Source organism: Promicromonospora sp. AC04 (genome assembly GCF_003058225.1).
Lineage (GTDB): Bacteria > Actinomycetota > Actinomycetes > Actinomycetales > Cellulomonadaceae > Promicromonospora.
The window spans coordinates 171787-227743 of the sequence record NZ_QBUG01000008.1 but is presented as its reverse complement, the minus strand read 5'-3'; the positions used below and the strand labels follow the sequence as shown (position 1 = coordinate 227743).

Annotated in this window: 58 protein-coding genes (1 of these 58 cut by a window edge); 27 read left to right on the top strand and 31 right to left on the bottom strand. The window is 71.0% G+C overall.

Features of this window, described 5'->3' with window-relative positions:
* Positions 1 to 39: 39 nt before the first annotated feature.
* The 11 genes from C8K30_RS21085 to C8K30_RS21035 form a co-directional block, all read right to left on the bottom strand.
* Positions 40 to 813 (bottom strand): hypothetical protein, encoded by a 774-nt coding sequence (locus C8K30_RS21085; protein ID WP_108494862.1) that lies wholly within the window; start codon positions 811 to 813, stop codon positions 40 to 42.
* Positions 810 to 1388, bottom strand: coding sequence for a SigE family RNA polymerase sigma factor (locus C8K30_RS21080; RefSeq protein ID WP_108494861.1), 579 nt, complete (start codon positions 1386 to 1388; stop codon positions 810 to 812). The genes C8K30_RS21085 and C8K30_RS21080 overlap by 4 nt, the downstream gene beginning before the upstream one ends.
* 157 nt (positions 1389 to 1545) lie before the next feature.
* Positions 1546 to 2886, bottom strand: coding sequence for a glycoside hydrolase family 16 protein (locus tag C8K30_RS21075; RefSeq protein ID WP_108494860.1), 1341 nt, complete (start codon positions 2884 to 2886; stop codon positions 1546 to 1548).
* 203 nt (positions 2887 to 3089) lie between these two features.
* Entirely contained in the window at positions 3090 to 4487 is a 1398-nt protein-coding gene (locus C8K30_RS21070; RefSeq protein ID WP_108494859.1) for a hypothetical protein, read from the bottom strand.
* Positions 4484 to 4963 carry a hypothetical protein gene (locus C8K30_RS21065; RefSeq protein WP_108494858.1) on the bottom strand — a complete coding sequence of 160 codons (480 nt, stop codon included), beginning with the start codon at positions 4961 to 4963 and terminating at the stop codon, positions 4484 to 4486. The genes C8K30_RS21070 and C8K30_RS21065 overlap by 4 nt, the downstream gene beginning before the upstream one ends.
* Entirely contained in the window at positions 4960 to 6063 is a 1104-nt protein-coding gene (locus C8K30_RS21060; protein WP_199230616.1) for a hypothetical protein, read from the bottom strand. Before C8K30_RS21060 ends, C8K30_RS21065 begins: the two co-directional genes overlap by 4 nt.
* Positions 6064 to 6116: 53 nt before the next feature.
* Positions 6117 to 7274: a hypothetical protein gene (locus C8K30_RS21055; RefSeq protein ID WP_199230615.1), complete on the bottom strand. Its 1158-nt coding sequence runs from the start codon at positions 7272 to 7274 to the stop codon at positions 6117 to 6119.
* A 126-nt stretch (positions 7275 to 7400) separates the two neighbouring features.
* Positions 7401 to 8294 (bottom strand): carbohydrate ABC transporter permease, encoded by an 894-nt coding sequence (locus C8K30_RS21050; protein WP_233257327.1) that lies wholly within the window; start codon positions 8292 to 8294, stop codon positions 7401 to 7403.
* On the bottom strand, positions 8291 to 9277 hold the full coding sequence (locus tag C8K30_RS21045) for a carbohydrate ABC transporter permease (RefSeq protein ID WP_233257326.1): 987 nt from the start codon (positions 9275 to 9277) through the stop codon (positions 8291 to 8293). Before C8K30_RS21045 ends, C8K30_RS21050 begins: the two co-directional genes overlap by 4 nt.
* Before the next feature lies 1 nt (position 9278).
* Positions 9279 to 10598, bottom strand: coding sequence for a sugar ABC transporter substrate-binding protein (locus C8K30_RS21040; RefSeq protein ID WP_108494857.1), 1320 nt, complete (start codon positions 10596 to 10598; stop codon positions 9279 to 9281).
* Between the two features lie 148 nt (positions 10599 to 10746).
* Entirely contained in the window at positions 10747 to 12114 is a 1368-nt protein-coding gene (locus C8K30_RS21035; protein ID WP_108494856.1) for an aminotransferase class V-fold PLP-dependent enzyme, read from the bottom strand.
* A gap of 147 nt (positions 12115 to 12261) precedes the next feature.
* Between C8K30_RS21035 and C8K30_RS21030 the strand changes: the two genes are divergently transcribed.
* Positions 12262 to 12951 carry a FadR/GntR family transcriptional regulator gene (locus C8K30_RS21030; RefSeq protein WP_108494855.1) on the top strand — a complete coding sequence of 230 codons (690 nt, stop codon included), beginning with the start codon at positions 12262 to 12264 and terminating at the stop codon, positions 12949 to 12951.
* Between the two features lie 134 nt (positions 12952 to 13085).
* On the opposite strand, the gene C8K30_RS21025 is transcribed toward C8K30_RS21030, so the two are convergent.
* Positions 13086 to 13754, bottom strand: a complete 669-nt coding sequence (locus tag C8K30_RS21025; protein WP_108494854.1) for a response regulator transcription factor — start codon at positions 13752 to 13754, stop codon at positions 13086 to 13088.
* Positions 13751 to 15160 (bottom strand): sensor histidine kinase, encoded by a 1410-nt coding sequence (locus C8K30_RS21020; RefSeq protein ID WP_108494853.1) that lies wholly within the window; start codon positions 15158 to 15160, stop codon positions 13751 to 13753. The genes C8K30_RS21025 and C8K30_RS21020 overlap by 4 nt, the downstream gene beginning before the upstream one ends.
* Positions 15161 to 15358: 198 nt before the next feature.
* On the opposite strand from C8K30_RS21020, the gene C8K30_RS21015 reads away from it, so the two are divergent.
* Entirely contained in the window at positions 15359 to 16534 is a 1176-nt protein-coding gene (locus C8K30_RS21015; RefSeq protein ID WP_108494852.1) for a MarP family serine protease, read from the top strand.
* Positions 16535 to 16555: 21 nt separating this feature from the next.
* Positions 16556 to 17500: a phosphotransferase family protein gene (locus tag C8K30_RS21010; protein ID WP_108494851.1), complete on the top strand. Its 945-nt coding sequence runs from the start codon at positions 16556 to 16558 to the stop codon at positions 17498 to 17500.
* Here the strand turns inward: C8K30_RS21010 and C8K30_RS21005 are convergent.
* Positions 17497 to 18441, bottom strand: coding sequence for an EamA family transporter (locus C8K30_RS21005; RefSeq protein WP_108494850.1), 945 nt, complete (start codon positions 18439 to 18441; stop codon positions 17497 to 17499). The two genes, C8K30_RS21010 and C8K30_RS21005, sit on opposite strands and share 4 nt — an antisense overlap.
* A gap of 71 nt (positions 18442 to 18512) precedes the next feature.
* Here C8K30_RS21005 and C8K30_RS21000 point away from each other — a divergent pair, with 71 nt between their 5' ends.
* From C8K30_RS21000 to C8K30_RS20985, 4 genes are all read left to right on the top strand, one after another.
* Complete coding sequence (locus C8K30_RS21000; RefSeq protein WP_199230614.1) at positions 18513 to 19454, top strand: LysR family transcriptional regulator; 942 nt, start codon at positions 18513 to 18515, stop codon at positions 19452 to 19454.
* A gap of 176 nt (positions 19455 to 19630) precedes the next feature.
* Positions 19631 to 21244: an alpha/beta hydrolase gene (locus C8K30_RS20995; protein WP_108494849.1), complete on the top strand. Its 1614-nt coding sequence runs from the start codon at positions 19631 to 19633 to the stop codon at positions 21242 to 21244.
* Between the two features lie 190 nt (positions 21245 to 21434).
* The gene (locus C8K30_RS20990; RefSeq protein WP_108494848.1) at positions 21435 to 22514 is read left to right on the top strand and encodes a bifunctional 2-polyprenyl-6-hydroxyphenol methylase/3-demethylubiquinol 3-O-methyltransferase UbiG; all 1080 of its coding nucleotides are present in this window, start codon (positions 21435 to 21437) and stop codon (positions 22512 to 22514) included.
* Between the two features lie 89 nt (positions 22515 to 22603).
* On the top strand, positions 22604 to 22990 hold the full coding sequence (locus tag C8K30_RS20985) for a hypothetical protein (RefSeq protein ID WP_108494847.1): 387 nt from the start codon (positions 22604 to 22606) through the stop codon (positions 22988 to 22990).
* A 12-nt stretch (positions 22991 to 23002) separates the two neighbouring features.
* Here C8K30_RS20985 and C8K30_RS20980 read toward each other — a convergent pair whose 3' ends face one another.
* Complete coding sequence (locus C8K30_RS20980) at positions 23003 to 23914, bottom strand: alpha/beta fold hydrolase (protein WP_108494846.1); 912 nt, start codon at positions 23912 to 23914, stop codon at positions 23003 to 23005.
* A gap of 63 nt (positions 23915 to 23977) precedes the next feature.
* Here C8K30_RS20980 and C8K30_RS20975 point away from each other — a divergent pair, with 63 nt between their 5' ends.
* Positions 23978 to 24580, top strand: a complete 603-nt coding sequence (locus C8K30_RS20975; protein WP_108494845.1) for a TetR/AcrR family transcriptional regulator — start codon at positions 23978 to 23980, stop codon at positions 24578 to 24580.
* On the opposite strand, the gene C8K30_RS20970 is transcribed toward C8K30_RS20975, so the two are convergent.
* The gene (locus tag C8K30_RS20970) at positions 24577 to 25380 is read right to left on the bottom strand and encodes a class I SAM-dependent methyltransferase (RefSeq protein WP_158281081.1); all 804 of its coding nucleotides are present in this window, start codon (positions 25378 to 25380) and stop codon (positions 24577 to 24579) included. The two genes, C8K30_RS20975 and C8K30_RS20970, sit on opposite strands and share 4 nt — an antisense overlap.
* Positions 25381 to 25545: 165 nt before the next feature.
* On the opposite strand from C8K30_RS20970, the gene C8K30_RS20965 reads away from it, so the two are divergent.
* On the top strand, positions 25546 to 26454 hold the full coding sequence (locus tag C8K30_RS20965; protein WP_108494843.1) for an AraC family transcriptional regulator: 909 nt from the start codon (positions 25546 to 25548) through the stop codon (positions 26452 to 26454).
* 26 nt (positions 26455 to 26480) lie between these two features.
* Here C8K30_RS20965 and C8K30_RS20960 read toward each other — a convergent pair whose 3' ends face one another.
* Positions 26481 to 27032, bottom strand: a complete 552-nt coding sequence (locus tag C8K30_RS20960) for a thioesterase family protein (protein ID WP_108494842.1) — start codon at positions 27030 to 27032, stop codon at positions 26481 to 26483.
* Positions 27033 to 27105: 73 nt separating this feature from the next.
* Here C8K30_RS20960 and C8K30_RS20955 point away from each other — a divergent pair, with 73 nt between their 5' ends.
* Positions 27106 to 27681 carry a helix-turn-helix domain-containing protein gene (locus tag C8K30_RS20955; protein ID WP_199230613.1) on the top strand — a complete coding sequence of 192 codons (576 nt, stop codon included), beginning with the start codon at positions 27106 to 27108 and terminating at the stop codon, positions 27679 to 27681.
* Here the strand turns inward: C8K30_RS20955 and C8K30_RS20950 are convergent.
* On the bottom strand, positions 27611 to 28243 hold the full coding sequence (locus tag C8K30_RS20950) for a TetR/AcrR family transcriptional regulator (RefSeq protein WP_108494840.1): 633 nt from the start codon (positions 28241 to 28243) through the stop codon (positions 27611 to 27613). The two genes, C8K30_RS20955 and C8K30_RS20950, sit on opposite strands and share 71 nt — an antisense overlap.
* A gap of 149 nt (positions 28244 to 28392) precedes the next feature.
* On the opposite strand from C8K30_RS20950, the gene C8K30_RS20945 reads away from it, so the two are divergent.
* Both C8K30_RS20945 and C8K30_RS20940 read left to right on the top strand, forming a co-directional pair.
* The gene (locus C8K30_RS20945; protein ID WP_108494839.1) at positions 28393 to 29292 is read left to right on the top strand and encodes an alpha/beta fold hydrolase; all 900 of its coding nucleotides are present in this window, start codon (positions 28393 to 28395) and stop codon (positions 29290 to 29292) included.
* Positions 29293 to 29319: 27 nt separating this feature from the next.
* A complete protein-coding gene (locus C8K30_RS20940) occupies positions 29320 to 29910 on the top strand; it encodes an SRPBCC family protein (RefSeq protein ID WP_199230612.1) in 591 nt (196 codons plus the stop codon).
* Positions 29911 to 30095: 185 nt separating this feature from the next.
* Here the strand turns inward: C8K30_RS20940 and C8K30_RS20935 are convergent, their stop codons facing one another.
* Positions 30096 to 32246, bottom strand: coding sequence for a hypothetical protein (locus tag C8K30_RS20935; RefSeq protein ID WP_146197546.1), 2151 nt, complete (start codon positions 32244 to 32246; stop codon positions 30096 to 30098).
* 166 nt (positions 32247 to 32412) lie between these two features.
* Between C8K30_RS20935 and C8K30_RS20930 the strand changes: the two genes are divergently transcribed.
* Entirely contained in the window at positions 32413 to 33297 is an 885-nt protein-coding gene (locus C8K30_RS20930) for a hypothetical protein (RefSeq protein ID WP_108494836.1), read from the top strand.
* Between the two features lie 37 nt (positions 33298 to 33334).
* Here the strand turns inward: C8K30_RS20930 and C8K30_RS31345 are convergent, their stop codons facing one another.
* Entirely contained in the window at positions 33335 to 34513 is a 1179-nt protein-coding gene (locus C8K30_RS31345; RefSeq protein ID WP_233257325.1) for an NUDIX domain-containing protein, read from the bottom strand.
* A 317-nt stretch (positions 34514 to 34830) separates the two neighbouring features.
* Between C8K30_RS31345 and C8K30_RS20920 the strand changes: the two genes are divergently transcribed.
* The 9 genes from C8K30_RS20920 to C8K30_RS20875 all read left to right on the top strand — a co-directional run bounded on the left by C8K30_RS20920 (position 34831) and on the right by C8K30_RS20875 (position 42591).
* Positions 34831 to 35124: a DUF1330 domain-containing protein gene (locus C8K30_RS20920; RefSeq protein WP_108494835.1), complete on the top strand. Its 294-nt coding sequence runs from the start codon at positions 34831 to 34833 to the stop codon at positions 35122 to 35124.
* A 113-nt stretch (positions 35125 to 35237) separates the two neighbouring features.
* Positions 35238 to 36167: a cold-shock protein gene (locus C8K30_RS20915; RefSeq protein WP_108494834.1), complete on the top strand. Its 930-nt coding sequence runs from the start codon at positions 35238 to 35240 to the stop codon at positions 36165 to 36167.
* 226 nt (positions 36168 to 36393) lie between these two features.
* Positions 36394 to 37026, top strand: coding sequence for a hypothetical protein (locus C8K30_RS20910; protein WP_146197545.1), 633 nt, complete (start codon positions 36394 to 36396; stop codon positions 37024 to 37026).
* Positions 37027 to 37398: 372 nt separating this feature from the next.
* The gene (locus C8K30_RS20905) at positions 37399 to 37614 is read left to right on the top strand and encodes a hypothetical protein (RefSeq protein ID WP_108494832.1); all 216 of its coding nucleotides are present in this window, start codon (positions 37399 to 37401) and stop codon (positions 37612 to 37614) included.
* On the top strand, positions 37601 to 38110 hold the full coding sequence (locus tag C8K30_RS20900; RefSeq protein ID WP_108494831.1) for a DUF6879 family protein: 510 nt from the start codon (positions 37601 to 37603) through the stop codon (positions 38108 to 38110). Before C8K30_RS20905 ends, C8K30_RS20900 begins: the two co-directional genes overlap by 14 nt.
* Positions 38092 to 38940: a helix-turn-helix domain-containing protein gene (locus C8K30_RS20895; RefSeq protein ID WP_369940744.1), complete on the top strand. Its 849-nt coding sequence runs from the start codon at positions 38092 to 38094 to the stop codon at positions 38938 to 38940. Before C8K30_RS20900 ends, C8K30_RS20895 begins: the two co-directional genes overlap by 19 nt.
* A 64-nt stretch (positions 38941 to 39004) precedes the next feature.
* Positions 39005 to 40267: an HAD family hydrolase gene (locus tag C8K30_RS20890; RefSeq protein WP_158281080.1), complete on the top strand. Its 1263-nt coding sequence runs from the start codon at positions 39005 to 39007 to the stop codon at positions 40265 to 40267.
* Positions 40268 to 40445: 178 nt separating this feature from the next.
* Positions 40446 to 41723, top strand: coding sequence for a carboxylate--amine ligase (locus tag C8K30_RS20880; RefSeq protein ID WP_199230611.1), 1278 nt, complete (start codon positions 40446 to 40448; stop codon positions 41721 to 41723).
* On the top strand, positions 41716 to 42591 hold the full coding sequence (locus tag C8K30_RS20875; RefSeq protein ID WP_369940660.1) for an aspartate/glutamate racemase family protein: 876 nt from the start codon (positions 41716 to 41718) through the stop codon (positions 42589 to 42591). The genes C8K30_RS20880 and C8K30_RS20875 overlap by 8 nt, the downstream gene beginning before the upstream one ends.
* A 28-nt stretch (positions 42592 to 42619) precedes the next feature.
* On the opposite strand, the gene C8K30_RS20870 is transcribed toward C8K30_RS20875, so the two are convergent.
* Entirely contained in the window at positions 42620 to 43060 is a 441-nt protein-coding gene (locus tag C8K30_RS20870) for an SRPBCC family protein (RefSeq protein ID WP_108494828.1), read from the bottom strand.
* A gap of 224 nt (positions 43061 to 43284) precedes the next feature.
* On the opposite strand from C8K30_RS20870, the gene C8K30_RS20865 reads away from it, so the two are divergent.
* Together C8K30_RS20865 and C8K30_RS20860 are read left to right on the top strand one after the other, a co-directional pair.
* Complete coding sequence (locus tag C8K30_RS20865) at positions 43285 to 43965, top strand: metalloregulator ArsR/SmtB family transcription factor (RefSeq protein WP_199230610.1); 681 nt, start codon at positions 43285 to 43287, stop codon at positions 43963 to 43965.
* An 80-nt stretch (positions 43966 to 44045) separates the two neighbouring features.
* Positions 44046 to 45239, top strand: coding sequence for an MFS transporter (locus C8K30_RS20860; protein ID WP_233257323.1), 1194 nt, complete (start codon positions 44046 to 44048; stop codon positions 45237 to 45239).
* A 73-nt stretch (positions 45240 to 45312) separates the two neighbouring features.
* Here C8K30_RS20860 and C8K30_RS20855 read toward each other — a convergent pair whose 3' ends face one another.
* Complete coding sequence (locus C8K30_RS20855) at positions 45313 to 45957, bottom strand: TetR/AcrR family transcriptional regulator (protein WP_158281079.1); 645 nt, start codon at positions 45955 to 45957, stop codon at positions 45313 to 45315.
* A gap of 103 nt (positions 45958 to 46060) precedes the next feature.
* On the opposite strand from C8K30_RS20855, the gene C8K30_RS30760 reads away from it, so the two are divergent.
* Together C8K30_RS30760 and C8K30_RS20850 are read left to right on the top strand one after the other, a co-directional pair.
* Positions 46061 to 46228: a hypothetical protein gene (locus tag C8K30_RS30760; protein ID WP_158281078.1), complete on the top strand. Its 168-nt coding sequence runs from the start codon at positions 46061 to 46063 to the stop codon at positions 46226 to 46228.
* A complete protein-coding gene (locus C8K30_RS20850; RefSeq protein WP_199230609.1) occupies positions 46228 to 46746 on the top strand; it encodes a DUF2269 domain-containing protein in 519 nt (172 codons plus the stop codon). Before C8K30_RS30760 ends, C8K30_RS20850 begins: the two co-directional genes overlap by 1 nt.
* Before the next feature lie 264 nt (positions 46747 to 47010).
* On the opposite strand, the gene C8K30_RS20845 is transcribed toward C8K30_RS20850, so the two are convergent.
* The 9 genes from C8K30_RS20845 to C8K30_RS20805 all read right to left on the bottom strand — a co-directional run bounded on the left by C8K30_RS20845 (position 47011) and on the right by C8K30_RS20805 (position 54930).
* On the bottom strand, positions 47011 to 48303 hold the full coding sequence (locus C8K30_RS20845) for a glycosyltransferase (protein WP_108494825.1): 1293 nt from the start codon (positions 48301 to 48303) through the stop codon (positions 47011 to 47013).
* 168 nt (positions 48304 to 48471) lie between these two features.
* Positions 48472 to 49263: an ABC transporter permease gene (locus C8K30_RS20840; protein ID WP_108494824.1), complete on the bottom strand. Its 792-nt coding sequence runs from the start codon at positions 49261 to 49263 to the stop codon at positions 48472 to 48474.
* Complete coding sequence (locus C8K30_RS20835; RefSeq protein WP_108494823.1) at positions 49260 to 49997, bottom strand: ABC transporter ATP-binding protein; 738 nt, start codon at positions 49995 to 49997, stop codon at positions 49260 to 49262. The genes C8K30_RS20840 and C8K30_RS20835 overlap by 4 nt, the downstream gene beginning before the upstream one ends.
* A complete protein-coding gene (locus tag C8K30_RS20830; protein ID WP_199230608.1) occupies positions 49994 to 50560 on the bottom strand; it encodes a TetR/AcrR family transcriptional regulator in 567 nt (188 codons plus the stop codon). The genes C8K30_RS20835 and C8K30_RS20830 overlap by 4 nt, the downstream gene beginning before the upstream one ends.
* Positions 50561 to 50689: 129 nt before the next feature.
* On the bottom strand, positions 50690 to 51619 hold the full coding sequence (locus C8K30_RS20825; RefSeq protein WP_108494822.1) for a DNA-3-methyladenine glycosylase: 930 nt from the start codon (positions 51617 to 51619) through the stop codon (positions 50690 to 50692).
* A gap of 98 nt (positions 51620 to 51717) precedes the next feature.
* A complete protein-coding gene (locus C8K30_RS20820) occupies positions 51718 to 52443 on the bottom strand; it encodes a triacylglycerol lipase (protein WP_233257322.1) in 726 nt (241 codons plus the stop codon).
* Complete coding sequence (gene chrA, locus C8K30_RS20815) at positions 52443 to 53846, bottom strand: chromate efflux transporter (RefSeq protein ID WP_108494821.1); 1404 nt, start codon at positions 53844 to 53846, stop codon at positions 52443 to 52445. The genes C8K30_RS20820 and chrA overlap by 1 nt, the downstream gene beginning before the upstream one ends.
* A gap of 80 nt (positions 53847 to 53926) precedes the next feature.
* Positions 53927 to 54358, bottom strand: coding sequence for a chromate resistance protein ChrB domain-containing protein (locus tag C8K30_RS20810; protein WP_108494820.1), 432 nt, complete (start codon positions 54356 to 54358; stop codon positions 53927 to 53929).
* Positions 54355 to 54930 (bottom strand): Chromate resistance protein ChrB, encoded by a 576-nt coding sequence (locus C8K30_RS20805; protein ID WP_199230607.1) that lies wholly within the window; start codon positions 54928 to 54930, stop codon positions 54355 to 54357. The genes C8K30_RS20810 and C8K30_RS20805 overlap by 4 nt, the downstream gene beginning before the upstream one ends.
* Positions 54931 to 55397: 467 nt before the next feature.
* Between C8K30_RS20805 and C8K30_RS20800 the strand changes: the two genes are divergently transcribed.
* Positions 55398 to 55957: the beginning of an AfsR/SARP family transcriptional regulator gene (locus C8K30_RS20800; protein WP_158281077.1), read on the top strand. It continues 1036 nt past the right edge of the window; only the first 560 of its 1596 coding nucleotides appear in the window; the start codon lies at positions 55398 to 55400; the stop codon falls past the right edge of the window.

Here is a 55957-nt window from a genome sequence, read left to right as displayed (position 1 = left end):
TTTGTAGGGCGGCGCAGCACCACGACGACGGCGGGCGGGTCAGTCGTCCGGTTCATGCATGAACCACCAGTCTCCGGTGATGTGCGTGTAGGTGGTGGTGCCGATCGGGCCATCGACCGTGCCGTCCTCCGGGAGCCCCTCGGGCCGGTAGACGTAGTCCCAGTTCCACTGCCACGAGCTGTCGTCGAGCTGGAAGTGGAGCCCGGTGGGCGCACCTCCCCTGAGGTCCTGCCTGTCCGTGATCCGGTGGATGTCGGTACCGGTGCGTCCGAGCGCCGCCTTGATCCCGTCGAACTGGGCCTGCGCGACGGCGTCGAACGGGAAGTTCTCGTCGGGGTTGCTGCAGCTCGCGTTCTCGTCGTGCGGTGTGCGGAACGTCCCGCGCGTCGTCTCCAGGACGTGGCACGGCTGCGTACCCGCGATGACACCGTTGAACTCCTCGAGGTAGAAGGACAGCTCGACGTCCTCGGCGACGGGCACCACCTCGGACTCGAGCGCCGCGACGTCCTCGAGCATCTGCTCGCGCGAGTGCACGGGCGGCTCGCCCAGGAGCTCGCGCGCCTCGTACCCGCCCGGCATCACGAACGTGCCGCCGCCGGGCAGGTCCACCGGTCCGACGGCGATGCCCGCCACGAGGAGGGCAGCGGCCCCGCCCAACAGCCCCCCGGTGACCTGCCGGACGCGCCGGGCGCGCAGCCGGCGCCGGGACCGGGCGAGCGTCACCGCGGCGTCGGGTCCGGTGGCCGGGAGGTCCGGGGCCTGCGCGCGAAGCCGCGCGACGACGTCGTCGAACTGGTCGGTCTGGGTGCTCATGGCCGCTCTCCCTCAGCGAAGATCTGTCGCAGGCGGGCGAGGCCGCGCGCATTGTGGGACTTGACCGTGCCGACGGATATGCCGAGCTCGCCGGCGGTGTCGGCCTCGGTGAGGTCGAGCAGGTGGCGCAGCACGACGACGCGACGCTGCGCCAGCGGCAGCTGGATCAGGGCGCGGACCACCACGTTGTGCGCGGCGACGGCGCCGGCGTGGTCGGGGGCGCTGGTCACGGGTAGCTCGTCCGGGGCGGAGAGCACCTCGCTGCCGGTGCGCCGCCAGGAGTCGATCCGCAGGTTGACCAGCGTGCGGCGCGCATAGGCGAGCGGATCGCGGTCGCGGGCCTTGGCCCACGAGCGGTAGGTGCGCTCGAAGGTCGCCTGAACCAGCTCCTCCGCCCGGAGCGCGTCTCCGCACAGCAGCACCGCGGTGCGCAGCAGGTACGGGCCGCAGGCGGTGACGAACGAGACGAACTGTTCGTCGTGCGTGCCGGTCAGCTCGATCCGGAAGCGCGCGGTGTCGTCGGGCTGTGGCCTTGCCTCGGCGCCGATCCCTGGGCCGGCCGGCTCGCCGCTCATGGCTGGTCGCCGTTCATCTTCATACTGTCCACCACGCAGTGGCGGGCCAGAAGGTTGTCATGCGCCGGCGCCAGGCATGCCCCAACGCCAGGCATGCGGTGCGCCGCAGCGCACCGCATGCCTCAGGAACGGAAACCCGCAGCGGGGCCGCGCGGCGTCAGGGCAGGACCCAGCGCTGGACGGCGCTCCCGTCGCAGTCGGCGATCTCCGTCCGCGTGCCGTCGGTCTGCACGCGGCCCACGGGCTGCAGGCAGCGCCCGGACTGCGGGTTGCGCAGCGCCTGGGTGCCGCTCGTGTGGCTCCACTGCTGGGCGCCGGTCCCGTTGCAGTCCCAGAGCTGGACGGCGGTGCCCGCAGCGGTGCCGCCGCCGGACACGTCGAGGCACTTGCCGAGCGCCCGGAGCGTGCCGTCCGAGCCGACGGTCCACTGCTGAGCCTGGTTCCCGTTGCAGTTGGCGAGCTGGATGGGCGTGCCGTTGGCCGTCGCGGCGCCCGCGACGTCGAGGCAGATCCCATTGCTCGCGGTGACCGTGCCGGTCCCGCCGCCTCCGCCGCCGGTGGAGTCGTAGACGCGGACGTAGTCGACGACCATCTGCTGCGGGAACTGGGTGGTCCCGTCGGGGTACCCGGGCCAGTTGCCGCCGACGGCGACGTTCAGGATGAAGAAGAACGGCTGGTTGAACACCCACTGGTTGCCGCCGGTGTTCGCGTTGGTGAAGGTCTGGTAGGCGACGCCGTCCACGAGCCACGTGATGGAGTTGGGGCTCCAGTCGATGGCGAAGGTGTGGAAGTCGTCGGCGAACGACCAGCCCTGCGGGTGCTGGTACGACCCGGTGATCGGGTTGGCGCCCGAGTAGCCCGGGCCGTGCAGGGTGCCGTGCACCAGGTGTGGCTCTCGGCCGATGTTCTCCATGATGTCGATCTCGCCCGAGCTCGGCCACGGCGTGCCCGGGAACTGGCCCCCGAGCATCCAGAACGCCGGCCAGATGCCCTGGCCGCGCGGGATCTTGATCCGCGCCTCCAGGTGCCCGTACTGCGGCTGCACCTTGCCCTTGGTCGTCATCCGCGCGGACGTGTAGCCGCCGCCCTCCTGGCGGGCCGTGATGACGAGGTTGCCGTTGCCGTCCAGGGCCGAGTTGTTCCGCGAGCTGGTGTAGGTCTGCAGCTCGTTGTTGCCCCAGCCGCCGCCACCCGTCTCCAGGTTCCAGTTGGCGGCGTTCGGCGCGCTGCCCGCGGCGCCGTTGAACTCGTCCGACCAGGTCAGGGCGGCGACGGCGGCGTCCTGTGCGGTGGAGGCGTTCTGTGCGGTGGAGGCGTTCTGAGCGGTCGAGGCGTTCCGGGCGCCGACGGCGGCGTCCTGCGCAGCCGGGACCGCGCCGACGTCGGGCGCCTTCGGGGCTGCCGCCGAGGCGACGAGCGAGGCGGACAGGACAAGCGTCACCGCGGCAGCCGCCGTGACCAGGGTTCTGGGGGTGCGTGATCTGTGTACACGACGCATCGGGGTGCTCCCTCGACGTAAAGCCGACCCGCGCGGGCGGGACTGCCCGGCGGTCATCGCTGTGCCATTCGCGCTGATGGCCCGGCGGCGGCGCCCGGGCGGACAGCCCGGGTGAACCCGGGCAGAATTATTGTTAACGGACCGTACATTCGGCGGGTATGCGCGCACAACGGGTGGTCACGGACATACGGGTTTTCCCCATCTCAGGCCGCGAAGAGCAGGAACAGCCCCGCCCAGGTGTAGCCCACCATCAGCAGCACGCCGGGCAGCTCGTCCGCGATCACCAGGGTGTGCTGCCGTCCGGGCGCGGCCCGCAGCGCACGGTCGTGCGCCGCGAGCACCCCCACCAGGTGGCCGACGACGATGCACGCAACCTGGACGACGGCGATGGCCGCGGGGTCCGGCACGATCACCGGCCCTGCCGAACCCGCTGTACCCGGCTGCTGGACCCACGGCTGCACGAGCAGCTGCAGCCCGCGCGGCCCCTCCACGATCAGCAGGGACGCGTAGTGCGCGAGCGTGTAGCCCGCGGCGATCGGGACGAGGGGCAGCGCGATGTCGGCCCGGCGCATGGTCCACCAGAGGCTGCCCGCCACCAGCAGGCAGACGCCCACCAGCCCGGCCGTCGAGACGAGCTCGGGCGCCCCGGTCGACTGCACGAAGCCCGCCCAGACCGGCGAGCCGGACGCGCTGTCGAAGATGGTCGAGCCCCACCACACCGCCACGAACGCCGTCGTGCCCCTGGGGTGGGCCACCGTGGTGAGGGCGGCCAGTGGCGAGCGCAGGACGAACCGGCCGTCGTCGTCAGTGCCCAGGACGCTCATGCGCCCGGCGAGCTCGGAGTACATCTCGAACGCGTCGCCGCGTGCGAACCATTGCTCGCCGCGCACCAGCCCGAAGCCGAGCTGCACCAAGGCGTACGCGCTCAGCCAGACGCCGATCAGGCGCGGGTCGGTGCGGTCCGGCGCGACCAGCTCCAGCCATACGAACGCCAGCAGCGCGACGGCGGCGGGCCAGTGTCCGGTCCGGCCGATGCCCCGTCCGACGGCGGACCTGGCGACGCGCCCGCCAGCGGACCCGGCTTCGTGCCCGGCGTCCTGCCCGGCAGCGGACCCGGCTTCGTGCCTGGCGTCCTGCCCGGCAGCGGACCCGGCGCCGGGCCGAAGGCCCGTGACGGGAATCCGGAGAATCCGGCACAGGATGGCATGCAGCGTGCGCAGCGGGTTGAGCCCGCGCCACACCGGCCCGAACAGGATGCTCATGGGGACGAGGCCGACCCAGAGCCAGACGAACACCAGGTGCGCGGCGGGGTTGTCCTCGCCGGCCGGGCCGAACAGCGCGTTGCCCACGACGTAGAGCGCCAGCGCGAGCACGGCCGTCCGGAGAGGAATTCGCCACCATCGCGAGCGCAGCAGTGCGTCCCACCCAGCGGGCAGGTGCCGGACGGCGCCCGCCCGCGGGACCCGCCAGAGGATCGAGATCGCGAGGAACGACACGACCACCGTCACCGCGCCCGCCTGGAGGACCAGGTCGAACGGTAGCGGGAGGTCCTGCGAGCTCCCGACCCCGTGGGCCGCGAGCGGCGCGTAGCGCGGGGTCACCGGACGGCGAGCTGGAGCAGCAGCGTCTCCGGGTGGGCCTCGACGTCGTACACGCCGGGGGTGTCGGCGAGGACCTCGAGGCAGGCCGGCTCGCCCGGCGCGGCCTCGGCCGCCACGTCGTAGCCGTGCACGTGCACCTCGGCCGGAGCGTCCGCCTCGACCCGGAGGACGACGGTGGTGCCTGCCGGGACGTCGATCCGGTCCGGTGCCGGCTCGACGGCGCCGTCGGCGACCCGCACGTCGACCTCGATGGGCGGGACGTCGGTGGCGAGCGCGCCGGTGCAGCCTTCCACGGGCGCGGGGTCTGCCGAAGGCGCTTCCTCGGACGACGCAGCCGTGGCCGACGGCGACTCCCCCGCAGGTGCCTCGCCCGTCGGTGGCTCGACCGCGGTACATCCGGTGAGCGCGGCCGCGACCACTGCACCGGTGACCACACCGGTGACAAGGAGCCGGGCGCGGGCGATCTTTCGAGTCATGGTTTCTCGCTCTCGGATAGTGCGGAGCCGGAATCTTGGACCGGCTCACTGACTCGCCGCGCCACGTCCGGCGAGTCAGTGGACTGGTCGGACCACGCACCTGACTCGGTGGAGCTGGCACGGCGAGTCAGTGGCGTGGTCCCAGGGGCGGGCTGGGCGCGGGCCGCGAGCGCCCGCAGCGCTCCCGCTCCGGCGACGGCCGAGGCGATCCCGGCGCCGAGCACCAGGGCGACGAGGAACCGTTCGAGCTCGGCCGGGCCAGCGACGGGTAGTACGGCGAAGTGGAAGACGGTGACGTCGGGCAGGATGAAGACCACGCTCAGGCCGGCGCCGGCGCAGACCCCCAGCACGCCTCCGGCGCTGCCGCGCAGCGCGGCGATCGCGGCGACCACGACCAGGGGCCAGACGAGCAGCCCGATCCCGGTCGCGTCGAGGAAGGTCCCCCACAGCGGCGCGGACTCCACGGCGAGGGTCGCGCCGACGACGTGGACCAGCGAGGCTACGACGGTGACCAGACCGGCGACGGCCAGGAGCACGTTGGGCCGCCGGGTCCGCCGGGCCAGGACGATCACGGCGGCCGCGATTCCGGCCGCGAGCGCCCACCATCCCAGGGGATTCGGCGGGTCCTCGGCGACCAACTGGCCAGTGACGGTCACCGGCACGCCGCCAACGGTCATGGGCACCGACCACGTGGCCGTCCGGGCCAACCCGAGATCCCGTTCCAGGGTGGTGGCCCGGCCGTCGATCCAGGTGAACGAGTCCCCGTCCGGCACGGTCACCGCGCGAGCCTGGCCCTCGCCGGCCGGGCTGTCGCCGGAAGAGTCGTCGCCGGTCGAGGTGCCGACGGCCTGGATCTCGACGGGCACTCCGGTGTTGTTGCGGACGAGCAGCCGCGCGCCGTCCTCGATGGCGGTGATGGTCAGCCCGGGCACCTCCGGCGTCACGGCGACGACGTCGCCGCGCACGCCGGTGGGGCTCAGGCCGCCGGCGTGCGCCGACGCCGGGGAGGTCGCGCCCAGCAGCATGACCACGGTCAGGAGCGTCGTCAGGACGACGGCGCTCGCCCGCCGGCCGAGCAGAGTCAGGACGACAGCTCTCACCCCCCTGCGGAGCAGAGTCAGGGCGGGAACACTCACCCCCCGGCGGAGCACCCTCATTGCGCCGTCGCGGCCAGGTCCGGCGTCGTCGGCGCTGCCGCCGTCGGCCCCTGTGCGGGCGCGACCTGGATCCGGCGGACGACGAAAGCGGTGCCGGCGCCGGTGATGCCCACGAGGGCCAGGAGGCCGGTGATCAGGTGCAGGTTCCACGAGACCCCGTCGTCCACCACCGGGCTGACGCCGAGCACGACGCCCCACACCGCCATCGGCGCGAGCGTCCCCAGCACCATCCAGCGCGTGTCAGGGGTGAGGAGCCGGAACCGGGGTGCGAGTGCGCGTGCCACCAGCTCGGTGACCACGGCGGCGGCCGTGAGGGTGATCGGCAGCCAGATGCCGACGCCGTCGCCGAAGACCACGTTCATCATGAACGCCGGGATCGCGATCAGTGCCGTGGGCGCCCCGACCGGGAGCTGCCAGCGCCGGGCGAGCAGGAGGACGGGAACCAGCAGCAGGACCGTGCTGCCGACGTAGCCGTGCAGCATCTGGGCGTCCAGGGAGAAGGTGTTCGGCTCCGGCTCGCCCGTGCCGAGCTGCGGGCCCCATATCGCCGAAGCGTGCAGGGTGTAGATGTGCACGGGGATCGCGGCCAGCACGGCCGAGACGACCATCGTGACCGCGTCGCCGCCCCGGATCCGCCGCTCCGAGGACGGCGACGACGCGGCGAGCATCAGCGCCGGGCCGGAGGCCACCAGGACCATGCCCGCGATGATGAAGTAGTGGCTGGGGCTGAAGAAGATCTCGAGGCCCCGCTCGATGCCGAACAGGTTGTGCCACAGGGTGTCGATGCCGCCGCCGACCAGCAGCAGGCCCATCCCGATGCCCGGCAGCCGCAGGGCGCTGGGGGTCTCGCGCAGGAGGCTGCGGTAGGTCACGACCTCGGGCAGCCGCGAGCGCAGGAGCCAGAGCAGGGTGACGCCGCAGGCCGCGATGCCGGAGTACATCACGGCGTGCCACGGCGTCCAGAACGTCTCGAGGTCGGGGATGGTGGCGTGGGCGAAGGCGTCGAGCTGCAGCCCGGCCACCAGCCACAGGCTCGCCCCCAGCAGCGTCCAGCGCTCGCGGGCGCTGAACGCTGCTGGAGCGGGGGTGATCGGTGCCGGGTCGGTGCCGGACTGGATCTCGGTGTTCCGGGCAGTGGGCCGGGACCTGGACATCGAGGTGGCTCCCTCTGGTCGTTTCTGGCGCTCGGTGGGTGATCACCAGAAACGTATGGAGCCGGGCCCTGCACCCGCGTCCCTCGAAAGGACCATCCGACCCCTACCCGAGGACCATCTTTCGTCCTACTCCTTGACGGCTCCCGCCGTCAGGCCCTCGACGATCCACCGGCTCGCGAGGGCGAACAGCAGCATGGTCGGCAGGATCGTCAGCACGGCGGCGGCCGACATCGGGCCCCACGCGATGTTGAACGTCGAGATGAAGCCGTTGAGCGCGGCCGGGATGGTCTTGTTGGCGTCGGAGTTCATCAGCACGACGGACAGGAACAGCTCGTTCCAGCAGTTCACGAAGTTGAAGATGAAGGCGGCGACGATCCCCGGGACCATCACCGGCACGAGCACGCGGAACAGCGCGCCGAGGCGGGAGCACCCGTCGATCATCGCTGCCTCCTCCAGCGAGTCGGGCACGTTCTCGAAGAACCCGCGCAGCATCACCGTGGAGAACGGGATGCACATCGCCACGTAGACGAGGGCGAGCCCTGGCTTCGTGTCGACCAGGCCGAGGTCGGCGAGCATCGCGTACAGCGGCCCGAGCGCGATGAACGCCGGGATCATCTGCGTGAGCAGGAACGCCCCGAGCACAGCGCCCTTGCCCCGGAACTCGAACCGGGCCAGGACGTAGGCGCTGAGCAGCGCGATGAGGGTCGACGTCGCACCGGCGACGAGCGCCACCACCAGCGAGTTGCCGACGAACGTCGCGAAGCTCGAGGTGGCGAACAGGTCCGTGTAGTTGTCGATCGAGGGTTCGGACGGCCAGTACTCGAGCGGCCAGCGGTTGATCGACCCCGGCGACTTGAACGAGGTCAGGGCGATCCAGTAGAGCGGGAACAGCGTGACGACCAGCCACAGCGTGAGCCCCACGACCCTGGCCACGCCGCCGGCCGTCACCCGGGACGGACGCCGTCGGGCCGCCGTCGGGACGACCTGCCGGGTCGGTGCGGCAGTCAGTGTCTCGGTCATCGCTCGTTCACCCGCCTCATCGCCATCAGGTAGAACGCGCAGAACACGAACAGGACGGCCATGACGGCCAGCCCGATCGCGCTCGCCAGGCCGTAGCTGCCCTGCTGCGTGTACTGGATCATCCACGTGGTGATGATGTGGGTCCGGCCGGCGGGACCGCCGCCGGTCATTGCGTAGATGATCTCGGGCGAGTTGAACGTCCAGATCACGCGGAGCAGCACGGTCAGCGCGAGCGTCGTCCAGATGTACGGGATGACTATGGAGAAGAGCCGGCGCACCGTGCCCGCCCCGTCGATGGCGGCGGCCTCCAGCACCTCGTCGGGCACCGACTGGAGGGCCGCGAGGATCATGATCGCGAAGAACGTCACCCCGTACCAGACGTTGGCCATGATCACGGCGACCATGGCCAGGCCCGGCTCGGCCAGCCACGGCAGGGGCGCCTCGATGGCGCCCGCCTTCATCAGCAGGTCGTTGACCACGCCGAACTCGGCGTTGAACATCCAGCGGAACAGCATCCCGACGAGGAATCCCGACACGGCCCACGGGTAGAACACGAGCGCCTGGTAGAGCCCGCGCAGGCGGAACCGGCGCCAGAGCGCCAGCGCGACGAGGAACCCGATCACGAGCTGCGGAACTATCGAACCGACCACCCACACCGCCGTGTTGCCCGCGACCACCGGAAAGACCGGGTCGCTCAGGATCGTGGCGAAGTTCGCCAGCCCCACCCAGGGTGTCGAGGTCAGGTCCCACAGGTTCCAGTCGCGGAAGGCCATGTGGGCGCCCTGCAGCATCGGGAAGTACGTGAACCAGCACACGAAGACGATCGCGGGCAGCAGGAAGCCGAGGATCGTCAGCGCGTGCCGTCGCCCGAAGGACTTGCGGCGCAGGCGCTCACGCGGTGCGCGCGCCTGGCCCCCGCGCGCCCGCCGGGCGCGCGCCTGCTCCGCGCGCGCCCCGTCAGAGCCGAAGGTCGTGGCGGTCACGTCACTCCTCCGCGGCGTACTTCTCGGTCCAGTAGGCGTCCCACGAGTCGAGCAGCTCGCTCGTCGTCATGTCGCCGAGCAGGACCGCCTGCACGTCCTGGTCCGCCTTCTGCCCCCACTCGGTCCACCAGCTCACGCCCCGCGGCTGCACCACGTTGACGTACGTGTCCGGGTCCTCGGTCATGGTGACGTAGCTCGACCACGGGCCCTCGGAGTAGAACGGGTCCTCACCTGCGCCGTCGATGATCGGGACGAGGCTGTTCTCCTGCGCGAACCGGGTGGCGGGCTCCGCGCCCGAGAGGAACTCGACGAGCTTGATCGCCTCCTCCTGGTGCTCGCTGGCCTCGGCCACTCCCCAGCCCGCGGTCGCGAGCGGCTGCGCCGCCTTGCCCGTCGGGCCGGTCAGCAGCGGGGCGGTGGACCACTGGTCCTCGGTGATCGTCGTCGACTGCGCCACCGTGGCGATGACCTCCGGGTCCTGCAGCAGGAACGCCGTCGACCCGTTGGTGAAGCCCTCCACCATCTCGGGGTAGCCCCAGGAGACGGCCGACGGCGGCGACGCCTGCTCGAACAGCGCGAAGTACGTGTCGACGGCATCCTGCGCCTCGGGGGCCGCGAAGATCGTCGACCCGTCCTCCAGCCGGAACGCGTCCTCCACGTCGAGGTCGTCGATCGTGTACGCCTCGATGGCGGCGACGACGTTGCCGAACCCGTTCAGGCCGCCCCGGAACGCGTAACCGTAGGTGTTCTGCTGCGGGTCCTGGATGGCGGAGGCCTGCTCCAGCAGCTCCTCCCACGACGCCGGCGGGCCGTCGAAGCCCGCCTCCTCGACGAGGTCGGTGCGGTAGAACAGCGACAGCCCGTAGAAGCCGTACGGCACGTAGTAGCGGGCGCCGTCCTCCTCGGTGACCGCCTGCGCGTTGTCGGTGAGGTCGTCCCAGCCCGGCCAGCCGGTGACGTCGTCCGACAGGTCGTAGAGCCAGCCGTTGTTGCTGAACGCCCCGACGGTGCTGTCGCGCACCTCCAGGACGTCGACGCCGGTGCCCGCCTGGAGCATCTGCTGGATCTTCGGGTCGGCCTGGTCGGTGGGCGGTGAGACGAGGTCGACGGTGACGCCGGGGTTCTCCGCCTCGAACTCGTCCAGGAGCTCACGGATGAGCTCGGTCCGGGCCGGGTTCGTCAGGCTCTCGACCATCTGCAGGTTGACCGTGCCGTCCTGTGCGGCTCCGGCCCCGGTGCAGGCGGTGAGCGCGAGCAGGCCGGCCACGGCGGTGCTCGCGGCGGCGATGCGGGTGCGGGTCTGGCTACGGGTGCGGGTCATGTGCGCACCTCTCCTTCTCTGTTGGTTCGTTCTCGTCGTTCGGGTGCTGGCGGGTTCGTTCGGCTGCGGGCGAGCGCCGATTGACCACGCGGTTAGTGCCGGGTCCGGGGCCGGTTCCCGCAGCAAGCGCGTGGTCGACAGGCGGTCGTCATGTGGGTTTGCGTTCGTGGGCGAACGCGAGGAGCTGGGGAAGCGCACGTTCGACGAACGCCTCGAAGTCGCTCGGCTCGGTGTACAGGTGCACCGACAGGCGCAGGTAGCCAACGCCCTCGACGCTCGTGAAGGCCGTCTCGACGCCGGCCAGGTCGAGCAGCCGCAGCCGCAGCTCGTCGGCGTCCGTGCGGTCCCGCCCGAGCCCCTCGGGCAGGCGGAGCAGGCGCATCGACGGCACGGGCATGCCGACGTCGGTGCGCACCGGGGCGTCGACGTAGGGCTGGAGCGCCTCCGCGACAACTGCCGCGCCGTGGTCCGCGAGCGCCGACATGGTCTCGCGCGCCCGTGCCCAGCCGTGCTGGCGCTCGATGAAGTTGATGGCGTCGGGCGCCGCGATGTAGGCGGTCGCGTCGAGGGTGCCCTGCGTGTCGAACCGCTCGGGGTAGGGCTGGTCGGCGCCCCACGAGTCGATGAGCGGCCACAGCTCGTCGCGGTCGGCGGCCCCCGCGACGACCCCCTCGGCTGCCGCCGCGGACGCCCCCGCGGACGCCCCCGCGGCCGGTCCCACGACCGGCCCCGCGACCGGCCCCGCGACCAGCAGGGCCGCGCCGCGCGGTGCGCACGGCCACTTGTGCAGGTTGCCGAACCACCAGTCCGCGCCGGCGACGGCCGCGGCGTCCGCCACGAGGCCGGGCGCGTGCGCCCCGTCCACGAGGACACGGGCGCCGCGCTCCCGCGCGGCCTCGGCGATCCGCGCGGTCGGGAGCAGGCGGGCGGTTGGCGAGGTGATCTGGTCGACGACGACCAGGCGCACGGCGTCGGTCAGCTCCTCCCGGAACCGCTCGGTGACCTCGTCGGCCGACGCGGCGAGCGGGACGGCGACCGTCCGCACCCGGGCGCCGAAGCGCCGTGCCAGCCGGCGAGCGCCCATGGTGACCGCGCCGTACCCGTGGTCGCTGACGAGGATCTCGTCGCCCGGCTCCAGCCGCAGGCTGTTGTAGACGACGGTCGCCGCCGCGGAGGCGTTCGGCACGAAGGCCGTGTCCTCGGCGCGGGCGCCGACGAAGGGCGCTACCTCGCGGCGGGCCGCGGCGACGAGCTCGGGCTGACGGGGGAACCAGGCGACGGGGTTCAGGTCGGCCTGCCGGCGCAGCTCCTCCTGCCGGCGCACCACCTCGGTGGGCACGGCGCCGTAGGAGCCGTGGTTGAGGTGGACGACCGTCTCGTCCAGCGGCCACGCATCCCGCGCCCGTCCCCCGGACGCGAGCCGGACGGGCGCCGGCGTCGGCCCTGGTGCTTGAACTGGCGCTGGCGCTGGAGCTGGCGCTGGAGCTGGCGCTGGCGCTGTGCGGAGCTGGTCCATCGGCGACTCCCTCGAAGTTGTCGGACAACCATGGCAGTCCGAGGGTCCTGCGACTAGGGTTCGCCAAGAGAATGCACATACTTGTAGGACAGGTTTTACTGCCGCGAAACATCCGCCTTGTCCCCGACGACCTGACATCCTGGAGTGATGCACGAGGTGAGCGCAGTTGAGACGGCCCTGCACGGGCTGCGTACCCTGATCGCCGACGGCTCGCTCCATCCGGGCGACCGGATGCCCAGCGAGGGAGTCCTGAGCGAGCAGCTCGGCGTCTCACGCGGCTCGATCCGCGAGGCGATCCGCACCCTCTCGGCGCTCGGCGTCGTCGAGACCCGCCGGGGCGCGGGCACCTTCGTCGGCGAGCTGCGCGCGGCCGACATGATCCGGACGCTCTCCCTCACCGTCGGGCTGCTCCCGCTGGAGTCGGTCCTGGAGCTCTACGAGCTGCGCCGGGTGCTCGAGGCGCACGCCGTCGCCCTCTCGGCCGCACGCTGCGACGACGCGACGCTCGCCACCCTCGGCGATCTCCTCGACCGGCTGGAGGCGACCGAGGACGTCGACGAGCAGTCGGCGCTCGACCACGAGTTCCACATGGGCATCGTGCGGCTCTGCGGCAACGAGTCGCTCGGGTCGATGGTGTCGGTGCTGCGCTCGCGCTCGCGCGCCTACCCGGTCCTCACCCCGGAGACCAAGCGCGTCTCCGACGCCGGCCACCGGGCGATCCTGCGCGGCCTGACGTCGCGCGACCCCGTCGCCGCGTCCGTTGCGGCCGCGGCGCACGTCACGCAGAGCGAGGTGTGGCTCCGCGAGCGCCGCCCGGCTCCGGAGGCCATCGGCTGATCACCTCGCTTGAGCACGCCGCTCAAGCACCCCGCTTGAGCGCTTCGCCTGAGCACCCCGCTTGAGTACCCCGCCTGGGCACCCCGCTCAAGGATGGCGCCTGACCGCCTCGCACGGACACCCCGCCGAGGTGGCTACCGCCCCGGGACGACGAGCCCGTTCTCGTAGCCGAAGACGACGGCCTGCACCCGGTCGCGCAGGCCGAGCTTCTGCAGGATCTTGCTGACGTGCGACTTGACGGTCTGCTCGCTGATGACCAGGGACCCGGCGATCTCCCCGTTGGACAGCCCGCGGCTGATCAGCGTGAGCACCTCCCGCTCGCGGTCGGTCAGGCTCCGCAGCAGGGGGTGCGCCGCCGGGTCTCGCGGCGCGGCCTCGACGAACCGCTCGATCAGCCGCTGGGTGATCACCGGGGCGAGCAGCGCCTCCCCCGCGGCCACGACGCGGACCGCAACCGCGAGCTCGTCGGGGCTGGAGTCCTTGAGCAGGAACCCGCTGGCGCCCGCCCGCAGCGCCTCGTACACGTAGTGGTCGGCGTCGAAGGTGGTCAGCATCATGACCCGCGGGCGGTCGGGCCGGTCCTGCTCCGGGTCGAGCAGCTCGCGGGTGGCGGCAAGGCCGTCGAGCACCGGCATCCGCACGTCCATCAGGACGACGTCGGGCCGCAGCTCCCGCGCCTGCCGGACGGCGTCCCGGCCGTCCGCTGCGTCACCGGTGACGGTGATGTCGTCGTAGGAGTCGAGGATCGCCCGGATACCCACCCGGATCATCGGCTGGTCGTCGACAACCAGGACATTGATCATCCGGCGCGGCTCCCGTCCTCGGCATGGTGCTCGGCATGATCCTCGGCGGCGTGCTCGGCGTGGCGCCCGGCATCATCGTCGGGTGGGCCGGCCCCGGCGTCGTCGTCCTCGGCGGGGTCCCCGCCGTCGTCTGGCACCGGGAGCGGGAGGCGCGCCGTGACGCGAAACCCTCCGTCGGCCTCGGGGCCGTGGGAGAAGCCGCCGCCCAGGCGGGCGACGCGCTCCCGCATGCCGGTCACGCCGAGCTGCGGCCGCCGCGGGTCGTCGAGCGGCTCCACGCTCCCAGCGACGCCCCGACCATTGCTGCCCGGGGCAACCGGAGTGTTGACGATCGTGACGATCAGCTCGGCTCCTTGCCGGGTGACTCGCACCGTCGCCGACGCGCCGGGAGCGTGCCGGACCACGTTGCTGAGCGCCTCCTGGACGATCCGGTAGACGGTGGTGCCGACCGTGTCGGGCACCTGTGCCGCCGCCGGCTCGACGACCAGGGTGACCGGTCCGCCGTACCGGCTGGTGGCCTCGACGAGCTCCGGCAGCTGGGTCAGGCCCGGCGCCGGCTCGGTCTCGGGCTCGACGTCGGTCGCGCGCAGCACGCCCAGGAGCTGGCGCATCTCGCCGAGCGCGCCCCGGGCCGCCGCCGCGATGGTCGTGAACTCCTCGCGGGTCCGCGGGTCCACGTCCGGGAGGCGATAGGGCGCCGAGGTCGCCTGCATGTGGATCACGGACATGCTGTGGGCCACGACGTCGTGCAGCTCCCGTGCGATGCGGGTGCGCTCCTCCACGAGCGTCCGCCGTTCCTGCTCGATCTCGACGTCGCGCTGGGCCGCGGCCAGCTTGCCGCGGATCCGCAGCCGGTACTGGTAGGTGATCCCGCCGATCAGGGCGATCAGGGAACTCGATCCGAGGACGACCAGGGCCAGGGTCTCGTCGTAGGGCGTCTGCTTGCCCTCGGCTCCGGCGAGGGCGACCAGCAGAACGGAGACACCGGCGAGCGTCCACCACGCTCCGACCGCGATCCGCCAGCTGTGTCGCAGGGCGATCAGGGCGACGTGGGCCACCAGGACGCAGATCGTCATCGTGGGAAACGGTTCGGTCGCCGCGTGCCCGGCCCCGGCGAGGTCGAGCGTCGCGGTCGCGGCGCACTGCACCACTGTCGCGATGATCGGATGACGAAGCGCGAGGGGCAGCGCCGCGCAGGACACCGAGCTCACCACGTAGGCCATGAAGGGGCCCACGCCGGAGTGGTTCGCCTCCACCGCCAGGGCGATCATCGCGAACGCCGCCAGCATCGAGACGGCGGCCGTCCACAGGAAGTCGGATCTGCCAACCACGGTCGGCAGTCGCGCCCCTGGCTTCGCCGCGCCGCTCGCCGCCGCGCCGCTCGTCACCGCTCGGCCGGTCGTCATCGAGTGATAGTAGCCAGCCCGCGCAGAAAGAACCCCGAAAGCATCTGTGAACTTCTGACGGCAAATCTGCGGATCGGGTGACGGAGCCGGGTGGCGGGTCAATGCATACAGGTTCAGCGCTTACCGTCATCTCGTCCGGTCAGCCGTTTTCTCGTCTCGTCAGCCGTTCGACCGCCTGTCGCCCCCGGAGGAGCTCTCGTGACCGTCATCGACCTCGTGCTCCTCGTGGTGCTGCTCATGGCCCTCGCCGCCGGGCTGAGCCGGGGCCTGCTGGCCACGCTCGGCGGCCTGATCGGCCTCATCCTCGGCGGCCTCGCGGCCTTCTGGGCGGTCCCCGCGATCAACGACGCGCTGCCCTCCTCCCAGTGGCGCGGCCCGGTGTCCATAGCAGTGGCCATCCTGCTGCCGCTGGCCGGCGCGTCCCTCGGGGCCGGGCTGGGCCGGGACCTGCGCCAGGGCGTGGACCGCACGTCGCTGCGGCCGCTCGAACGACTCCTCGGCGGCGTGGCGAACGTGGTGGTCGCGGCCCTCGCGCTCTCGTTCGTCGGCAACGCGGTCAGTGCCACGGGCACGCCCGGCGTCGCCTCGGCGGTGTCGTCGTCCGCCGTCCTGCGCACCATCGAGGACCTGACGCCGCCCACCGTGGGCCGGCCCCTCGCCCAGATGCGCGCGATGGTGCTCGACGACGGCCTGCCCCGGCTGAACATCATGCTCGTGCCGCGGCAGGACCCGGTCGCGCCCGCCGTCGACCTCGACAACGACCAGCTCGAGGCGTCGGCGCAGTCGGTGGCGCGGATCTCGGGCATCGCGTACGCGTGCGGGAAGAGCTCGACGGGGTCGGGGTTTGTCGTGGCGCCTGACCGGCTCGTGACGAACGCGCACGTCGTGGCGGGGGTGGACCGGCCTGTTGTGGAGCTGCCTGACCGGTCGGCGCGGGAGGGGCGGGTGGTGTACTTCGACCCCGTGGACGACCTTGCCGTCATTGCCGTTGACGGGCTGGATGCGGACCCGCTCGGTCTGGCGCCGACGCTCTCGGTGGGCGACCGGGCCGTAGTCATGGGCTATCCGTACGGGGGGCCGTTCACGTCCGTGAGCGCTGGGGTGCTCGGCGTGAGTGGCGCGCCCGTGCCCAATGTCTACGACACCGGGTCCGCGCCTCGGGAGGTGTACTCCCTAGCTGCGGAGGTACGGCCGGGGAACTCGGGTGGGCCGCTGCTGACTACTGATGGGCGGGTTGCGGGCGTGATCTTCGCTCGTGCGGACGCCGATGTCGAGGTCGGGTTCGCGATGACCAATGCGGAGCTGCGGCCGGTTGCGGAGGGGGCCGGCGGGATGGACGAGGCGGTGTCGTCGGGGCGGTGTACTGCCGCCTGAGCGGGTGGCACGATCTGCATCATGAACCAGGGCACCGATCCCGAAGAGCTGCCGGCCGAGGTCTTGGACGACGTGGCCAGTGTGGTCGGGGCAGAGGTCACTCTTCTCAGCCGCCTAGCCGGAGGCATCAACGGGGGCGCCACGCGCGTCCGGCTGACCGGAGGGGCAGATGCAGTTCTCAAAGCAGTGCCCCGGGCGCACCCCGGCCACCTGGACGAGACGTTGCGAGCCCAGAGGGTGGTCGAGCACATGCGAAGACGCGGCTATCCCACCCCGGCCTGGCTCGGAGTGGGGGCCACAGCCACTCATGTATGGCAGCTGATGGACTTCGTCGACGCGGCTTCCGCGCCACAGCTGACCCCGTCGCTCGTCGACCAGCTGATGGAGATCATCGAGCTCCAGGCCGGCCAGGCCTCCGAGCCCTATGACCACTGGTCGTACGCCTGGCGGGTCGCCACCGGTCAGCAACCGGCCGGCGCCGGACCGGATCGCAACGAGACGGCCGAGCAGTCCCGTCTGCGCCAGTCCATAGCCGGGCTCTCGGGGTACTCCTCCGAGGTGTCGGCCCTGGTCGAACGCCTGCGGCTCGGGTGTGCCGACGCCCCGCCACCACGAGCGGCACCTGACATGGTCCATGCCGATCTCGCGACCCCCGGCAATGTCCTGGTCCGCGACGGAGCGGTGGTGGCGGTCGTGGATATCGGGAACGCAGGTAGCGGCACACGGGCGATCGATCTCACCGCCCTCGCGTGGTACACCTTCCAGGATCCGCTGCTGGGCGATGTCCGAAGGCGGCTGTGGACGAGAGTCCTCGACCTGGTCGGCTGGGAGGGGGCGGCAATGCTCGCAGCGTCGCATGTCCTCCACATGCTCGAGATCCCCATCCGTGACGGGCGCCACGATGCCGTTCCGGGGGTGGTCAAGCGCGGCCATCGCGCCCTCGACGAACTGAACACCCTTCGCTAGGGTCGCGTCTCCTCGATGCGTGTCCAGACTCCCCCTGGCGCTACCAGGGTCGGGGTCGGGGTCGGGGTCGGGGTCGGGGTCGGGACCTTCCGCCGCGCGCCCCAGAGCACCCCGGCGATGACCAGCGCGGCGCCGAGCACGGTCGCCGCGCCGACCTTCTCGTCGAGCAGCACCGCTGACGCGCTGAGCCCCACCACAGGGACCAGCATCGAGAACGGCGCGACCATCCCGGCGGGGTGCCGGGCCATCAGCCACGTCCAGACCCCGGACCCGGCCAGTGTCCCGATCAGCACGGTGTAGGCGAGCCCCAGCAGCGCCGGGATCATGTGCGGCCCCGGTGCGAACGACCGGACCACGGCGTCCGGCCCTTCCACGACCAGCGACAGCAGCGCCATCGGCACGGGCGGCACCACCGACATCCACAGCGTGAGGTGCAGCGGGTTCGACGCCTTGGCCCGGGCGTTGGACACGTTGCCGATCGCCCAGCCGAACCCGCCGGCCAGCACCAGCAGGAACGGCGCGAACGCCGCGGCCTGCGCCTGGGACCAGCCCACGACGGCGAGCCCCAGGGTCGCGACGCCCAGCCCCACGAGCTGCCTCGCGGACACCCGGTCCCGGAACACGACCGCGCCGAGCAGAACCGTGAACGGCGCCGACGACTGCAGCACCAACGACGCCAGCCCGGCCGGCATGCCGACCGCCATCCCCCAGTACAGGAACAGGAACTGCAGGGTCCCGAAGCCGATCCCGTAGCCCAGCAGCCAGCGCACCGGCACCTGCGGACGGGGTACGAGCAGCACGGTCGGCACGGCGATGATCGCGAACCGCAGCGCCGCGAGCAGGAACGGCGGGAACTGACCGAGAGAGGCGTCGATTGCGATGAAGTTGAGTCCCCACATGACCGCGACGGACACGGCGAGCAGGCGGTGCGTGATCGGCATGCCCCGAGTCTGCGTGGCGGCCGTTCTGAAGGACAAGCGAAACTTTCTACACTTCCTTGTAGGTTGCCTTCATGGACGCAGAGCCTCGTCGGCGCGGTCACGACCTGTCCCGCGTGGACCCTCGCCACCTCGACCTGCTCCGCGAGCTCGCCGACCGTGGCTCGGTGACCGCCGTCGCCGAGGCGACCCATCGCACGCCGTCGGCCGTGTCGCAGCAGCTCCGCACGGCTCAGCGCGAGCTGGGCGGCATCCCGCTCGTCGAGCCCCACGGCCGAGGCGTCCGGCTCACCGAGGCAGGCCTGCTCCTGGCCGACGGCGGCCGCGACCTCGCGCGGGCGGTCGCCCAGGTGCAGGCGAGGTGGGACGAGTATCTGGGCTCGGCGTCCGGCACCGTCCGCATGGCGGCGCTGCCGAGCGCGGCGACGATCCTGCTGCCCGGGGTGCTGGACCGGCTGACGGATACGGCGGTGCACCTCGAGTGCATCGACGTGGACATCGCCGAGTCGGAGTACTCCGGGATGGTCGCCGACCACGACATCGTCGTCGGCCACAGCTTCACCGGTCCCGTGCCCGCCGGAGCAGGTCACCTGGTCACCGCCGCCCTGCTCCGCGAGCCCCTCGACATCGCCATGCGGGCGGACCACGCCCTCGCGGCCAAGGCAAGGGTCACCGCCCGGGACGTCGTGCGCCACGAGTGGTACGGCGTGCCGCTCGGCTACCCGTTCGACGACCTGCGCATCGCCGTCGAGACCGCGGCCGGAACTCCGGTCCGGGTGGTCCAGCGCCTGCGCGACAACCGGCTGATCGAGGCCCTCGTCGCCGCGAGTGATCGCGTCGCCGTCCTGCCGCGGTACAGCACCACGCCCGGCGCCGGCCTCACCCTGCGTCCCGTGCACGGCATGGACGCGGCGCGGTGGATCGTCGCGATCCTGCGACCCGACCGGGCCGAACGGCTCGCGGTCCGGACGGTGCTGGACGCGTTGCGAGCGGCGGCCCGGGACGTCGTCGGCTGAGGACGACTCCGGGCATGGTGCCGTAGAGCACGATGGCGCCGCAGGCAACCTCCTTGTCGCGGCACAACCGATGGAGTGTGACCGCCGTCATACCCGCAACGTTTGACCGTGCCCTTGGGACACGGTCTGGAGTGGGTCTCGCACGTGCCGAACGCAAGCGACACGAGGGGTGCGAGATGAAGACACGATGGATGGTCAGGCGCGGCCTGACCCTGACAGCGGTGGCCGGGATCGCCGGGGCGCTGCTGGCCGCGCCGGCAGCGGGCGATGCCGCACGGACGAGCGGACCGGACTGGGGGGCGTGTCCGGACGACGTGGTGACGGCGGTGCCGCTGGAGTGCGCGACCGTGCCCGTGCCGCTGGACTACGACGATCCTGACGGCACGCAGATCGAGGTGATGATCTCCCGGCTGGCCAGCACCAACCCTGCGGAACGGCAGGGCGTGCTGCTGCTCAACCCGGGCGGACCCGGTGGTGCCGGCCTGGCCCAGCCGGCCGACCTGACCAGCCTGGGGATACCGAGCAGCGTCCTGGACGCCTACGACCTGATCGGCATGGACCCCCGCGGGGTCGGCCACTCGTCGCCGGTGAGCTGCGGCTTCACGGTCGAGCAGGGCTACCCGGGCAACATCCCGCCGTACGCGCCGGACGAGGCGGCCGTCGTCGAGCAGGCCAAGCAGGCGAAGGAGATCGCCGACCAGTGCGCCGCCCACGACACCGAGGGCCGCATGCGGCACATGACCACTGCCAACACCGCCCGCGACATGGACCTGATCCGGGAGCTGCTCGGCGAGGACCAGCTCAGCTTCTACGGCGCCTCGTACGGCAGCGCGCTCGGCTCGGCCTACGCCTCGCTGTTCCCCGAGCAGAGCGACCGGATGGTGATCGACAGCAACCTCGGTGCGACCTCGCTCGACCGCGACAGCATGCGCCGGTTCGCGCTCGGCCTGGAGGTCCGGTTCCCCGACTTCGCCACGTGGGCGGCCGAACGGCACGAGAGCTACGGGCTCGGCCGGACCCCCGGCCAGGTGCGAGAGAACTACCTCGCGCTGGCGGACCACCTCGATCGCCACCCGGTCGGCGAGCTCAACGGTGCAACCTTCCGGCTCTACGTGTTCGCCGGGCTCTACAAGGACCGCAGCTTCGCTTCGGTCGCACAGGTCTGGCAGTCGGTGAACGACGGCGACGTCGAGGCCGCGCTCCGTGCGGCGGAGAAGCTGCAGCTCCCGGTGCCCGGCGTGCCGGCCACCGTCGTCGAGCAGAGGTCGGGTGCGGCGACCCCGTCGCCCTACGACAACGCCTCCTCGTCGTTCCTGGCGGTCACGTGCAACGACACCGACTGGCCGGAGGACGTGCAGACCTACCAGCGCGACGTCGCCGCCGACCGCGAGCGCTTCCCGCTGTTCGGCGCGGCGTCCGCGAACATCACGCCGTGCGCCTTCTGGCCCAACGACCCGGTCGACCCGCCGGTGGAGATCAACGACGAGGGCCCGCAGAACGTCCTCGTGCTGCAGAACCTGCGCGACCCTGCCACCCCGCACCTGGGCGCGGAGATCGCTCGCGAGGCGTTCGGCGACCGGGCCCGCCTGGTCAGCGTCGACGCCGGCGGGCACGGCGTCTACGTGTACGACGACAACCCGTGTGCGCTGAACACCACCACGCGCTTCCTCCTCGACGGCGACCTGCCGGACTCCGACGTCTTCTGCGCGGCGTCGACGACGTCGGGCCTCGCCCTGGACCGCGCGGCCCAGCGGGAGCGGGCCGAGACCCTCGCCAAGCTGGGTTGGTGAGCAGCTAGCGGATGAAAGACGCGGGGCATCTGCCGACGATGTCCCGCGGTCTTTCGTTCGGTGGACCGAGGGTGTGCTGGCACGACACCGTTGAGCCGAGACATCGTCGACAGTGACGGCGCACCGCCGATCCGAAAGATCCCCCGCTCTCGGGGTGGTGCCACGGGCTCGACAGGCGGACGGTGGAGGAATGGACCCCAGCACGGACGCGGCTTCGGCCGACGCGGTCGCGGAACGCCTCTTCGGCGCCGTCCTCGGCACCGTCGACCTGATGTCGACGTTCCTGGGCGACCGCCTGGGCTGGTACCGCTCGCTGGCCGACGACGGTCCCGCGACACCGCCCGAGCTGGCCAAACGCACCGGCACGGATACCCGCTACGCCCGCGAGTGGCTGGAGCAGCAAGCCGTCACCGGCCTGCTGCACCTCGACTCGGACGGCGCCGCCGACGAACGCGTCTTCAGCATCCCACCGGGCACCGCAGAGGTCCTGACCAACCAGCACAGCCTCAACTTCATGGCGCCCGTCGGCCGGATGTTCGGCGCCGTCGGCCCTGCCCTCCCCCAGCTTCTGGAGGCCTACCGCACCGGCGACGGGGTCAGCTGGAACGAGCTCGGCGATCACGCACGCGAGGGGCAGGCAGACGCGAACCGGCCGTGGTTCGAGCACCGGCTGGCCGATGCGCTCGCCGGCGTCGAGGACCTGCACGGGCAGCTCTCGCGTTCCGGCACCCGCGTCCTCGACGTCGGCTGCGGCGGTGGCTGGTCGAGCATCGCGCTGAGCCGGGCGTACCCCACCGCCGCCATCCACGGGATCGACATCGACGCGCCGTCGGTGGCGATGGCGACCGAGAATGCCCAGGCCGCCGGCGTCGCCGACCGAGTCCGGTTCTCCCACGGTGACGCCGCCGAGCTTCCGGCCGATCAGTATGACGTGGCCTTCGCCTTCGAGTGCGTCCACGACATGCCCCGGCCGGTCGACGTGCTCGCAGCAGTCCGGAAGTCGCTGGCCCCCGGCGCTCCGCTGATCGTGATGGACGAAGCAGTGGCCGAGTCGTTCGCGCCGGATGGCGACGAGCTCGAGCGCATGATGTACGGCTTCAGCCTCTTCGTCTGCCTGCCCGACGGCCGCTCCAGCAGTCCGAGCGTGGCCACCGGGACCGTGATGCGCCCCGCCCGCTTGGGGCAGTACGCCGAGGCCGCCGGTTTCACGGAGTTCGAGGTCCTGCCGATCACGGACTTCTCGTTCTTCCGCTTCTACCAGATCAGGTAAGAACCTCTCCGATCCGGCCAACGCCCACGAACCCGAGCAGGCCGGAGACCTCGAACGGACGTGCTCCGCAACAGTGCACTATTGGGGCCATGGTGCGAAACAACTACATCATTGCTCTCGTCACGTTCATCATTGCGGCACTGACGACGGCGACCTGGTGGACCCTCGGCCGGGACACGACCCGTGAGGTCGACGCCGCTACCGGAACCACCACCGGGCCCTACGAGGCGCCCCAGGTGATCGCGTGCGTCGTCGTGCTCGTCGGGCTGGTGGTGGTCGGCGCCCTGCTGCTCCCGGCGTGGCTCGCGGTGCTCGGAGTCAGCCTGCCTTTCACCGCGGCCTGGACGATCCAGGCCTCGTCCGAGGACGACTCCGGGCTCTGGGTGGTCGGAGCAGTGCTCGTCCTGGTCGGCACGCTCGTGGGCGGCACGATCGTCACCGCGGTGACTCGCGGCCTGGTACGAAACCGAGATTGACCCCCGAGGCGATCACAACACGGGCCTGCTGAACCAGTCGAGCGAGAGGTCGGCGACCGCGGCCGGGGCGTCGTCGGTCATGAAGTGCGCCGCGTCGTCCACGTAGGCGAACTCGACGCGATCGGCGTACCGCTCCGGATCGCGGCAGACGCGCCCCATGATCTCCTCGGTCCAGGGGCGGTCGCGACGGCCGAAAACGACGAGGGTCGGCACCGTGAGCCGACGACGGCGGTAGACGCCGCGCATCAGGCGCATGGCTTCGGCCAGGACCATGCGGCGGCAGAGCGGCCGCACCGCGCCGTCGATGTCGGGTCGACGCATCGGGGCGAGGTGGGCTTCGACGGTTGCCTCCGACATCGGACGCGCGACGTACCGCTCGGAGAAGACTCCGCGCAGAGAGGCGCCCGGGCGGTGCCAGACGAAACCGGGCAGGTGCTCGAAGCCCGGGAGGAGCTTCGGGCTGAACCGCATGAAGCCCGGCGGCACGGAGAGCTGCACTGCCGTTCGAACCCGCTCGGGGTGGTCGTAGGTCAGCTGCATCGCGGTGATCGCGCCCATGTCGTGGGAGACGAGGTGGACGCGCTCGATGTGGAGGACGTCCAGGAGCGCGAGCAGGTCGCGGAGCCGGGACTCACGTTCGATACGCGGGTCGTCGGCCACGGTCCAGCCTGCCCCGCGCAGATCGGGGCAGATGACGCGGTAGCCGCCCGCGGCGATGACCGGCGCTATCGCGTGCCACTGCCACCAGTGCTCGGGAAATCCGTGCAACAGCACGACCGGTTCGCCCTCGCCGATGGCGGCGACGTGAGTGCGCAGGCCAGGCGTCTCGACGACAAGATGGTCGAAGCCGGGGGCCTCAGGCAGCGGCGGCGACCACGTCGAGGCGCCGACGGAACGGGTGATGCGAGGCTCGGGCGTGGACATGGCGACCACCTTCGCGCGGCGAATATACTATGTTCATAGTAGTCCGAGCAGAAAGAGGTGTCCATGGCGGCGGCCACCCGGGAACGCGCACTCGAGGCAGCCGTGGAACTGCTCGGCGCGGAGGGCGTACGCGCGTTGACCCATGCGCGTGTCGATGAACGGGCCGGCCTGCCGCCCGGGTCGACCTCGAACTGGTTCCGCACCCGGCGGGCGCTGCTCGGCGGCGTGGTCGACTGGATCGCCGAGCGCGAGCGCGCCGATTTCGACCCGGCCGCGCTGCCTGCGATGACAGGAATCGACGGGCTGGTCGAGGGCATGTGCGCCATGGCCGAGTTGCAGACCGGACCGTTCGCCGCGCGCACCCGCGCCCGCTACGCCCTCTTCCTCGAGCTCACCGGCGACCCCGACCTCGGCGAGCCGCTGCGGCAGCAACGCCGCGAGTTCGAGCAGTGGACCGAGCGGATAGTGATCGCCGTCGGCATCACCGAGCCCGTGCCGGCGACCCGGGCCCTCATGGCGCTCGCCGACGGGCTGCTCCTGCACCGGCTCACCGTCGATCCCGCTCTCGACCTGCGCCCCGCCATCGAACGCGCGGTGCGCGCCCTCGCGGTGCCGCCCGGGACGACGGCCGGCCGGGATCACCGCGGTGGCCGTCGCTCCTCCTAGCCGTTGGGCACGCGGGCATACGCGACGTTGGCAAGCGCCGGAGGCAGGTCCCCTCGGACCATGACAGACGCCTCCTGGGTCAAGAGCTCCCGAAGGCGGTCACGATCGCTGGTGGCAGCAGCCCGGTACTGGGGGTGGACCTGGAACACCGGGTCGAGCTCGGCCATGAAGGTGTCGGCCGGAGGAAGCGGGTACGCCGCCTCGACGCGCTGCGACCAGGGGTCGACGCAACCGGCGTTGCTCAGCGCCTGCTCCAGCTCGGACCTCTCGAGGTACTCGGTCAGCGGGGCTACGAACTGCCCCACCTCCGGGTCGTCCATCCGGTTGATGGCCCTGGCGACAGGACTGAAGAACGGCGCGCCCATCGGGTGCGCCCAGTTCACGATGCTGACGAGCCCACCCGGTCGCACGACCCGCACCATCTCGGTCAGCGCCGTCGCCGTCTCGGGCCCGAAGTACACCACCCCGAGCACCGAGAACGCCGCGTCGAACGTGTTGTCGTCGTACTGCAGGTGGAGTGCGTCCATCATCGTGGCCGAGGAACGGGGGTAAGGCCGTAGTCGCTCTGTGGCACGAGCGACCATCTCGCTGGAGAGGTCGATGGCACATACGTCGTATCCGCGTTCAGCTGCGGGAACGGCCAGGGCCCCCATGCCTGCGCACACGTCCAGGACGCCTGCCCGCGGAGGTAGGGGCGCGCCGTCCAGGGCGGCACGTGAGAACAAGCCCGAGCACGGGTCGCACCACTGCTCGTAGGCAGCGAGCGTCCGGTCGAAGTGGTTCTCGGCTGATGTGGTCACCATTGCTCCTCGTCGTTCCTGCGCTGGGTGTCGGTGTGCCCCGCGGGAGGGCTCACCACCAGCAGCAAGCACACCAGCCGCTGACCAGGCTGCCCATCCTCCAGCGGCCGGAAACAATACGAATGCGTACAGCTGCGCCGTGTGCCGTCAGCTACCATCCGTCGGGTGGACGTGCTCAGCTCGGTGATCCGCAGTGTCCGCGTCGGCCGCGCCGAGGCCTGCTCGATCAAGGGCTCGGGAGCGTGGGGGTGGCAGTATCCGCCTCAGGTAGGTAGCGGATTCCACATGGTTCTGCACGGCAGCGCCTGGCTGATCACGGCCGACAGCCAGCCGCTCGAGCTGAAGCCGGGCGACGTCGTCCTCGCACCCTTCGGCGCCACTCACGGACTGAGCCATGCCCCGTCGTCGCTCCGGGACCTGCCACCGGCCGTCATGAGCGAAGACCTCTTAGACCCCGACTCGTTCGACGTCGAGCTGCTCTGTGGCGCGTACTGGCTCGAGCACGGGCACGTGCACCCCTATCTTCAGTCCCTGCCCGAGGTCCTGCGGGTGTCGCCGGACTACGACCGTGATCCGCGGCTGCGGACGCTGGCAGATCTGCTCGGCGCGGATGTGTCCGATGCCGGCCCGGGCACGGACGCGACCCGGCCGGCCCTGCTCGAGGTGATGCTGACCCATGTCCTGAGGCAGTGGCTCGAACAGAACGGCCCGACAGGCTGGCCGCAGGTCACGGATCCGGCGATCGATGCCGTCGTGCGCGAGATCCACGCGGGCCCGGACCGGCCGTGGAGCGTGCAGACGCTCAGCGAGACCGCGGGGATGTCCCGGACCGCTTTCGTCGAGCGGTTCCGATCACAGCTGGGTCAGCCACCCATGGCCTACGTGACCAGCTGGCGCCTGACCTACGGCGCTCAGCTGCTGAAAGAGACCGAAGTGCCGCTGGCAGCGATCGCTCGCAGGGTCGGCTACTCGACCGAGTTCGCGTTCGGGACCAGCTTCCGCCGCAGGTACGGCATCTCGCCGGGCCGGTTCCGCCTCGCCCAGAGCGGCGCGTCGCCAGCCGGCGGACTCTGAGAACTCGCTCGGTCGCTCCGCCCCGTTCAGGCGTCCTTGTTCGCTGGGACGTACTCGGTCCCGGTCCCCCGGAGCGACTCGGTCCAGTGCCGCACCGGTTCGGGCACAAGAAGTTGAGCCACGGGGTCGTCGCCGAGCGCGTCCCGGAGCTCGTCGTGCTCCACCGAGCCTCCCGACTGCTTCAGGAACCGGGTACGGATCACGGCTTGCGCATACACCGTCGGGCCGATGCAGATCGTCTGCTCGACGTACCCCCACCGGTCGTCCAACCCGATCAGCCGTGTGTACAGGTCGAATCGCTGGCCCAGCCTGAGCGAACGCCGGTAGGTGATCGTCTGGCCGGCCACGACCGGGTACCAGCCCATCTTGCGCAGCACGTCCCAGAACCCCGAACGGATCAGCAGGTCCATCCGCCCGACGTCCATTATCGACAGGTACTTGCCGTTGTTCATGTGGCCCAGCAGGTCCAGGTCGGTCGGCAGCACCCGGAACGGCGTGCGCGCGGTCTCCGACAGCTCCAGGCGCCGACGCGAGCGAACCCGCCAGCGCAGCATCATCAGACGAAAGTAGAGGTTCATGTCCCACTCCTCGGCACCATGGGTAACTTCACTCTTCTGAAGCCAGGAGGCGAACGCTAGCATCTGAGTTCAGATGTCTGAATCCAGCAGGGAGGATCTCGCCGTGGGAATGACGCTGACGGGCGCACTGGAGGATCGGTCCACCTGGAGCGCGACCGGGTGGTGTCCGGTCGAGAAGGCCGTCGAGATCATCGGCTCCCGCCCCGCGATGCTGATCATGCGCGAGGCCTTCTACGGCACGACCCGCTTCGACGACTTCGTCGAACGGGTAGGAGTCGCACCGGCTACCGCCGCCTCACATCTGCGAACGCTCGTGGCAGCCGGGCTGCTCGAGCGCCACGTCTACCAGGAGCCTGGCGCGCGACGTCGCGAGGAGTACCGCCTCACCGACGCCGGGACCGATCTGCTGCCGGTCGTACTCGGCCTGTTTCAGTGGGGACGCAAGCACACCAGCACCAACCCGCCGATCAGCTTCACCCACACGGGGTGCGACGAGCCGGTCGGTGTCGCCGTGCAGTGCGACGCCGGGCACCGGGTCGGCCTCGCCGAGATCACGGCCACCACCGTGCTTCCGAGCGTCAGGGAACCAGTTCCGCCGCCTGAGCACTCGGCACCCGCGCCGCGTCCCAGACCTGCATCAGCTGGGTGATCGCCGCGTCGAGAGTCTCCATCGGGGTACCGTCGCGGCTTTCGACAGACAGCCCCCAGAGGAACCCTGTGATCATCACGGACATACCATCCGCGTCGATCGCAGCCGGCAGCTCGCCTGCGTCAACAGCGCGCTCGATGCCGGCGCGGACGTTGCGCCGCACGACTGCTCGGTGATCAGCGAGCAGCGCACGGACGGTTGCGTGGTCGGTACCCCCGACCGCCGCGGCGAGGACCATCAGGCACCCCGACGGGTGACCAGGTTCGGTCTGCATGCGTGCGGACGCCCTCAGCACGTACTCGACCGCCGCCCTGGGAGGTAGCGAGTCCTGTCCGACTGCCTCGGTGACGCGACCGAAGGATCCCGCGTAGGTGCGGACAACTTCCTCGAACAATGCTTCCTTCGAGCCGAAGGCCGCGTAGAAGCTCGCTGACGAGATTCCCATCCGCGCGCGGAGCTGAGCGAGGCTCGTCGCCTCGTAGCCGTGCTCCCAGAACAGCCACAACGCCGCCTGAACCGCAGCATCCCGGTCGAACTCCCGAGGCCGCCCTGTGCGCGCCATACCCGCCTCCCGCCATGCGTCGGCTCCATCCGGATTTCAAGACTAGATGACTCACAAGTCCGACACAAGAGGATGCAGCGGCAGCTTGTTGCACTGCGTGACGTGTGCTCTACTTGCAGATCACTTGATCCAGAATACAGGGAGCACTCATGAACGCGGCTGCGGCCATCACCACATCGCCTGACAGGACGCGAGTACCAGCCGGCTACGAGTCGCACTACGCGCACGTCAACGGGTTCCGCATGCACTACCTGCGCGGCGGAAGCGGGTCACCCGTCCTGCTCTTGCACGGCTTCCCACAGACCTGGGCCGAATGGCATCACCAGCTCGGTCCGCTTGCCGCGGACCACACCGTGATCGCGGTGGACCTGCGCGGGACTGGTGACTCGGAGGTGACCAGCGACGGATACGACACCGTCCAGATGGCCGACGATGTGCACGCCCTGCTCACTCAGCTGGGCCTGAACGACGGGATCCAGATCGTCGCCCATGACATCGGTGCCTGGGTCGCCTACCCCTACGCCGCCCGATGGCCTTCCGAGGTGGATCGCATGGCCCTGCTCGAAGGGCCGCTCCCCGACGAGACCGTGTACGACTATCGGGCGCTCGACCCCGACGGCGGCCCCTCCATCTGGCACTACGGCTTCTTCCAGGCGGACATCGCCGAAGGGCTCATCGCCGGGAACGAGCGCGCCCTCGTCGAGGGTTTCATCGGTCAGTTCCTGGGCGACCAGACGGCATTCGCCGCTGTCGACTACGAGTTCTACGCCGAGCGGCTGCGCAGGCCCGGGCGCGTGGAGGCCTGGGTGAAGATGTATCGCTCGCTCGCCGTCAACATCCAGCAGAACAAGCAGCTGCAGGCCGCCGGCCCGATCGGGATGCCCATCCTGGCGGTCGGCGGCGAGAAGTCGCTCGGCAAGAGCATCGGCACCCAGCTGGAGAGGTACGCGACCCAGGTCGACACACGCGTGCTGGCCGGAGCTGGGCACTGGGTCACCGAAGAACGGCCCCACGAAGTGACCGAGCTGCTGCGCACGTTCCTGCGCTGACGCGCCCGGCCCGAACCAAGCGCCCCCGTGGCCGCCGCACCCCGCGCTGCAGCCACCAGGCAACCTGACAGAAGGAGAGCCATGTACGACAAGGTCAGCTGGCCCGACGAGTTCCACCCGCGAATCTCGGCCATCTACGGACTCAACGACATAGACATCGACGCGCCACCGGAGATCGTGTGGAAGCTACTGGTCGACGCCGAGAACTGGCACACCTACTTCCCGCCGGAGAACCAGATCAAGATCACGACCGGCACACCCGAGCTCGAGCTCGGCAGCGAGTACAGCCGATTCACCGTTGGGTTCACGATGCGCTGCGTGGTGACCGAGTTCGAGCCGTTCCGCCGGCTCGCGTGGCGGACGTCGGTGGACGGTGATGAAACCAGGTCGACTGCGTACCACGGTTGGGTGATCACTCCGACCAGCACCGGAAGCCACGTGTTGACCGAAGAGACCCAGCAGGGTGAGTTCTTCCTCGAGGAGATCGGTCGAAAGCGTCCGGGCGCGGTGTACGACTACCACCAGGACTGGATCGAGCGCCTGGCCCGGGCAGCAGAGGCAGAGGCCGCAAGGCAAGCAACGTCAACCGGCTCTCAGCTGGAGCGGTTGCCCCGCTAGCTCAAGCCGAGGCAGCTCACCTCAAGCCCTCGACCGTGCGGCGTCGTGCGTGCCGGACAGGCGCGACGCCGCACCTCGACGCCAGGACGGATGACCACCACTCGATGGGGTTGCTCGTGATCGTGGTCGTGGAACAGTGCGGGCCGGCCCGCATCGAAGGGCCGGCCTGCACGCTGTTGCCGGGGTCAGCCCGTGGCCACCAGCGGCGGCTCCTTCCGAGCCGGTGGGTCGTCCGGCGTCGGCGTCGGCGTCGGCGTCGGAGTGGGAGTAGGAGTCGGCTCTGGCTCGGGTTCGACCGACTCCTGCGCCGTGCCACCGCCGACGAACGCGTCCTCATCCCCATAGCTCACGACGTCGACGCGGGATTCCTGGACGGCCTGGGGCAGCTCCGGGTGGTCGCGGCGGAACTCTTCGGTCGGCGTCTGCTTCCTGGGCGACTTGTCCAGCTCGACGCCACCGTAGATCGGGTAGGTCCAGGTCCACGGCTCGCCGTTGACGATCTCCTCGCGGGTGACCTCGAACTGGACCCGGGTCCAGTCGTTCTCCATCATGTCGTCCCAGACGTCCTTGGCCTCCCAGTCCGTCCCCTCGGGCCACAGGGACGCGTCCCCGGAGTCGATGATCGCGTCGTACGGTCCCGGGTTCGCCTCGTTGCGCTGCTTCACCCACGCGGCGGCGACCCGGGCCCGGTAGACGCTGCGCAGGTCCGCGTACTTCGGGTCGGTGTTGATCAGCTCCTCGACCACTGGGGCGAGGTGCTCCTGCGCCATCCGGAAGTTGTGGTCCATGATCTCGTCGCTCGCGGTACACGGCTCCTGGCCGTCGGGGTAGTTGGTGAACTCCATCCGCTCCTTGCCCACGCTCATCGGGGCATCCAGGATGTACAGGCGGTCACCCTCCTGGCGGACCTTGGCCGGGGCGGCGTAGATCCACTGGCGGGTGGAGGGCCAGCACACACTGCCGTCCGGGTTGGTCCGCAACGAGTCCCAGTACGCTGCACCGACCTCGGTCTCGGGATTTGTCAGCCGGGTGAAGTCGCGCTTCATCTCCAGGTCGGCCTCCAGGAGCACGCGGGCGGCCTTGGTGTCCGCGAACAGCGGGTCCGTGACCTGGTCGGGGTGATCCGGGTTGAGGTTGACCCAGAACACCTCGTCGGGCAGGGCGAGCCAGGTGTAGAACGCGTCCGAGCTCAGGTCCAGGGTCTCCTCGCCGCCGAAGGACGGGTTCGCGGCCTCGTCGGGGTTGTCGTCCGCCTGGAACGAGTAGCCGACGTCGCCCGTGCCGGAGTCGACCTCCAGGTAGCTGAGCTCGAGCGTCGACCAGTCGATCCCGCCCGGCCGCCGGAACCCCCAGTCGCGCGCGCCGAGCTCACGGGGCAGGTTCTGGTAGCGCCGCGCCTCTGCCGGTGTCCTGCCGGTCTGCTTGGCCAGGTCCTGCACCTTGCTGTTCTGGCCCTTCGAGCTGGGGTCGATCGGCCCGGGCGCGCAGCGGGCGGCGGGCTGCACCACGCTCATGCCGGAGACGCACCCGCCCGGGAAGGTTGGCCGGATGTTGGTGATCCTGGGCTTGACCTTGATCCTGGCCGAGTCCATCTTGGCTTCCTTGAGCGCATCACGGGTGGGCTTGTCCGGCGCCTGGCCGTGGACGTACGTCGTGCGGGACAGCGTCTTGTTCTCGACGAGGACCTTGTACCTCCCCAGCTGGTCGCGGGTGTGTCCCGACCCCGCCTTCACCTCGATGGCGAACTTCGTCGTCTTGTGGACGATGTCCACCCGGACGGACTTGCCCTTCGGACCGAGAGTCTTCTCGCAGAGCCAGTCGTCGCCGGTCAGCCCGAGCTTCTCGACGATGAGCTTGTGCAGGGCGTGCCCCCGCGCGTTGTTGTCGTGCACCGTGACGTAGCTGTTGCGCCACCCGTCGAAGGCCGCGTTGATCTGCGCCTTCGTCTTGAGCTCCGGGTGCTTGTCGAGCCAGGCGTTCCACCGCGCGAACAGGTGCGTCTCGGTGCCGACGCTCTTTCCCCGGTACTTCGTGCCGTAGTCCTTACGCACCTCCTGGGGATCGTCGCTCGGCAGCGCGGCGTTCCGGACCGGCTCGGCCGGGTTCACGTAGTCCAGGGGCAGTTCCCCGAGCGCGGCGATCTCCGCCGGGTCGGGCATCGTGGTCCGCTGCGGGCCCGTGGGCTTGGGCAGGTTGAACACGTCACGACATAGTTTCCCCTTGAGCGGCGCCGCAGAGGCAGACTCCGCCTGCGGGACCGTCACCAGGGTAAAGATCAGGGCGAAAGCCAGGAGGACCGCCTGTAGCCGTTTCCGAGCATCGGTCGTCAGTGACACGATGACTCCTTCCAGGACGTATGGGTCCGTCCGACCGTCGCGCCGGACGTCACGTGGCGGCACCAACGTACGCAACGAACTATTACAAGCGCGACAAAAGTCGACATGGGACGGAGTGGCCGGGGATCTGTGGCGACGGCGGCGCCCACCCGCCTACCGTGGCGGCATGCAGACAACGCCGGACGACGGCCTCGCCCACTGGCTCGACCACATCGGCCCGATGCTCGAAGGGCTGCAGGACCTCGTCGTCGGATCCGGCACGACGCTCGACCACTCCGTCGTCTCCCTGCACGACCTCGAACGCCTCCTGCTCGCCGAGACGCTGGACGCCGCGCCCCGCGAGGGTCTCGTCGAGGCGCTCGGCGGGTACCTCGGGGAGGCGCTGCTGACCGTCGGCGGCGGGGCTTGGTCGTGGGACGAGGGCTCCGGCCTGCCCGTCGCCGTCCTCGACGCCGGCGGGACGGTCGAGCCGATGCCTCTCGTCCTCGACGCCGTCACCCGCCGCACCGGCACCGTATGGGCGACCGAGCACGAACGTGTCATGGCGGAGGCGGCCGGGCGCCGTGCCGACGACGACGGCTGGGAACCTCGTCGCGCCGACCTTCCCGCGCTGCCGACCCGCGCGGAGGACGACCCGCGCGACCCCTGGCTCACCCGCTGGCTCACGACGCGCCGGGAACAGTTCGATGCTTGGTCCGCGGACACCGGGCGGGCCCGGGAGCTCGACTTCAGCCCGGCGTCGCTGGTTCCGCTCGCGCAGGTGGTCCGGCTGCGGATCCCGTCCGCGGAGGCCCTGGACGCGCGGATCGAGGAAGACCTCGTGCAGGGCGCGATCTGGTACCTGGGCGAGGTCGCACGGATCCACCGCGACGCGCGCTGGCGCTATACACCCGACCCGGACGGCACGAGCGAGAACCCCTCGGTGGGCAGGCCTTGGGTCGCGCAGGACGACGACGGCGGGGGGTCCGCGATCCCCGCGCTGGAGCTCTGGGTCGCGGTCGAGGCCGACACCGACGAGGTTCTCCTGGAACGGTTCGCGGAGTTCGACTGAAAGGCCCACGCCGAGATAGGGACCAGCGACCTTGCCCTCAGGAAATCCCGGCCTCGGCGAGCAGCGCGCCACGGTTGGTCCGGATGAACGCCTTCAGGGCGGCAGGAACCAGATCAACCCCGGCAAGCGCGCCGTCGTCGCGCAGGTCCACGTACTCGACGTCGTAGGTCCCCCGCATCGGCTCCTGGAACTCCGGACCCGACCGCAACGCCAGGTCCAGCGACATCACCCGCGCCAGAAAGTAGTGCTGCACCGCGATCCCGGCGTCCTTGGGCTGGGACGTCAGGAACACCTGCCGGACGACCTTCGCCGTCGCGCCGAGCTCCTCGAACAGCTCCCGGTGCAGCCCGTCCTCGACCGAGCCGTCCTCGGGCTCGACGCCACCACCGGGCGTCACCCAGTACGGCCCACGCCCCGGAACCGTCCGCTTGATCACCACGAGGCGGCCGTCGTCGTCGAGCAGGATCGCCCGGGCCGCGCGCCGCACCACCACGGGTGGCGTGGTCGAGGCCGCGGGAATCTCGTCGACGACGGGCGCCTGGCGCAGGTACCCCTCGAACAGCGGCCCGCCAGCGGCGTTCAGCGTCGCCCGCGCGACGTCGACCATCGCCTGGTCGTCGTGCCGGGCGGCCACCCAGCGGGCGGCGTACCCGAGGTCCCAGGCGCGCAGCTCGCGCAGCAGCCACTTGCCGCCGCCGTCCCACCGCCCGGCCGCCGCCAGAGCAAGGTGCCCGACCCGCTCCCACAGCACCGACCGCACGACGTCCGCCTCGCCGCCGTCGCGCGCGTACGCGAGGTCGTCCAGGAGGTCGGTCACGCCATACCGGGCGTCCTCCAGCGCGGTGTCCGGCGCCGGCCCCGGACCCGCTTCCAGCAGCGCGTGGCACTCCGCCTTCAGCCCGACGACGTCGGACTCCCCCGCCACCGGCACGCCCGTGGCGATCATCCGCACCAGCGTCGGCTTCCTCCGCGCAGTCTCCTTCGCGATGAACCAGCGATGCCCCGCCTCGGTGTTCACGACCAGCTCCACCGGCCAGCCCCGCCAGCGCACCGAGTCACGATGCCCGACGGCGTCGTCGGGAACGCAGACCACTATGTCCAGGTCCGACCCTGCCGTCCGCGATCCTGGATCGAGCACGCTGCCGGCCAGCAGGGCCCATCGAGCGTCGGGATAACGGTCGGCGACCAGGGCTGCGGCATCGGCGATGGGGTCCACGGCAGCCATCATCTGGCACACGGGCAAACAGACCTATTCGTTATCGTGAATTCGCGTCTCACACAGGCCCGGCCCGGTCCGGAGCGTTGAGCCCGCGAGTCACCCGCCCGCCGCGGATCCGGTCCCGACGGACCCTGTCGAACGACGGGTCAGCACACTGCCGGCCAACAGCGCCCACCGAGCGTAGGGATAACGGGGGTCTTCGAACTTGATCGCGCCCGGTGGGCACGGTCCGCTGTCAGGGTCTTGACGGGTGCAGAACGCCCGTGACGCTCTGTGATTGGATCTGAGCGTCAGTTCCGAACACCGGAGGTACCGTGGTCAAGGGCTATTGGGTCAGCGTCTACCGCACCATTGCGGACCCCGAGAAGCTGGCTGCCTACAACAAGCTGGCTGCTCCAGCCGTCAAGGCCGGGGGCGGGCGGCTGCTCGCTCGTGACGGCCGGGTCGTCGCACACGACGCCGGAATCGCCGAGCGCACCATCCTGATCGAGTTCGACAGCTTCGAACAGGCGGTCGCCGCACGCGCGAGTGCGGCCTACCAGGAGGCGCTGGCAGCACTTGCTGACGGCGTCGAGCGCGACTTCCGCATCATCGAAGGCCTCGACTGACGATCGAGGCTGGGGTCGCGGAGCCCGAGGGCGACCGCGGCGAGCGTGACCCGCCGGGGGTTCCGTCAGGGACACTGGACGACAGCAATGTCTGCCGAGATGAGGAGTCTTAGGTGCCCCAGGGAACTGTCCGATGGTTCGACGCCGACCGAGGGTTCGGCTTCATCGACCTCGGAAACGAGGCCGAGGACCTGTTCGTGCACGCGTCCGAGATCGTCGGCGACGACGGACCGAAGCTGCTCCGCGAGGGGCAGGCCGTCGAGTTCGAGGTGGGCGAGGGTGAGCGTGGCCCGCAGGCGCGCCGCGTCCGTGTCACGGGCGACCGGGCGGCCGACGCGCCCGTGGGTGTGCTCGGCACCGTCGCCTGGTACGAGCCGGCCAAGGGATACGGCTTCGTCACGCCCGACGACGGTCGCGTCGAGATCTTCGTGCACAGCTCGGCCATCGTCGGGGGCGGTGTGATCTTGGAGGGGCAGCGGGTGGCGTTCCTCGTCGTCGACGGGGAGAAAGGGCCGCAGGCGGACCACCTGCTACCGCTCGGGGCGGAGGCTGCGCAGTCGGCAGCCGACGGCGCAGACGGCACGATGTCCTGGTACGACGACACCAAGGGCTTCGGGTTCGTCGCTCCCGACTCGGGTGGCGAGGACGTCTTCGTCCACGTCAGTGCGCTCGGCTCGGGGTTGACCGAGCTCTCCGAGGGTGCACGCGTGACGTATGACGTCGTCGACGGCGACAAGGGGCCGAACGCCCGCAACGTGCAGCTCGTGCGCGGCGCCGGGAGTGTGCGCGCGACCACGGACCGAGGTCGGTCGAGCCGTCCCGCGGCATCGGGCGGTCCTGTGCGCGGAGGCGAGGGCACCGTCGCGCGCTACGACGCGGAGCGCGGTTTCGGCTTCATCACCCCCGACGCCGGGGGCGCGGACCTGTTCGTGCACGTGTCGGTCGTAAAGGGCACCGAGGTCCTGGAGGAGGGTGATCGGGTTCGATTCAAGGTGCGTCAGAGTGACCGGGGGCCGCAGGCCGACAGTGTCGAACTGGTGTGAGCTGTGATGTCCAACAGCACCAGGAACCCTGGAACACCGCGCACCGCTGAAGTTTCACCATTCATCGAGGTGTGGAACTGTCCGACAGTCCGCAGCGCAGGTATGGCGTCTCAGTTCCGGCAGCGAATCACGGCAGATCTTGGACACAACGGTCGATAGGGTCTGGCCCGTGCAACATGTGTGGCGGGCTCCGCGCCCGGGACGGTTCCTGGCGCTGGCCTGGGTCATGGCGAAGCCGGGCATCCTGAAGATGGAGGGCGATCTGAGGGCCGCTCTCCACCAGTTCGTGTTCATCGTCGACCCGAGGCAAGACCTGCTCGTCGTCGAGCGGATCAGGATCCAGTTCAACGAGATCGAGCGGACGGCTCGGGTCAGATTTCGGCGGTCCCGCCTTGCGAATGCGCTCGTGGGTGCGTCGCCGGTTGTGTTCCTCTTGGCGGCAATCGCGGTCAGCGAGTTCGCTGGCGGGAACACTGATGACGGCATGACTCCGGCGTTGGGCGTTACCTTGGCCTACTTGGTTCCCACTGTGGCGTTCGCGGCCTACTGCGACCGAAGGACGCGACAGTCTGTCCAGCTGATCGAGGAGTTCGCCGCTCCGGAGGTCCTTCGCAGCCGACTGCTCGGGGAGGACCGCCTCGCTCTGCGTCAGATCGCGCAAGCCGAGAAGCGGTCGGCCGGCGAGCAGCGACAGCTTCTCGATATCCTGTGGCGGATCGCAGAGGCTGAACGGGTGCGTACGGACTATCTTGAGTCAGTCGTGGAATTCGACGACGAAGAGTTCGCACCGATTCTCCAACGGGTCGAGTCCGCTGAAGCGGACCTGCAGGCTTGGTCGACGGCGGCATCCCCTCTCTGATTAGCAGCGGCGCACTCGCAGTCCCGGCATCTGCTGAAGGAACACGTTCGATAGCAACGAGCATCGTCGCGCACGAATCGGGAGTTGCCGACCCACCTGACCGATCAGTCGAGCGATCAGGGCCTTCTGCGAGAAACCGAGCCGCCGCGGCCGGATGAAGAAGGCCCGGGCGTATGACATAGCTCTGGCGCATGCAATGCCGTTCGCTGATTGGTGGGCAGAGCGCCTGGAACGATCCATGCGAGCGGTTTCGTACCCGTTAACCCATCGCGCCACAGGTTTCCTGTTCTGGAAAGCCGGAGACCTTGACCTTGCGGTCCGCGGGTCTGGAGCATTGAATGCGGCACAGATTGCCAACAAGAGGGGGAGCCCATGAGCGCACCGCTGCGGTGGCTGTCGGGAGATTCGGACTGCAAGAACGGCCAGTGCCCGACCCTGTGGGGCACTGATGGCGACAAGGATTACGTGGTGCAGGGTTACGTGATCACGGATCGTGAGCGGCTGGCGCAGCTCGATCTTCCCGAGGGCGAGACGGCTGTCGTTGTCCCGGCTGCGGTGCTCGAGGAGTACTTCCGTGCTCAAGGGTGAGGAGTTCGGCCGCCTCTTCGAGACCTTCGAGCGGACCGCGTTCAGGCTGGAGACGTTGGCCGTGTACGACGTGGAGGATGAGCAGGAGGAGATCGAACGGTTCCTCGCGGGCGAGGACATGGGTTCCGAGTGGGACGACAACCCATGGGTCCGCTCGATGACCGACATGGGAAAGACCGTGTCCCGCGTCCATGTCCTGCACTCCCCTCTGACGGATTACCTGCGCTACGAGCTGTCTGCCTATCCCGGAAACATCAAGGCCGGGGAGAGCATCGGGATCATCGATCTGGCCGACCAACGGGTGACGGGCCTGCCCGATCACGACTTCTGGCTCTTCGACGATCGCGACGTGTACCGCATGCACTACACACCCGTGGGCAAGTTCGTCGGCGCTGAACTTCTGCCTGACGACCAGCTCTCCGAGTACCGGGGCTACCAAGAGGCAGCGCTGGCCCACGCCGTACCGTTCGACTCTTACTGGGAGCGACACCACTGACCACGGACTCCATCGGAAGAGCTCTGCGGGCACTACGCGAAACATCGGGACTGACCGGTGACGTCGTGGCCCGCAGGGCTTCCATGTCCGCAGGCAAGCTCTCCAAGATCGAGAACGGCCGGACGCTACCGAACGTGCAGGACGTCGACCTCGTCCTGTCCGCGCTCGGCGTCTCAGCGGAGGTGAAGGATCAGTTCCTGGCCACCGCCCGGGCAGAGGTCACCGAGGCCACCGCGTGGCGACTGTTGCGCCGGATGGGCCCGTGGAAGCACCAGAACGCCATCAAAGCCATCGAGGCGAACACGACCCTGCTCAGGCTGTTCCAGGGACAGCTCGTCCCCGGGCTACTTCAGACGCCGGAGTACGCCACAGCGGTGTTCTCCCTGCCTCCCGCGCTGCCGGAGGAGACCCGGGCTCGGACGGTGGCGGCCAGGATGGAGCGCCAGGCCACGCTCTACGAGCCTGGCCGCTCGTTCCACTTCGTGATCTGTGAGCACGTCCTGCGGTGGCTGGTCTGCGAGCCGGCCGTCATGGCCGTTCAGCTCGACCGGCTGGTCTCCCTGTCTCGGCTGCCCGACGTGACCATCGGTGTCGTGCCCCTTGCGGGTCGGATGCCGGACTTCCCGATGACCTGCTTCAGCATGCACGACGACCGGCTCGTGCTCGTCGAGACGTTTCACTCCCAGGTCACGACGCGGGACCCCAAGGACGTGCAGACCTACGTCGACACCTTCGAACGATTCGCCGCAGTGGCGCTCTATGGCGACCACATGCGAGCCCTGGTCGAAAGCATCCGGGATGGGTTCTTGCCTCAACAGGAAAGGATCTAGGCCGGGCCGGAAAACAGCCTCAGGATCATTCCCAAAGCTAGCAACAACGGGAAGGTCCGGCAGCATGGAAACAGCACCGGCAAACACCATAATTGCGCCTACGACGCACATGATTGCGCTCGACATAGACGGCACTCTGGTCGACCGGGACAACAAGATCCCTACCGAGACAGTGCAGGCATTGGAGCTGGTGCGCGCGAGTGGCCACCAGGTGGTACTGGCGACCGGTAGGTCGCTGGTAGGCCTGGTCTCCATCGCTCGGAGGCTGGGGCTGACCCAGGGCTGGGCAGTCTGCTCCAACGGTGCGTTGACGGTACGTCTGGACCCCGCGGCGCCGTCGGGATACGAAGTGGTCGAGGCTCGCACGTTCGATGCGGGGCCAGTGATCCGCCAGGCGAGCAAGCTGTCGCCGGGGGTACACGTCGCGATCGAGGAGATCGGCTGGGGCTGGCGCGTGAACCGACAGTTCGCCCCCGGACTGCTGAACGGCCCGCAAAAACAGACCCCGCGCGAGGAACTGGTCGTCGGACAGGTCTCTCGCGTCGCGCTCCACGCCGACAGGCTCACCGACCACACCGAGCTCCTGCGTGGCTCCGGTGCGACTGTGACACCGGCGGGCCGCGACTGGGTCGACGCCACAGCATCTGACACGAGCAAGGCGATCGCACTGGAGCGAGTCCGGGGGCTGCTCGGCATCGCACCCGAGCACACGGTTGCGGTCGGCGACGGCGTCAACGACATCCCGATGCTGGCCTGGGCGGCGCGCGGTGTGGCGATGGGGCAAGCGTCCGGCGCCGTGCGCGAGGCAGCCAAAGAGATCACCGGACCCATCGCCGCCAACGGGGCCGTCCCGGTGCTTCTCTCGCTCGTTCCGGTCCAGGCACGCCGACCGGGATTGTCGCCGTTGGGGGCACAACTCGCAGCTGCCGTGCACACCGCCGTGGCGAGTGCGCCGGGTCCAGTGGTGGTGCGGGTCTGGCACGGTTCGAGCCCAGACCTTGCCGGCTGTGAGGTCCACTCGCTCCACGCAGGCGAGTGGGTCCGACAAGCGCCTGTCCCTGCTGGCACCGCCTCCACGATGCGCGACGTCGAACGCGCCGCCCGCGAAGCCGGGCTCGCCTACCCTCAAGGTGACGAGGGACGACGGCGCGCTCACTGGCGCACGGCCGCAGCGGAGACTCAATCCGCTCGACCGGCCGAGTTCGAGCTCCCCCTTGCCACCCGCTGCTTCAGCAGCGCCACCGCCTCCTCGCGCGGCAGGTGGACGATGAAGCCGATGCCGGACGAGACGACGCTCGGCGACGAGACGACGGCGGTCTCCACATAGAAAGGGCCGCCACGGTCCAGCTCACCGATGAGGAACGGGAGTCGGTCCGCGACGACCTGGCGCGACTGAAGGACCTGGCGGGCTAACCCAGCGCTGGCCGCTGCGGCCCCCGCCCGAATTTTCCAATTCACCCGCTTCGAGGCACAACCTTCTTCGCCCGCCGTCCGTGTTATGTGGCATGAGGAACATCGCAGCTGTACACCCGGTCATCCTTGGCGGCGACGCCGGCGCCTACAGCCTCGCTCGTGCCTTCCACGAGGGCTACGGCGTCACGTCCACCGTCGTGTCCATCCGCCCGACGCCCAACATCGCGCACTCCAACATCATCCGGAACGTCGTCGAACCGCGCCTCGACGACCCCGACGTCATGGTCGAGCTGATCCGCCGGGTCGCCGCGACGGCCCCGGGCCCGGTCGTCGCGGTCACCTGCGTGGACTGGTACGTGCGGGCGCTCGCGGAGCACCGCGCGCGGCTGGAGGACGTGGCGACCGTCCCCTACCCGTCGGTCGGTCTGCTCGACCGGGTGATGGACAAGCAGCGGTTCTCCGAGCTCTGCCATGAGCTCGGGGTCCCGCACCCGCGCACGGAGGTGCGCGACGGCGGGGCGGAGGTCGGCGCCCTCGACCTGCGCTTTCCGGTGATCGCCAAGCCCGGCGACAACACGGCGTGGCACCAGGTGTCGTTCCACGGCAAGGCGAAGGTGCACCTGGTCCGGGACCGCGGCGAGCTGGCCGCCCTCCTCAAGGCAGCCGGGGACGCGGGCTACCGGCGGCCGATGATCATCCAGGAGTACGTGCCCGGCGACGACTCGCAGATGCGGATCATGACCACCTACTCCGACCTCGACGGCACGGTGCGCATGGCATGGGGCGGTCGCGTGCTGCTCGAGGAGCACACGCCCGGAACCCTGGGGAACCCGGCGGCGATCCTCACCGGGAGGCTCTCGCAGGTCGAGGAGGACGCCCGGCGGCTCGTTGAGCACCTGGGCTGGACGGGGTTCGCGAACTTCGACGTGAAGGTGGACCCGCGTACCGGCGTCGGGCACTTCTTCGAGCTGAACCCGCGCACGGGGCGGTCCAACTACTACCTGACCGCGAGCGGGCTGAACCCCGCCGCCTACTGGATGGCGGACCATCTCACCGGGCACTGGCCGCGCGCCACGGAGCCGCTGGAGGTGCTGTACCGGATCGTCCCGGGCTTCCTCCTGGACAAGTACGTGAACGACAAGTCGGTCCGCGACGCCCTGCGCCGCGCCCGCGTCGTGCACCCGCTGAAGTACCGGGGGGACCGGTCGCCGCGCCGCGACGCCTGGGTACGTCTCGCCGAGCTGAACCAGGTGCGCAAGTTCTCGCAGTACCACCCGCTGCAAGAAGCGGGCGGGGCGCCCGGGCAGTCCGGGGTCGCCGAGTCCGCGGTCGGGGAGCCTCTCCCGTCCTCGGAGCGCGAGGTTGCCTGACGACGGCGTGCCGGGCATGCCTGACGACGGCGCGCCGCGCATGCCTGACGACGGCGCGGCGGGCGCGCCTGACAGCGCCGCGCCCGGCATGCCTGACAGCGGCGCGCCGGACGCCGGAGCCGCTGGAGCGCTCGTCGGCGTGCTGGGCGGAGTCGGGCCGCTCGCGACTGTCCTGTTCATGGAGCGAGTCGTCCGGCTGACGGAAGCGGCACGCGACCAGGACCACGTCGACATGGTGGTGCTCCAGCACGCGACCGTCCCGGACCGGACGGCGTTCGTGCTGGGGCGCTCCCCCGACGACCCTGGGCCGGTGCTCGCTGCCGACGCGCGTCGGCTCGCCGCTCTGGGGACCGACTTCCTCGTGCTGCCGTGCAACACGGCACACGCATTCGCCGGTGCGGTCGGCGCGGCGACGTCGGCCCCCCTGTTGTCGATGGTGGACGTGACGGTGTCCGCGGTGCTGGCGTCCGATACCTGGTCCGGTCGCCTCAGCGGGCCGCGCCCGGAGGCCGTCGGCCTCCTCGCGACGGAGGGAACTATCGCGTCGGGCGTCTACCTGGAGGCCTTCGGCGCGCGCGGCATCAAGACCCTGGTGCCGGACGTCGCCGATCAGGCGACAGTGACGTCCCTGATCTACGACGGCGTGAAGGCGGGCCGCGGCGGTGACCTGAGCGCGCTGGACGGCGTCGTCGCCAACCTACGGAAGCGTGGGGCCGGCGCGATCGTGCTGGGCTGCACCGAGCTGTCGGTCGCGGCGGAGGCGACCTCTCCGGACCTGCTGCCCGACGTCGTGCTCGTGGACTCCCTCGACGAGCTGGCCCGGGCGACGGTGCTCCGCGCGGGACACCGGTTGCGCGCGGAGGGGTAGGGCTCCGTGCGACGCAGGCTGGTGTCGATCAGGGCGACGGCACCCGGCGTCGGATGCGCGTCACGATGGTCCGCGTCGCGAGCTTGTGGAACCGCGAGTCGATCACCAGCAGCCGGTAGATCGCGCCGAGCACGCCCGGGAAGGTCGCGTCGGTGTGCGCCTCCAGACGCGTGCCTGCGCCGTCGGGCACGAGCCGGAAGGTGAGGGTGTAGACCGAGAACCGGTGGACGCCGTCGAGCACGAGCCGGGCCGGCGGGTCCGCCGCCGCGACCCGGAAACCCGGGACCACCGAACCCACCCCGAGCGGGCGCGGGCCCGCGGCACGCGTGTCGCGGCAGCCGATGACTCGCACGTACCAGGACGGCTGCCCGAGCACCTCGACCTGGTCCAGGACTGCGCGCCACACCACCTCGGGCGGGGCGCCGATCGTCGTGGTGCGCACGTCACGGTAGCGCCGCTGGCCAACCATGCTGGGACCCTACCGGCACAGGGTAGGTCGACCTGACGGAAACCGAGACCCGGCTCCTGCCGACGCTCGGTCTGGGACAGGGCCTGGAGGTGCCGGTCGTCGAGGAAGTGGGTAGATGTGCCCCCGGCGTCCTGTGGTCGTGCCGCGCTGAGGGTGCTGGACCCGAACCCTGCGCACAGGCGGACTGCTACGGTATTCCATGGAAGTTTGGAATAGGAGGCAGGATGTCCAAGGCTGATCTGTTCGAGTCGTTCGCCCGGACGGGCAAGGCACTGGCCAGCGGCAAGCGGCTGGAGCTGTTGGAGCTGCTGGCGCAGGGTGAGCGGCCGGTGCAGCAGCTCGCGTCGGTGGCCGGGCTGAACCTGACCACCACCTCGGCGCATCTGCAACTGCTGCGCGATGCCGGCCTGATCGTCTCCCGGCGGGACGGCACCCGGGTGCTGTATCGCCTGGCCGGACCGGACGTGGCCGAGCTGGTCACCGTCATGTTCCGGGTGGCCGAACGGCACCGTCCGGAGGTGGCAGCCGCGGCGACGCGGCTGACGTCGCAGATGCTGCCCGACGGCGTTCGTATCATCGATCGCGCCGAGCTCCTCGAGCGGTCCCACCGTGGTGAAGTGTTCGTGCTGGACGTGCGCCCGAGCGAGGAGTACGCGGCCGGGCATCTGCCCGGCGCCGTCTCGATCCCGTCCGACGAGCTCGCGGGACGGCTCGCGGAGATTCCCGCCGATGTCGAGGTCGCCGCCTACTGCCGCGGCCGGTACTGCGTGCTGTCCTACGACGCCGTGCACCTCCTGGCAGAGCACGGGCATGCCGCCCATCTGGTTGCGGACGGCGTGATCGAGTTCCTCGCCGACGACGTCGCCCTGACGACCACTGGTGCTCAGGCTGGGAGCGCCCCGTGACCGACGCCGCAGCCTCCACGGTTCCAACCACCCCAGGAGCTGGCGGGACTCCGCCTGAGGAGCGCAGGGTTCTCGCTGTCTTGGTTCTGGCTCAGGTCTTCAGCGGCGCCGGGCTCGCGGCCGGGATCACGGTCGGGGCGCTCCTGGCCCAGGACATGCTCGGAACGGCCGGGCTCGCGGGACTGCCCAGCGCCCTGTTCACCATCGGCTCGGCCGGCGCGGCCGTCGTCGTGGGACGGCTCTCGCAGCGGTCCGGCCGCCGGGCCGGCCTAGCCCTGGGCTACGCGGTCGGCGCCGCCGGCGCGCTCGGAGTACTCCTGGCCGCGGTCGCCGACTCCATCCCGCTGCTGTTCATCGCGCTGTTCGTCTACGGGGCGGGCACCGCGACCAATCTCCAGGCCCGCTACGCGGGTGCAGACCTGGCCCCGCCGCACCACAAGGCCCGCGCGGTGTCCACGGTGCTGGTCGCGACCACGCTGGGTGCGGTCGCCGGACCCAACCTGGTCACGGCGACCGGGGCTCTTGCCGCGGCCTGGGGCATCCCGCGCCTGGCCGGTCCGTTCGGCCTGGCCGCCGTCGCCTATGGCGCTGCCGCAGTCGTGCTGGTCCTGCTGCTGCGTCCCGATCCGCTCCTGCTTGCCCGTGAGCTCGGTGCGTCCGAACGGGACAAGCAGGTTACGGACGACTCCGCGGACCGTCCGGTCCCGGCTGCTGCCGACCTGCCGGCGGGAGTCCGGCTCGGCGCGGCGGTCATGGTCGTCACCCAGGCGGTCATGGTGGCGGTCATGACAATGACACCCGTCCACCTGCAGCATCACGGTCACGGGACCGCCGCGATCGGCGTCGTCATCGCCGTGCACGTCGCCGCTATGTATCTGCCCTCACCGCTGTCCGGGTGGCTCGTCGACAAGCACGGACCCCGTGCGGTCAGCGCGCTCGCCGCGCTCACGCTGGTCAGTGCGGGTCTCGTCGCAGGGTTCGCACCGGTCGGCGCGGTCTGGGCGCTGGCTCTCGGGCTGGCCCTGCTCGGACTCGGCTGGAGCCTCGGGCTGGTCGCCGGGACCACGCTCCTGAGTCGCGACCTGCCCTTGCACAGCCGCGCCCGCGTGCAGTGCAACGTCGACGTCCTGGTCGCGATCGCCGGAGCAGGCGGCGGAGCACTGTCCGGCGTCGTCGTCGCCGGCGCCTCCTACACCACACTCGCACTCGGCGGCGGTGCCCTGGCCCTGTGCCTGTTGCCCCTGGTTCTCAGGCGGGCTCGCGGCCCCGCGTGATGCTGCCCCCGCTCCCGTACAGGGTCCCGGTGATACGGAATATGACTGAGCCGCGAACGGTCAGCCAGGCAGATCAGCTCCGATGCGGCGCCCGTCCACGGTGACTGACCATCACTGAGGCCTGGGCGCTGTCCTGGACCTCGGGTGAGCACTCGAGACCGTCCAGAACCACCCGAGTGAGCCGGGCGACCCCGTCGAGGTCCTTCGCGTGGCTGGATACTTCCAGCGCGTGGCGGCAGTAGACGGCAAGCTCGTCCGGGCTGAGGTCCTTGCGCACGAGCCCTTCCGCAGCCGCCTCCGCGATCAGGCCTGCGAAGACGCCGTGCAGACGACGCCCCGCGTCGCCGATCTCGGGGCCTCGATGGACGAGCGTACTGATGTCGGCCGACGAGTGCCTTCCGCGGTGGAAACAGATCGACGCGTAGGCGTGGGCGACGGCCACGAGCCGGGTGCCCGGTGGCTGCGCTTCTCCGCGTAGGCCTTCGAGGGCCTGGAGGTGGTCCTCGACGTGCCGCGCATGGTGCGCCACAAGGATCGACTCGATGTCCGCGAAGTACTTGTAGAGCGTCGCGCGACCGATCCCCGCGGCTCCAGCCACCTGCGACATGGTCAGCGAAAGAGGGCCATGCTCTTCGGCCAGCCGCCAGGCGGCCTCTGTGATGGCATCACGCACTGATCGGCGATGCTCCTCGATCGATTCCTCCCACAGCTTCGGCATCCCAAGATGATACGCCTCGTCGCTGGCACGACACTCTGCCATTATCCAATACACTCTGTCTCGAACGATCAGTTTGGCCTACAGCCGACCCGAGGAGACGACGATGACCCAGAACGCACCGGACCCGACAGCGGACAAGGCTCCACAAGCCCATCCTGGGCTGCCCCGATGGGCCAGGCGGCTGGCGTGGGGTGTTGCCGTCGCCGTGGTGGTGCTCGTGATGGTCATGCTGCTTGTCGGCGGCGAGCACGGCCCTGGGATGCACGGCTGATGCAGATGTCCCCGGCGATGCGGAAGCTGATGCTGACGATCCACGTCACCAGCTCGGTGGGCTGGCTCGGCGCGATCGCCGCGTACATCGCCCTCAACGTCCCCATCTACGTCAGCAACGACGCTGAGACCGTGCGGGCGGCGTACCTGATGATGGAACCCGTCCTCAGGTATGCCCTGATCCCCCTCGCCGCGGCAGCGCTCGTCACCGGCATCGTCCAGGCCCTCGGCACCCCCTGGGGGCTGCTGCGGCACTACTGGGTGACGATCAGCCTGGTCCTGACCACCTTCGCGTTCGCAATCCTGGTGCTCCACCTGCCGACGGTCGAGGCCATGGCCGCCGTCGCGGCGGACCCGACGGCCGACATCGACCAGCTCGGCGGGGACCTCTTCCACGCCGTGGGCGGCCTCGCGGTCCTGCTCATCCCGCTGGCCCTCAACATCTACAAGCCCCGCGGCATGACACGGCACGGCTGGCGCCGCGCGCAGGAACGTCGCACAACCAGACCGCATGCCTGACCCGCAAGGTCAGCAGAACGTCAGTCCAGGAGCGGCCGGGGACACGGGCACGACCGCTCGATCAACCCGCAGCCCACCTGGGTGGCTGCTGCGCGCGGGCCCCGACCGTGGCCCACGCCGGGCGCTGCGCCTGGGCGTGGGCAAGGGGGCTGCTGGGCGGTTACACGTACCTGGCGGTGGATCGCTCTTCGACCCGTCGTTCGGCGAGGCGGCGTTTTCCTTTCCGCTGTTCGTGTCGCAGGCGACGACCGAGCCATGTCGTGCTCATCGACAGGCCTCGACTGCGCGCTCGACGAGGGCGACCGCCCGGTCCAGGCCCCGCTCCCGGGCGACGCGGTCCCCCAGCCCTGCCGCCGCGGCCATCGCCGTCGGGGCGCACGCTTCGGCGATCCGGGCCGCCAGCGCCCGGCCGGTGAGCTTGCGCTGCGACAGGGGTGCCGGTGCGACGCCCCGCGCCTGTGCCACGCGTCCCCAGAAGGGCTGGTCGGCCACGAACGGGCACACGACCTGCGGCCGCCCCGCGGCGAACGCGGCGCCCGTGGTGCCCGCTCCCCCGTGGTGCACGATCGCGGTTATCCGCGGGAAGAGCGTCTGATAGTCGACGTCGCCCAACACGAGCAGCTCGACACCGCGGTCGGCGGCTGCGGCGTTCGCCGTCCCGGCGTCGAGTCCGCCCCAGCCGGTGGCCATCACGAGCCGGTTCCCGGTCAGGGCCGCGGCCTCGACCACCGCCGTCGTGCGCGCCTCGCGGTCCAGGCCGGTCATCGAGCCGAACCCGGCGAACAGCGGAGCAGGCCCGGCGGTAAGGAACTGTTCGACGTCGGCCGGGAGTTGCGGCTGCGCCGGGAGGAGCCAGTAGCCGGTCACCTCAGCGCCGTCCGGCCAGTCCCTGGGCTGGGGCAGCACTGACGGGCTGTGGGCGTGCAGGACCGGAGCCGGACCGCCGTCCGGCCGAACCATCGGGTTATGCCGGCCGCTCCGGGGCGGCAGTCCGAGCGTGTTCCGCCTCCAGCGGTCGATCACCCGGCCGAATATCGACGCGGGCAGCCGCATCCCGCCGAAGGTGGCCCGGTTCAGCCAGCCCGGGAGCCCGAAGGGCAGCGACTGCCCAGGCCACGGGAACTCGCGCGTGGGAACGTACATCGGGAGGGGCAGGCCCAGGACCGCCGGGATCCCGAGCGCCTCGGCAACATGCTGACCGGCCAGGATCTGCCCGTTGTGGACCACCAAGTCCGCCCCCTCGCCCGCGCCGCGGGCCGCGACCTGCCAGGAGTCGGCCAGGACCTGGTCGAACATCGACGGCATCTCGCGGATCTGTCGCAGCCGCATCCGGACGCCGCCCTGGAACGCGTCGCCGGCCTCGGCCGGCGTGTCGAGCTGTCGCATCGGCCCGTCGTCGACCCCGGCGAACGTCACGCCGCTTCCGGTGACGAAGTCGGCGAAGCGGTGCGGCGCGCACACGACCGCCTCGTGGCCGGCCGCGTCCAGTGCCCGCGCCAGTGCGACGAACGGTTGCACGTCCCCGCGGGTGCCCAGGGTCATGATCAGTGCCTTCATCGGAAAGCTCCTTCGCGGTCGACAAATGAACGCCGACCAGGCTTCCCGGCACACCGCCAACCACCCTAGACCCGCGCACCCTGCCCCGTCACCGAGATTCCGGCCCGAGCTCCCGGGCCCGATTCCGGGTCCGCAACGGGGTCCGTACCGGGCTGGAGCGGCGGCGCCCTACACGTTCGTGAGGCGCCGCCAGGCGTGCACGACGGCGCCGATCGCGAGCGGGGAGACCGCCGCGGCGAGCAGCAGGTGGGGCGGGCCGACGACGGCCGCGGCGTCGGGCCCGCCCATGCCCGTCCAGAGCGAGGGCGAGGCGTAGGGGAACCATGTCCCGCCGCCGAGCAGCACCACGATCTGGGTGAGCGCGACGACGCCGACGAGCGCGCCGACGGTGCCGAGCTGGCTGCGCGTCACGGTCGCCACCCAGGCGAACGGCAGGGCCAGGCCGCCGCCGAGGAGCCCGGCGACCAGGGCGGTCCCCACTCCGCCCCAGGCCCTGAACCCAACACCCGAACCAGCGGCGACGGCGGCCGAGGCGGCCATGGTGACGGCGACGGTCAGCACCACGCACGCCCCGATCCAGGCCAGCGTGACCAGGCACTTGGCCAGGGCGATCGTGCCGCGCGGTACGGCGAGCCCGAACAGCGCGCCCGCGGTCCCGCTCTCCAGCTCGCGCCCGAACGACCACGCGACGAAGAACCCGCCGGCGGCCAGCGCCGCGATCGAGAGCACCTGGGCACACACCATCAGGTGCATCGTGGTCAGGTCCCCGGTCGCGTAGTCGGCGAGCTTCGCCGCCGTCGGGCCGCCGGCCTGCGGCGACCGGGCCAGCGCCACCATCCCCACGCTCCCGAGCGGCACCAGCACCACGAGCAGTACGGTCGCGAGGCGCGCGACGACGGAGCGGCGCAGCTTGAGCATCTCGACGGCCAGGGCGGCGCGCAATGCGGCAGCGGGGCTCATACCCGGCCTCGGGTGTCGGCGGCTCGGGTGTCGGCGTCGAGCACCATGGTGAAGAACCGCTGCTCCAGGTCGGTGCCGCCGGGCTCCAGCCGCCCGACGTCGCGCCCGGCGTGCAGCACGACGATCTCGTCCGCGATGCGGGCGACCTCGTCGAGGTGGTGGCTCGAGACGAGGACCGCCGCGCCGTCGTCGGCCATGCCGCGGACCAGCTTGCGCACCAGGACGACCCCTTGCGGGTCGAGGGCGCTGGTCGGCTCGTCGAGGATCAGCGCGGTAGGCCGGTGGAGGGTCGCGCAGCCGATCCCCAGGCGCTGGTGGTTGCCCATCGAGAGCGTCCTGGCCCGCGCGTGCCGCCACGGGTCCAGCCCCATGTGCGCGACAGCCGCGCTCGTTCCCGGCGCGGCGGCCCGCACGGACTGGCCGTGCAAGCGGGCGGCGCACCGGAGGTTCTCGGTGACTGTCAGCTCCGGGTAGACCAGTGGCGTGCCGACCAGGTGGCCGAACCGTGTGGCGACGTCGGCGGGCAGGTCGGCCGGGTCGTGGCCGAGGACTCGGGCCGTGCCCCCGGCGGGGCGCAGGCGACCGGCCAGCGCGCGCAGCGCCGTCGTCTTGCCCGCGCCGTTGAGGCCGATCAGGGCCGTGACCCGGCCGGGTCGGACCGTCAGCGTGAGGTGGTCTAGGGCGACCCGGCCGCCGAAGGCGTGCGAGACGTCGTCGAGCACGAGGGCGGTCATGAGGTGGCTCCTGCCGGGGCGAGCTGTGCCAGGGCGCGGCGGACGAGGTGGGCGAGCGTGACGTCGTCGGGCGCCGAACCCCAGGCCAGGAGGGCCGCGGTGGTGGCGGCGAGACACGCGGAGGCGGCGATGGCGGCGTCGAGCCGGTCGACGCCGTCGGCGACGAGCCGCTCCACGATGGCCTCCTGGGTGGCTTCGGTACCGACGGCCACGGCTGCGCGGAGGGCGGGCGACCGCGCGACGAGGGCCACCCGCCGTCGCGCCGTCGCGTCCTCGGTAGGCGTGATGTCGCCGAGCGCGGCGAGCAGGCCGAGGCGGGTGCGCTCCAGGGGCGGGAGGCCAGCCGGCTGGGCGCCCACGGCCTCGGCGATGAGTGGGTCGTAGGGGTCGGTGACGAGCACCGCGTCCTTGGTGGGGAAGTGCCGGAAGAACGTCATGGGGGTGACGCCCGCGGCGTCGGCGATCTGGTTCACCGTGGTGGCGGCGTAGCCATGCCGCTCGAAGAGGTCGAGCGCTGCGTCCAGGATGCGTGCCCTGGTGCGAAGGGTGCGGGGTGTGACCACGGTCAAATGTTAGTCGATAACATTCTTGATCGGCAAGGCCCTGGGAGCTCACGGTCGACGATCTTGAAATCTGGCAGCGCGGTGCCGAGCGTGATCGACCCGAGCCGCTGACCGTCACCGCAGGAGGTACTAGAACGCGCGGTAGTCCGCGATCGGCAGCTTCGGCCCGCGCCGCGGTGCCCGGGCCCGGCCGCTGAGCGACAGCAGGCGGACCACCCGGTGCCGGTGCGGCGCGTAGGGCGCAAGCAGCCGCAGCATGCCCTCGTCGTCCGTGCGCTCGCCCGTCAGCGCCCAGCCGACGGCGGCCGGCAGGTGGAAGTCGCCCACGGAGACGGCGTCGGCGTCGCCGAACGCCCGCTGCGCCGCCTCGGCCGACGTCCACACTCCCACGCCCTGCACCTTCTCCAGCCGCGCGCGGGCCTCCGCGGGCGCCATCGCGCCCGCCTCCTCCAGCCGCGGCGCCACCAGCGCGCACCGCGTCACGGTGCGGGCACGTCCCGGGTCGACGCCGGCGCGGTGCCAGTCCCACACCGGCACCCGGGTCCACGTGCGCGCGTCGGGCACCACGCGCAGCCCGCCGCGCGGCCCGCCCGGCAGGTCCGACGGCGCCGGGCCGGGCGCCGTCGTGCCGTACCGCAGGACGAGCCACCGCCAGGCCCGGTGCGCCGTGACGGTCTGCACGCGCTGCTCCAGGACGGCGGGCACGAGCGCCTCCATGACCCGGCCGCTGCGGAGCATCCGCATGCCTGCGGCGCGACGGTGGGCGTCGCGCACCTGCTCCGGCGGCTCGAAGCCGGTGACGTCGTCGTCCTCGCCGAGCAGCACCGGCAGCGCCTCGGCGGCCTCGCGGGCGCCGTCGCCCCACAGGTGCACCACCACCTCGTGCGGCCCGGCCGGCACGAACCGCTGCGTCACCGGGCCGGTGCGCAGCAGCGACGTCCGCCAGACGGAGCCGTCGGCGGCACGATGGAACGTGGGGTCCCCAGGCCCGTGCGCGAGCGGCCCGAGCGTCAGGCCGACGTCGAGCTGCCGGGGCGAGGTGTGGCGGACGGTGAGCACACCCCCAGTGGACCACGGTCCGGTGGTTTCTCGGTCCCCCCGGCCGGGCTCAAGCCGCCGGGGCTGGGCTCATGATGGCTTGCTCTACCCGAGGTCGGTCAGGGGACGGCGTGCTCGGCCTCCAGCCTGGCCACCTCGTGCGCCACGGTCTCGACGAGCAGCCGGTGACCGAGCGGCCGGAAGTGGCCCGAGAGGGGCAGCTCGACGTTCCGTGCGCCGGGCAGCCGGCCGGTCTCGGGGATGTGGGGGTCGAACCGGGGATACACAGTGGTGATGCGCTCGTTGACCAGGAGCTCGCCCGCGAGCGCCAGCAGCACCGGGTCGCGTGGGTCGAACGACCGCAGGGCCGGCGAGAGCATGTACCGCGCCCAGCGGGAGCCGGCGAACGGCGTCGCTATCGCGACCATGCCGAGCACGCGATCGTTCGCGCGCGAGAGCATGACGCGCTTGCCGATGAGGCCGCCCTTGCTGTGCGCCACGAGGACGACGCCGGTCAGGCCTGTGCGCTCGAGGTGCGCGACGACGACGTCGGCCGACTCGGGGACGGGCCGGGCGTTGTATCCCAGGCCGGGGACGGCGTGGACGGGGTGGCCCGCGCGGGCGAGCGCGGTGGCCACGGGGCCGAGGAACTCCCACGTCTCGTAGATGCCGGGCAGGAGGACGACGGGCGCCCGGTCTCCGGTGCCGGTTGGCGGGTGCGAGCGGCGGAGGAGACAGCGCAGCTGTCGGTCGGTGGCCCAGGCGTAGTCGGCGGCCCGCACGCCGAGCTGTGCGAGTGCCTCGCCGACCGGCCCGCGTTCCCCGGTCGCTCGATCCCGGCTCATCAGAGCACCCCGGTGAGTCCGAGCGCGAGCCCGACGACGGCGCACACGCCGAGCGTGCGCAGGACCGGCCAGCGCGCCACGAACAGCAGGAGCGCGGCGAGCACCGCGATGCCCAGCGCCGCGGGCTGGAGCGTCGTGAGGTCGGGGACGCTCAGCCGGAGCGGCCCGGCCGCCCAGGTGGTGGAGGACACGAACAGCGTGTGGGTGGTGAAGTACAGGGCCAGGTTGGCGATCACGCCGACGACGGCGGCCGTGATCGCGGTGAGCGCGGCGCCCAGGGCGCGGTTGCCCCGGAGCCGTTCGACGTAGGGCGCGCCGAGGAAGATGAACAGGAACGACGGGACGAACGTGACCCAGGTGGTCAGCAGGGCGCCGAGCAGCGCGCCGGCCCACGGGTCCAGGTCGCCCGGGTTGCGGTAGGCGCCGAGGAACGCGACGAACTGCACGACCATGATCAGCGGGCCGGGCGTGGTCTCGGCCAGGGCCAGGCCGCGGGTCATCTCCCCCGGGGTCACCCAGGCGTAGGTCTCCACGGCGCGCTGTGCGACGTAGGCCAGCACGGCGTAGGCCCCGCCGAACGTCACCAGGGCGCTGCCGGAGAAGAACAGGCCCTGCTGGGTGAACACGCTCCCGGCGCCGGTCAGCAGTGCCACCACGGCGACCGGCAGCAGCCACACGAGGACGCCCAGCACCAGGACCCGCACCGCGCGGCGGCCGGACGGGCGCTCGGTGTGCAGGGCGTTGTCGGGGATGAGGGGCGCGGGGCCGTCGTCCTGCTCCCGGCCGGCGGGGGCGGCGATCCAACCCGGCGCGTACCGGTGCACCAGCCACCCGATCACGCCGGCCCCGAGGACGACAAACGGGAACGGGACCGCGAACAGCGCCAGCGCCACGAACGCGCCCACCGCGAGGACCACCAGGGCGGGGCTGGTCAGGGCCCGCCGCCCGATCCGGACCACGGCCTGGACCACGATGGCCAGCACGGCCGGAGCGAGGCCGGCGAACACCGCCGAGACGACAGTCGTGTCGCCGAACGCGACGTACACCGCGGACAGGACCAGGAGCGTGAGCATCCCGGGCAGGACGAACAGCACGCCGGCGGCCAGGCCACCGCGTAGCCCGTTGAGCAGCCACCCGGTGTAGACGGCGAGCTGCTGCGCCTCCGGCCCGGGCAGCAGCATGCAGTAGTTCAGCGCGTGCAGGAACCGGCCCTGCCCGATCCACCGCTTCTCGTCCACGAGCGTGCGCTGCATGACGGCGATCTGGCCCGCCGGGCCGCCGAACGTCTGCCAGGAGATCGCGAACCACGCGCGGACGGCCGTGCGGAACGGCACCAGGTCCCGCAGCCGCTCGGGCGGCGCGGGTTCGGGCACGGCCGGGGCGTCGTGGTTGTCGGTCGTCATCTCGCTCCAGATGTCGGGGGTCAGGTGCCGGGGATCGAGCCATCGGCCTCGGCGTCAGGCCGGGTCACGGCCCAGCAGGGTCAGGCCGGGTCACGGCCCAGCAGGTACGAGCGGCGGAAGTACTCGTACAGTCCGTCGAACATCGGACCCGAGACCGCCAAGGTTCGTTCGTCGTCACCGATCATGGACAGCCCACGCAGCACGACGTCAAGGCCGGGCGCCTCGGGTGCGTCGTAGCGCTCGTCGTCCAGGTCCGCCTCATGGACGATCTCCCCGATCCGCGCCAGAACCGGGTCGGACAGCTCGTGACGAAGCAGGAACGTCTCGAAGCTGCACCGGTCGCCGTGATGCCCCAGCTCGACGCCGCGCATGTCGAACGGCGTCGCGTCCGACGACACCTCGGCCGGGTCGGACACGAACAGGAACTCCGCATCGGGATCGATGAACCGCCTGATCAGCCAGGCGCAGGCCGCGCGATCGATGTGCACACCCGCACGTGTCGCCCACCTCATCGCGCACCCCGGCCCGCTTCGGCCGACCCCGCCGCCGGCACCCCGGCAACGGGCCCGGCCCGTTCGACACGTTCGGCCTGTTCGGCCTGTTCGGCCTGTTCGGCCCGTTCGGCCCGTTCGGCCCGTTCGGCGAGCAGGCGGAGCGCCGCCTGGGCTCGGTCCCGTTCGGTGGGCGGGAAGAAGTCCCTGCGGTGCACCGCACGGATCGCCCGGCGGAGCTTCATGAGTACCTGGTGCTGCTCGGCGGGCGGCGCGTCGAGCGCGCGCCGTGCGGCCGCCTCCAGCTCGAGATACTCCGCGGCCCGGTCGGCGGCCATCGCGGTAGCCAGCTCGCGCTCCTGGGTCCTGGTCGCCGGCTGCGCCAACCACACGCTCGCCACGCCGCCGCGCTCGACCACGTCGTCGGCCGCCCATTCCAGCTGCTCCCGAGTGCGGGCGTCGGCCGGCAGCACGACCAGGCCGTCCGAGATCTGCGCGACGCCCAGCCGCTTGAGCCTCCGCCACAGCGCCACGCGGGGCGACGACGGCTCCCTCGGTAGCCGATAGCTCAGCATCACCCATTCACCCGTCACGACTGGATGTAACCACGGTTACATTCAAGCGCACAAGACTGCGGGCACGGCACCCCGTCGCTCCCCGTGCGTCGTCCAACACTCCCCGGGGCAACTACTGGTCCACGGAGTGTGTTGCGCTGCGTAGACATCGTCTACGCAGCGCAACACACTCCGCTCGTGCTATCTCTATCCGGCCGCACCACCACCGGACGGTTCCCGAGCCACGCCGGATTCGGCACCCGAAATCAATCCCGAAGCGGACTGCGGCGGCGCTGACCCTGACGCACGATACTGAGCGGGCACGGCGGCGGTCCTGCACGACGGCGGCCTTGCGCCTCATCGGGAGCAGGACATCGGGAGCAGGACATCGGGAGCAGGACATCGGGAGCAGGACATCGGGAGCAGGACGTCGGGAGCGGGACGTCGGGAGCGGGAGCATCGGGAGCGGGAGCATCGGGAGCGGCAGCATCGGGAGCGAAGGCATCGTGGGCACCTCAGGGTTCGGCGGTACGGGCGCCGTGTCGGTGCGCCTGCTCGGACCGTTCGCCGTGACCGTCGAGGGCGTACCGGTGACCCTCAGCTCGCGCCTGCGCACGCTGCTGGCCGTGCTCGCTCTCGACGCCGGCCGGCCCGTGCCGACCGGACGCATCGCCGCCGCGGTGTGGGGCGCGGACCGGCCCGCCGACACCCGCAAGGCGATCCAGGTGCTGGTGACCCGGCTGCGGACGGCGCTGGGCGCCGGAGCCGTCCGCACCACCGCGGACGGCTACCAGCTCGACGTCCCGCCCGACGCCGTCGACCTGCGCCGGTTCGAGTCGGCCGTGGCGGCGAGCCGCGCAACCGACGACCCCGCCGAGGAGTACCGGCTGCTCCGGGAGGCGCTCGGGCACTGGCGCGGATTCCCCTTCGAGTCCGTCGACTCCGACCTGCTCATCGCGGTGGACCGCCCTCGCCTGCTGGAGTCCGCGCTCCAGAACATCGAGCGGGGCACCGACATCGCACTGGCGGGGCACGCCCCGGACCTCGGCGAGCTGGCCGCGGGCCT

Coding starts and splice junctions, on each gene's coding strand:
- C8K30_RS20955 (WP_199230613.1), top strand. CDS start 27,106: ATGTCTGAATCCAGCAGGGAGGATCTCGCCGTGGGAATGACGCTGACG.
- C8K30_RS20985 (WP_108494847.1), top strand. CDS start 22,604: ATGGTGCGAAACAACTACATCATTGCTCTCGTCACGTTCATCATTGCG.
- C8K30_RS21020 (WP_108494853.1), bottom strand. CDS start 15,160: ATGACGACCGGCCGAGCGGTGACGAGCGGCGCGGCGGCGAGCGGCGCG.
- C8K30_RS21040 (WP_108494857.1), bottom strand. CDS start 10,598: ATGACCCGCACCCGTAGCCAGACCCGCACCCGCATCGCCGCCGCGAGC.
- C8K30_RS21035 (WP_108494856.1), bottom strand. CDS start 12,114: ATGGACCAGCTCCGCACAGCGCCAGCGCCAGCTCCAGCGCCAGCTCCA.
- C8K30_RS20905 (WP_108494832.1), top strand. CDS start 37,399: ATGAGCGCACCGCTGCGGTGGCTGTCGGGAGATTCGGACTGCAAGAAC.
- C8K30_RS20810 (WP_108494820.1), bottom strand. CDS start 54,358: ATGAGGTGGGCGACACGTGCGGGTGTGCACATCGATCGCGCGGCCTGC.
- C8K30_RS20990 (WP_108494848.1), top strand. CDS start 21,435: ATGGACCCCAGCACGGACGCGGCTTCGGCCGACGCGGTCGCGGAACGC.
- C8K30_RS20850 (WP_199230609.1), top strand. CDS start 46,228: ATGCAGATGTCCCCGGCGATGCGGAAGCTGATGCTGACGATCCACGTC.
- C8K30_RS20840 (WP_108494824.1), bottom strand. CDS start 49,263: ATGAGCCCCGCTGCCGCATTGCGCGCCGCCCTGGCCGTCGAGATGCTC.
- C8K30_RS21010 (WP_108494851.1), top strand. CDS start 16,556: ATGAACCAGGGCACCGATCCCGAAGAGCTGCCGGCCGAGGTCTTGGAC.
- C8K30_RS20950 (WP_108494840.1), bottom strand. CDS start 28,243: ATGGCGCGCACAGGGCGGCCTCGGGAGTTCGACCGGGATGCTGCGGTT.
- chrA (WP_108494821.1), bottom strand. CDS start 53,846: ATGACGACCGACAACCACGACGCCCCGGCCGTGCCCGAACCCGCGCCG.
- C8K30_RS21075 (WP_108494860.1), bottom strand. CDS start 2,886: ATGCGTCGTGTACACAGATCACGCACCCCCAGAACCCTGGTCACGGCG.
- C8K30_RS20945 (WP_108494839.1), top strand. CDS start 28,393: ATGAACGCGGCTGCGGCCATCACCACATCGCCTGACAGGACGCGAGTA.
- C8K30_RS21085 (WP_108494862.1), bottom strand. CDS start 813: ATGAGCACCCAGACCGACCAGTTCGACGACGTCGTCGCGCGGCTTCGC.
- C8K30_RS20995 (WP_108494849.1), top strand. CDS start 19,631: ATGAAGACACGATGGATGGTCAGGCGCGGCCTGACCCTGACAGCGGTG.
- C8K30_RS20870 (WP_108494828.1), bottom strand. CDS start 43,060: ATGGTTGGCCAGCGGCGCTACCGTGACGTGCGCACCACGACGATCGGC.
- C8K30_RS21050 (WP_233257327.1), bottom strand. CDS start 8,294: ATGACCGAGACACTGACTGCCGCACCGACCCGGCAGGTCGTCCCGACG.
- C8K30_RS20975 (WP_108494845.1), top strand. CDS start 23,978: ATGGCGGCGGCCACCCGGGAACGCGCACTCGAGGCAGCCGTGGAACTG.
- C8K30_RS20930 (WP_108494836.1), top strand. CDS start 32,413: ATGCAGACAACGCCGGACGACGGCCTCGCCCACTGGCTCGACCACATC.
- C8K30_RS20960 (WP_108494842.1), bottom strand. CDS start 27,032: ATGAACCTCTACTTTCGTCTGATGATGCTGCGCTGGCGGGTTCGCTCG.
- C8K30_RS20845 (WP_108494825.1), bottom strand. CDS start 48,303: ATGAAGGCACTGATCATGACCCTGGGCACCCGCGGGGACGTGCAACCG.
- C8K30_RS20880 (WP_199230611.1), top strand. CDS start 40,446: ATGAGGAACATCGCAGCTGTACACCCGGTCATCCTTGGCGGCGACGCC.
- C8K30_RS20890 (WP_158281080.1), top strand. CDS start 39,005: ATGGAAACAGCACCGGCAAACACCATAATTGCGCCTACGACGCACATG.
- C8K30_RS20980 (WP_108494846.1), bottom strand. CDS start 23,914: ATGTCCACGCCCGAGCCTCGCATCACCCGTTCCGTCGGCGCCTCGACG.
- C8K30_RS20910 (WP_146197545.1), top strand. CDS start 36,394: ATGGCGAAGCCGGGCATCCTGAAGATGGAGGGCGATCTGAGGGCCGCT.
- C8K30_RS20855 (WP_158281079.1), bottom strand. CDS start 45,957: ATGCCGAAGCTGTGGGAGGAATCGATCGAGGAGCATCGCCGATCAGTG.
- C8K30_RS21065 (WP_108494858.1), bottom strand. CDS start 4,963: ATGACTCGAAAGATCGCCCGCGCCCGGCTCCTTGTCACCGGTGTGGTC.
- C8K30_RS20820 (WP_233257322.1), bottom strand. CDS start 52,443: ATGAGCCGGGATCGAGCGACCGGGGAACGCGGGCCGGTCGGCGAGGCA.
- C8K30_RS30760 (WP_158281078.1), top strand. CDS start 46,061: ATGACCCAGAACGCACCGGACCCGACAGCGGACAAGGCTCCACAAGCC.
- C8K30_RS21030 (WP_108494855.1), top strand. CDS start 12,262: ATGCACGAGGTGAGCGCAGTTGAGACGGCCCTGCACGGGCTGCGTACC.
- C8K30_RS21055 (WP_199230615.1), bottom strand. CDS start 7,274: ATGTCCAGGTCCCGGCCCACTGCCCGGAACACCGAGATCCAGTCCGGC.
- C8K30_RS21000 (WP_199230614.1), top strand. CDS start 18,513: ATGGACGCAGAGCCTCGTCGGCGCGGTCACGACCTGTCCCGCGTGGAC.
- C8K30_RS20865 (WP_199230610.1), top strand. CDS start 43,285: ATGTCCAAGGCTGATCTGTTCGAGTCGTTCGCCCGGACGGGCAAGGCA.
- C8K30_RS21005 (WP_108494850.1), bottom strand. CDS start 18,441: ATGCCGATCACGCACCGCCTGCTCGCCGTGTCCGTCGCGGTCATGTGG.
- C8K30_RS21080 (WP_108494861.1), bottom strand. CDS start 1,388: ATGAGCGGCGAGCCGGCCGGCCCAGGGATCGGCGCCGAGGCAAGGCCA.
- C8K30_RS20835 (WP_108494823.1), bottom strand. CDS start 49,997: ATGACCGCCCTCGTGCTCGACGACGTCTCGCACGCCTTCGGCGGCCGG.
- C8K30_RS21025 (WP_108494854.1), bottom strand. CDS start 13,754: ATGATCAATGTCCTGGTTGTCGACGACCAGCCGATGATCCGGGTGGGT.